Origin of the sequence: Bacillus velezensis (assembly GCF_001461825.1) — a bacterium.
GTDB lineage: Bacteria > Bacillota > Bacilli > Bacillales > Bacillaceae > Bacillus > Bacillus velezensis.
Genome location: NZ_LLZC01000007.1, coordinates 1 through 57,671, shown reverse-complemented (window position 1 = coordinate 57,671; position 57,671 = coordinate 1). Strand labels below are relative to the sequence as shown.

The 57,671-nt window shown below is 44.2% G+C and carries 46 protein-coding genes and 2 pseudogenes (1 of these 48 running past the window's edge); 37 read left to right on the top strand and 11 right to left on the bottom strand.

The genetic code is table 11. The features are described 5' to 3' along the window. Both AR442_RS03415 and AR442_RS03410 read left to right on the top strand, forming a co-directional pair. Positions 1 to 5,499: part of a non-ribosomal peptide synthetase coding region (locus AR442_RS03415; RefSeq protein ID WP_060557610.1), annotated on the top strand (this coding region is incomplete at its 5' end). The annotated region extends 9,918 nt beyond the left edge of the window; the window shows 5,499 of its 15,417 annotated nt. Positions 5,500 to 5,512: 13 nt separating this feature from the next. Beyond that, complete coding sequence (locus AR442_RS03410; RefSeq protein WP_014417824.1) at positions 5,513 to 12,970, top strand: beta-ketoacyl synthase N-terminal-like domain-containing protein; 7,458 nt, start codon at positions 5,513 to 5,515, stop codon at positions 12,968 to 12,970. A 135-nt stretch (positions 12,971 to 13,105) separates the two neighbouring features. Here AR442_RS03410 and AR442_RS03405 read toward each other — a convergent pair whose 3' ends face one another. Continuing rightward, positions 13,106 to 14,317 (bottom strand): cytochrome P450 family protein, encoded by a 1,212-nt coding sequence (locus AR442_RS03405; protein WP_014417825.1) that lies wholly within the window; start codon positions 14,315 to 14,317, stop codon positions 13,106 to 13,108. 288 nt (positions 14,318 to 14,605) lie between these two features. Here AR442_RS03405 and AR442_RS03400 point away from each other — a divergent pair. Both AR442_RS03400 and AR442_RS03395 read left to right on the top strand, forming a co-directional pair. Continuing rightward, a pseudogene (locus tag AR442_RS03400) lies at positions 14,606 to 15,041 on the top strand (NucA/NucB deoxyribonuclease domain-containing protein). 58 nt (positions 15,042 to 15,099) lie between these two features. After that, entirely contained in the window at positions 15,100 to 15,855 is a 756-nt protein-coding gene (locus AR442_RS03395) for a YoaK family protein (protein ID WP_003154084.1), read from the top strand. Positions 15,856 to 15,888: 33 nt separating this feature from the next. Here AR442_RS03395 and ymzB read toward each other — a convergent pair whose 3' ends face one another. Further along, positions 15,889 to 16,251, bottom strand: coding sequence for a protein YmzB (gene ymzB / locus AR442_RS03390; RefSeq protein WP_007410383.1), 363 nt, complete (start codon positions 16,249 to 16,251; stop codon positions 15,889 to 15,891). 191 nt (positions 16,252 to 16,442) lie between these two features. Then, a complete protein-coding gene (locus tag AR442_RS03385) occupies positions 16,443 to 17,771 on the bottom strand; it encodes a serine protease AprX (RefSeq protein ID WP_053284975.1) in 1,329 nt (442 codons plus the stop codon). 178 nt (positions 17,772 to 17,949) lie between these two features. On the opposite strand from AR442_RS03385, the gene AR442_RS03380 reads away from it, so the two are divergent. The 3 genes from AR442_RS03380 (at position 17,950) to AR442_RS03370 (ending at position 19,658) form a co-directional block, all read left to right on the top strand. Beyond that, complete coding sequence (locus tag AR442_RS03380) at positions 17,950 to 18,183, top strand: hypothetical protein (RefSeq protein WP_021493648.1); 234 nt, start codon at positions 17,950 to 17,952, stop codon at positions 18,181 to 18,183. Positions 18,184 to 18,438: 255 nt separating this feature from the next. Further along, positions 18,439 to 19,146: a poly-gamma-glutamate hydrolase family protein gene (locus tag AR442_RS03375; RefSeq protein ID WP_014417828.1), complete on the top strand. Its 708-nt coding sequence runs from the start codon at positions 18,439 to 18,441 to the stop codon at positions 19,144 to 19,146. A gap of 59 nt (positions 19,147 to 19,205) precedes the next feature. Beyond that, complete coding sequence (locus AR442_RS03370) at positions 19,206 to 19,658, top strand: OsmC family protein (RefSeq protein WP_014305039.1); 453 nt, start codon at positions 19,206 to 19,208, stop codon at positions 19,656 to 19,658. Positions 19,659 to 19,671: 13 nt separating this feature from the next. Here AR442_RS03370 and erbB read toward each other — a convergent pair whose 3' ends face one another. The 3 genes from erbB to AR442_RS03355 all read right to left on the bottom strand — a co-directional run bounded on the left by erbB (position 19,672) and on the right by AR442_RS03355 (position 20,749). Continuing rightward, positions 19,672 to 20,025 carry an SMR family multidrug efflux transporter EbrB gene (gene erbB, locus AR442_RS03365; RefSeq protein ID WP_007410379.1) on the bottom strand — a complete coding sequence of 118 codons (354 nt, stop codon included), beginning with the start codon at positions 20,023 to 20,025 and terminating at the stop codon, positions 19,672 to 19,674. A 17-nt stretch (positions 20,026 to 20,042) separates the two neighbouring features. Further along, positions 20,043 to 20,357, bottom strand: coding sequence for an SMR family multidrug efflux transporter EbrA (gene erbA, locus AR442_RS03360; RefSeq protein ID WP_007410378.1), 315 nt, complete (start codon positions 20,355 to 20,357; stop codon positions 20,043 to 20,045). Positions 20,358 to 20,494: 137 nt separating this feature from the next. Next, positions 20,495 to 20,749 (bottom strand): hypothetical protein, encoded by a 255-nt coding sequence (locus tag AR442_RS03355; RefSeq protein ID WP_370530899.1) that lies wholly within the window; start codon positions 20,747 to 20,749, stop codon positions 20,495 to 20,497. A gap of 137 nt (positions 20,750 to 20,886) precedes the next feature. Here AR442_RS03355 and AR442_RS03350 point away from each other — a divergent pair, with 137 nt between their 5' ends. The 9 genes from AR442_RS03350 to AR442_RS03310 all read left to right on the top strand — a co-directional run bounded on the left by AR442_RS03350 (position 20,887) and on the right by AR442_RS03310 (position 27,652). After that, a complete protein-coding gene (locus AR442_RS03350) occupies positions 20,887 to 21,291 on the top strand; it encodes a YmaF family protein (RefSeq protein WP_014417831.1) in 405 nt (134 codons plus the stop codon). A gap of 98 nt (positions 21,292 to 21,389) precedes the next feature. After that, positions 21,390 to 22,334 (top strand): tRNA (adenosine(37)-N6)-dimethylallyltransferase MiaA, encoded by a 945-nt coding sequence (miaA, locus tag AR442_RS03345; RefSeq protein WP_053284974.1) that lies wholly within the window; start codon positions 21,390 to 21,392, stop codon positions 22,332 to 22,334. A gap of 39 nt (positions 22,335 to 22,373) precedes the next feature. Then, complete coding sequence (gene hfq / locus AR442_RS03340; RefSeq protein ID WP_003154064.1) at positions 22,374 to 22,595, top strand: RNA chaperone Hfq; 222 nt, start codon at positions 22,374 to 22,376, stop codon at positions 22,593 to 22,595. A gap of 96 nt (positions 22,596 to 22,691) precedes the next feature. Continuing rightward, a complete protein-coding gene (locus tag AR442_RS03335; protein ID WP_017417823.1) occupies positions 22,692 to 22,967 on the top strand; it encodes a YmzC family protein in 276 nt (91 codons plus the stop codon). Between the two features lie 82 nt (positions 22,968 to 23,049). Next, a complete protein-coding gene (locus AR442_RS03330) occupies positions 23,050 to 23,265 on the top strand; it encodes a hypothetical protein (RefSeq protein ID WP_003154062.1) in 216 nt (71 codons plus the stop codon). Positions 23,266 to 23,524: 259 nt separating this feature from the next. Continuing rightward, entirely contained in the window at positions 23,525 to 23,917 is a 393-nt protein-coding gene (gene nrdI / locus AR442_RS03325) for a class Ib ribonucleoside-diphosphate reductase assembly flavoprotein NrdI (RefSeq protein ID WP_014417834.1), read from the top strand. Continuing rightward, positions 23,877 to 25,979 (top strand): class 1b ribonucleoside-diphosphate reductase subunit alpha, encoded by a 2,103-nt coding sequence (gene nrdE, locus AR442_RS03320; RefSeq protein WP_007611605.1) that lies wholly within the window; start codon positions 23,877 to 23,879, stop codon positions 25,977 to 25,979. The genes nrdI and nrdE overlap by 41 nt, the downstream gene beginning before the upstream one ends. A 17-nt stretch (positions 25,980 to 25,996) precedes the next feature. Next, positions 25,997 to 26,986 carry a class 1b ribonucleoside-diphosphate reductase subunit beta gene (gene nrdF / locus AR442_RS03315; RefSeq protein WP_012117608.1) on the top strand — a complete coding sequence of 330 codons (990 nt, stop codon included), beginning with the start codon at positions 25,997 to 25,999 and terminating at the stop codon, positions 26,984 to 26,986. 48 nt (positions 26,987 to 27,034) lie between these two features. Continuing rightward, positions 27,035 to 27,652 carry a hypothetical protein gene (locus AR442_RS03310; RefSeq protein ID WP_017417824.1) on the top strand — a complete coding sequence of 206 codons (618 nt, stop codon included), beginning with the start codon at positions 27,035 to 27,037 and terminating at the stop codon, positions 27,650 to 27,652. 52 nt (positions 27,653 to 27,704) lie between these two features. Here the strand turns inward: AR442_RS03310 and AR442_RS03305 are convergent, their stop codons facing one another. After that, a complete protein-coding gene (locus tag AR442_RS03305) occupies positions 27,705 to 28,463 on the bottom strand; it encodes an N-acetylmuramoyl-L-alanine amidase (RefSeq protein ID WP_053284973.1) in 759 nt (252 codons plus the stop codon). 306 nt (positions 28,464 to 28,769) lie between these two features. Between AR442_RS03305 and spoVK the strand changes: the two genes are divergently transcribed. The 8 genes and pseudogenes from spoVK to AR442_RS20820 all read left to right on the top strand — a co-directional run bounded on the left by spoVK (position 28,770) and on the right by AR442_RS20820 (position 36,552). Beyond that, the gene (spoVK, locus tag AR442_RS03295; protein WP_053284972.1) at positions 28,770 to 29,756 is read left to right on the top strand and encodes a stage V sporulation protein K; all 987 of its coding nucleotides are present in this window, start codon (positions 28,770 to 28,772) and stop codon (positions 29,754 to 29,756) included. A gap of 111 nt (positions 29,757 to 29,867) precedes the next feature. Further along, positions 29,868 to 31,130, top strand: a complete 1,263-nt coding sequence (hflX, locus tag AR442_RS03290) for a GTPase HflX (RefSeq protein WP_053284971.1) — start codon at positions 29,868 to 29,870, stop codon at positions 31,128 to 31,130. Between the two features lie 16 nt (positions 31,131 to 31,146). Next, the gene (locus AR442_RS03285; RefSeq protein ID WP_014417839.1) at positions 31,147 to 32,412 is read left to right on the top strand and encodes a methionine gamma-lyase family protein; all 1,266 of its coding nucleotides are present in this window, start codon (positions 31,147 to 31,149) and stop codon (positions 32,410 to 32,412) included. A gap of 109 nt (positions 32,413 to 32,521) precedes the next feature. Continuing rightward, the gene (glnR, locus tag AR442_RS03280) at positions 32,522 to 32,926 is read left to right on the top strand and encodes a transcriptional repressor GlnR (protein WP_007611631.1); all 405 of its coding nucleotides are present in this window, start codon (positions 32,522 to 32,524) and stop codon (positions 32,924 to 32,926) included. Between the two features lie 57 nt (positions 32,927 to 32,983). Continuing rightward, a complete protein-coding gene (gene glnA, locus AR442_RS03275; protein WP_007410365.1) occupies positions 32,984 to 34,318 on the top strand; it encodes a type I glutamate--ammonia ligase in 1,335 nt (444 codons plus the stop codon). Positions 34,319 to 34,912: 594 nt separating this feature from the next. Further along, positions 34,913 to 35,326: pseudogene (locus tag AR442_RS03265) on the top strand (ERCC4 domain-containing protein). A gap of 777 nt (positions 35,327 to 36,103) precedes the next feature. Continuing rightward, complete coding sequence (locus AR442_RS20825; protein ID WP_014417984.1) at positions 36,104 to 36,277, top strand: ArpU family phage packaging/lysis transcriptional regulator; 174 nt, start codon at positions 36,104 to 36,106, stop codon at positions 36,275 to 36,277. 20 nt (positions 36,278 to 36,297) lie between these two features. Continuing rightward, positions 36,298 to 36,552, top strand: a complete 255-nt coding sequence (locus AR442_RS20820) for an ArpU family phage packaging/lysis transcriptional regulator (RefSeq protein WP_022553307.1) — start codon at positions 36,298 to 36,300, stop codon at positions 36,550 to 36,552. Between the two features lie 938 nt (positions 36,553 to 37,490). On the opposite strand, the gene AR442_RS03250 is transcribed toward AR442_RS20820, so the two are convergent. Then, positions 37,491 to 38,579: an L-dopachrome tautomerase-related protein gene (locus tag AR442_RS03250; protein ID WP_053284970.1), complete on the bottom strand. Its 1,089-nt coding sequence runs from the start codon at positions 38,577 to 38,579 to the stop codon at positions 37,491 to 37,493. A gap of 548 nt (positions 38,580 to 39,127) precedes the next feature. Here AR442_RS03250 and AR442_RS03245 point away from each other — a divergent pair. After that, positions 39,128 to 40,519, top strand: a complete 1,392-nt coding sequence (locus tag AR442_RS03245; protein ID WP_021493442.1) for an MFS transporter — start codon at positions 39,128 to 39,130, stop codon at positions 40,517 to 40,519. Between the two features lie 42 nt (positions 40,520 to 40,561). Then, positions 40,562 to 42,163 carry a xylan 1,4-beta-xylosidase gene (gene xynB, locus AR442_RS03240; RefSeq protein ID WP_053284969.1) on the top strand — a complete coding sequence of 534 codons (1,602 nt, stop codon included), beginning with the start codon at positions 40,562 to 40,564 and terminating at the stop codon, positions 42,161 to 42,163. Positions 42,164 to 42,305: 142 nt separating this feature from the next. Here xynB and xylR read toward each other — a convergent pair whose 3' ends face one another. Next, the gene (gene xylR, locus AR442_RS03235) at positions 42,306 to 43,460 is read right to left on the bottom strand and encodes a transcriptional repressor XylR (RefSeq protein ID WP_017417839.1); all 1,155 of its coding nucleotides are present in this window, start codon (positions 43,458 to 43,460) and stop codon (positions 42,306 to 42,308) included. 263 nt (positions 43,461 to 43,723) lie between these two features. On the opposite strand from xylR, the gene xylA reads away from it, so the two are divergent. The 4 genes from xylA (at position 43,724) to AR442_RS03215 (ending at position 49,966) form a co-directional block, all read left to right on the top strand. Further along, positions 43,724 to 45,061: a xylose isomerase gene (gene xylA, locus AR442_RS03230; protein ID WP_014417990.1), complete on the top strand. Its 1,338-nt coding sequence runs from the start codon at positions 43,724 to 43,726 to the stop codon at positions 45,059 to 45,061. A gap of 135 nt (positions 45,062 to 45,196) precedes the next feature. Then, on the top strand, positions 45,197 to 46,696 hold the full coding sequence (xylB, locus tag AR442_RS03225) for a xylulokinase (protein WP_014417991.1): 1,500 nt from the start codon (positions 45,197 to 45,199) through the stop codon (positions 46,694 to 46,696). A gap of 174 nt (positions 46,697 to 46,870) precedes the next feature. Then, a complete protein-coding gene (ppsA, locus tag AR442_RS03220) occupies positions 46,871 to 49,468 on the top strand; it encodes a phosphoenolpyruvate synthase (protein WP_014417992.1) in 2,598 nt (865 codons plus the stop codon). 231 nt (positions 49,469 to 49,699) lie between these two features. After that, positions 49,700 to 49,966: a hypothetical protein gene (locus AR442_RS03215; RefSeq protein WP_021493437.1), complete on the top strand. Its 267-nt coding sequence runs from the start codon at positions 49,700 to 49,702 to the stop codon at positions 49,964 to 49,966. 337 nt (positions 49,967 to 50,303) lie between these two features. On the opposite strand, the gene AR442_RS19750 is transcribed toward AR442_RS03215, so the two are convergent. Further along, positions 50,304 to 50,390 carry a YjcZ family sporulation protein gene (locus AR442_RS19750; protein ID WP_076983440.1) on the bottom strand — a complete coding sequence of 29 codons (87 nt, stop codon included), beginning with the start codon at positions 50,388 to 50,390 and terminating at the stop codon, positions 50,304 to 50,306. 547 nt (positions 50,391 to 50,937) lie between these two features. Between AR442_RS19750 and AR442_RS03205 the strand changes: the two genes are divergently transcribed. The 3 genes from AR442_RS03205 to AR442_RS03190 all read left to right on the top strand — a co-directional run bounded on the left by AR442_RS03205 (position 50,938) and on the right by AR442_RS03190 (position 53,202). Next, entirely contained in the window at positions 50,938 to 51,123 is a 186-nt protein-coding gene (locus AR442_RS03205; RefSeq protein WP_003154035.1) for a hypothetical protein, read from the top strand. Between the two features lie 600 nt (positions 51,124 to 51,723). Further along, positions 51,724 to 52,638, top strand: coding sequence for a helix-turn-helix transcriptional regulator (locus AR442_RS03195; RefSeq protein ID WP_014417993.1), 915 nt, complete (start codon positions 51,724 to 51,726; stop codon positions 52,636 to 52,638). A gap of 63 nt (positions 52,639 to 52,701) precedes the next feature. After that, the gene (locus AR442_RS03190; RefSeq protein ID WP_014417994.1) at positions 52,702 to 53,202 is read left to right on the top strand and encodes a DinB family protein; all 501 of its coding nucleotides are present in this window, start codon (positions 52,702 to 52,704) and stop codon (positions 53,200 to 53,202) included. Positions 53,203 to 53,351: 149 nt separating this feature from the next. Here the strand turns inward: AR442_RS03190 and adhP are convergent, their stop codons facing one another. Beyond that, on the bottom strand, positions 53,352 to 54,368 hold the full coding sequence (adhP, locus tag AR442_RS03185) for an alcohol dehydrogenase AdhP (RefSeq protein ID WP_014417995.1): 1,017 nt from the start codon (positions 54,366 to 54,368) through the stop codon (positions 53,352 to 53,354). 905 nt (positions 54,369 to 55,273) lie between these two features. On the opposite strand from adhP, the gene AR442_RS20815 reads away from it, so the two are divergent. The 4 genes from AR442_RS20815 to AR442_RS03160 all read left to right on the top strand — a co-directional run. Continuing rightward, the gene (locus AR442_RS20815; protein WP_017417852.1) at positions 55,274 to 55,477 is read left to right on the top strand and encodes a hypothetical protein; all 204 of its coding nucleotides are present in this window, start codon (positions 55,274 to 55,276) and stop codon (positions 55,475 to 55,477) included. 376 nt (positions 55,478 to 55,853) lie between these two features. Then, positions 55,854 to 56,270 (top strand): UPF0715 family protein, encoded by a 417-nt coding sequence (locus AR442_RS03170; protein WP_014417997.1) that lies wholly within the window; start codon positions 55,854 to 55,856, stop codon positions 56,268 to 56,270. 96 nt (positions 56,271 to 56,366) lie between these two features. Continuing rightward, a complete protein-coding gene (locus AR442_RS03165; protein ID WP_014417998.1) occupies positions 56,367 to 57,122 on the top strand; it encodes an N-acetyltransferase in 756 nt (251 codons plus the stop codon). A gap of 328 nt (positions 57,123 to 57,450) precedes the next feature. After that, positions 57,451 to 57,671: T7SS effector LXG polymorphic toxin (locus tag AR442_RS03160; RefSeq protein ID WP_239689777.1), on the top strand; the 221-nt coding region annotated here is incomplete at its 3' end.

Genomic DNA, 57,671 nt, shown 5'->3' with positions numbered 1-57,671 from the left:
ACCCAGCTGATTGAAATAGAACCGGCGGAAAACGGCAGAATCACAGACATCATCAGAGAGAATAAAATACGGGCTGCTGATGACAGCCATATCAAATATGAAAACGGCATCCGATACAGCGCAGATGTCAAAGAAACGGCCGTGTCCGGCGGCAAAATACGCATTCCGTGGAACGACGGAGGCATTTATCTCATTACCGGAGGAGCCGGGGGCTTAGGCTTTATTTTCGCGAAAGAAATCGCCCGCAAAGTCAAAGAGCCGACACTGGTTTTGACAGGCCGTTCCGCTTTAAGCGAGAAACAGCGGATGCAGCTGCAATCGCTTGAATCACTCGGAGCAAAAGCGGAATACAAGCAGGCTGACGTAACAGACGCTCAAACTGCGGCAGACCTGGTCAAAACAATTGAGACGGAATATGGCGGCCTTCACGGCATCATTCATAGCGCGGGTGTGATGAAAGATCAGTATATCGCAAAGAAAACAACCGAAGAGTTTTACAGTGTATTGGCTCCTAAAACGGACGGATTTGTCAACCTTGATGAAGCAACCGAGCATTTAGCGCTGGACTTTTTCATCGTTTTCTCATCCATTTCCGGCGTCACCGGGAATGCGGGACAGGCGGATTACGCGGCGGCAAACGCATTTATGGACAGCTATGCGGCATACCGCAACGCGCTGGTTACGGCAATGTACCGCCACGGACATACATTGTCGGTCAATTGGCCGCTTTGGAAAGACGGCGGAATGCAAGTCAATGAAGAAATGGCGAAGCTCACCGAAAAAAGAACCGGTGTAACGCCGATGCGCACTGAGACCGGAATAGAAGCTCTTTACAAAGCATGGAGCACGGGGAAAACAAGCGTGCTCGTCATGGAAGGAAACCGCGCCGTAATGCGGGAAAAGCTGCTTCAAAAGACTCCTGCAGCCGCTTTTGCACCGGTTAAGAAAACGGATGAAACGCCTGCGCCGAAAGACCTGACGGCAAAACTTCAGGAATTGCTGGCAAAAGAGGTTTCCGGGCTTCTGAAAATAAACATTGAAGAAATCGATATCGAATTGGAGTTTAATCAATACGGATTTGATTCCATTACGCTGACGGAATTCGCCAACAAGCTGAATGACACTTATCAGCTTGATCTGACACCGACCGTATTTTTTGAATATGCGACGATTCAAGCCTTGGCGCATCATTTAGCAGAAGACTATCAAACACAATTTGCCGGCAGCACACAGCCGAAAGAAGAAAAACAAAGCGGCGTAACTGATGATGGCGGCATCAGACTGGCAGGTAACAAACGATTTGCAAAAACTGCCGTACAGCCTGTTCAGACTGCGGCTGAACATAAACCGGAACCGATCGCCATTGTCGGCATGAGCGGAGTGTTTCCAAAGGCCGCAAATATTGATGAGTATTGGCGCAACTTAGAAGAGGGAAAAGATTGTATAACAGAGGTTCCGGCGGATCGCTGGGACTGGCGTGAGTATTACGGTGACCCGCTTAATGAAGCCAACAAAACAAATGTAAAGTGGGGCGGATTTATCGACGGAGTTGCGGATTTTGATCCGCTGTTCTTCGGAATTTCACCGCTGGAAGCCGAACAGATGGATCCCCAGCAGCGCTTGTTAATGATGTATGCGTGGAAAGCGATAGAAGATGCGGGATATTCCGCTAAAAGCCTTTCCGGCACGAAAACAGGCCTGTATATCGGCACGGGGAATACCGGATACGGCTCACTGTTTTCCGACCTGGATATCGGCGGTGCGTCAGCCGCAAATATGAGTCCGTCAGCGGGGCCGAACCGCGTCAGCTATATGCTTAATCTGCACGGGCCGAGTGAACCGATCGACACGGCTTGTTCCAGCTCGCTGGTCGCGATTCATCACGCCGTATGCGCCATTGAAAACGGGAACTGCGATATGGCGATCGCCGGCGGCGTGAATACTGTCGTCACACCGCAAGGCCACATCGCTTATGACAAAGCCGGCGCTCTGAGCAAAGAAGGGAAATGTAAAACGTTCTCCGACAGGGCGGACGGATTTGCCGTCAGTGAAGGTGCCGGAATTCTGTTTTTGAAAAAGCTGTCAGAAGCGGAAAAAGCGGGCGATCATATCTACGGTGTCATTAAAGGCAGCGCGGTCAACCACGGCGGACGCGCGAACTCCTTGACGACACCGAACCCGAAAGCCCAGGCGGAAGTCGTCAGAACGGCTTATGACAAAGCAGGCATTGATCCGAGGACCGTCACTTATATAGAAGCGCACGGAACCGGAACGGAGCTTGGCGATCCGGTCGAAATCAACGGCCTGAAATCCGCCTTTCAAAAGCTGTACGAAAAAACAGGCGATTCCGCCGTTTACGCGAGTCACTGCGGTCTGGGATCGGCCAAAACCAATATCGGCCACCTGTCACTGGCAGCCGGTGTCGCGGGTGTGATCAAAGTGCTGATGCAGATGAAGCATAAAACACTTGCAAAAAGCCTCCACAGCGAGGTCATCAACCCATATATCAAGCTGAAAGACAGTCCGTTTTACATCGTACAGGAAAAAAGAGAATGGACGGCATTAAAGGACGAAAACGGCAATCATCTGCCGCGCCGTGCGGGAATCAGTTCTTTCGGCATCGGCGGCGTAAACGCCCATGTCGTCATTGAAGAATATATCCCGAAGGAAGAAAGAAAAACAGCTGTTTTCACACACCCTCAAATCTTTGTGCTGTCGGCCAAAGAAGAAGAGCGTCTGCAGGAACAGGCGCAGCAGCTGGCGCAAGCTTCTTTTACGGATGCGGATCTTGCCAATGTTGCTTACACGCTTCAGCAGGGACGTGACGCGATGGAAGAAAGAGCGGCTATTATCGCTTCCTCGGCCGAAGAACTGCGGGACAAGCTAAAGAGCTGTGCGAAAGGACGTTATGATATAGCGGGCATTTATAAAGGAAAAGCGGGTAAAACCTCCTTGAAATCCATTCTGGCAGGCGCAAACGGCGAAGCGGATATCGAAGAGCTGATAAGCCGCCGAGAGAATGATAAGCTTGCGGAATTATGGGTGCAGGGCGCGGATATCAAATGGGACGGCTTATATTCAGATATCAAGCCCCAACGGATGAGTCTTCCTGCTTACCCGTTTGCGAAAGAGCGGTACTGGATCACGGACAATCGGCCGAAAGCAGAGAAACCGCAAGCTGTGCCGACGTCGCGGGTGCTGCACCCGCTGCTTCACGAAAATGTATCAGATTTAACAGAGCAGCGGTACCGATCCGAATTTACGGGACAAGAGACGATTTTCACCGATCATCTTATTAAAGGCAAGCCGGTTATGCCGGGCGTCGCCTACTTGGAAATGGCTAGGGCGGCGGTTGCTCAGGCAGTCAAAGGGCAAAAGGAACGTCCGTCTGTCACCCGCCTGAAAAACATCGTTTGGGTTCGGCCGATCGAAGCGGGAAACCGCCCGATTGAAGCGCAAATCAGCCTGAACCCGAGGGAAAACGGTGAAATCGTGTATGACATTTACACGGATTCACAAACAGAAGCAAGCGGCAGGCAGATACACTGTCAGGGGGCTGCCGGCATTCTCAGCGCCGGGGAGGCTCCGCACCGTGATATAGGCGCACTGAAAGCTCAATGCGGCCTCAGTATACTGACTTCTGAACAGTGTTACGGCTTATTCAGCAAAATCGGCATTGACTACGGTCCAGCACAACAAGGAATTCAGCACATTCATATCGGAAGCAATCAAGCATTAGCTGAGCTCCGGCTGCCTTCCTTCCTCGAAGAAACGGCAGATCAATACGTTCTTCACCCGTGTATGCTTGATTCAGCTTTGCAAGCGACAATCGGTCTGAAGCTGCACGCAGATGATAACCAGCTGTCACTGCCGTTCGCCCTTGAAGAACTGGACATTTTCAGTCCGTGCACGACAAGCATGTGGGCGTATGTCAGCTCCCGGGGAACGGATGAAAAAATACAGCGGCTGGACATTGACTTATGCGATGAGACCGGCCGGGTCTGTGTCAGAATTAAAGGGATTTCTTCCAGAATGATGGAAGGCCCCGCGCCGGAAACATCATTAAATGGAGCAAACCTTCTGGCTCCGGTGTGGGATCTCGCGGAATTCCGTGATCAAAGCCCGGCATATAAGACGGAAGAGGTTGTCTTTATCGCGGGGGATGAGGAAAGCGCGGTTTTTCAATTGCATCATCCTTCTGCGAAACGGCTTCATATCAACCCGGAGGATGAAATAGAGGCTGTTGCGGCTGAACTGAAAGCAAGAGGGTCTTTCGGGCATATCGTATGGATCGCTCCTTTTCACAGCGCTGATGACATGGTAAAAGCTCAGGATACGGGCGTCATCCAGATGTACAGAGTGATTAAGGCCATGCTTGCTTTAGGATATGGAGGCAAGCGAATCAGCTTGACTGCAGTCACAATAAAAACACAGTCCGTACAGCCGGCGGACATGATTGATCCGGCTCATGCAGGCATTCACGGTTTGGTCGGCTCGCTCGCAAAAGAGTATCCGAACTGGCAAACAAGGCTGATTGATGCCGGATGTCCGGAAGATGTTTCAAAGGCGGAGCTGTTCTCAGCGCCGTTTGATGAGCAAGGCAATACATGGGCGTACCGGAACAATCACTGGTACAAACAGCGCCTTATTCCTGTACAGCAGCCGGTGTCAAGCCGGCCCGCTTACCAACAAGGCGGCGTTTATGTCGTCATCGGCGGTGCGGGGGGCATCGGCGAGGCATGGAGCGAATATGCCGTGAAAACATATCAGGCGCGAGTCGTTTGGATCGGCAGACGAAAACATAACAGCGCCATCCAGGAAAAAATCGACAGACTCAGCCAATTCGGCCCGGCGCCGATTTATATTGAAGCTGACGCGGCAAATCCGAATGAGCTCACACGGGCGTATGAAACGATCAAACGCACGCACCCGCAAATTAACGGAATCATCCATTCCGCAATTGTTTTAGAGGATCAGAGCCTGAAAAATATGCCGGAAAGCCGTTTTAAAAGCGTGCTCGCTGCAAAAGTCAATGTCAGCGTGAATATGGCCCGCGTGTTCCAAAATGAGCCGCTAGACTTTGCTTTGTTCTTCTCATCTGTTCAATCATTTGCACGAGCGGCCGGACAAAGCAATTATGCTGCCGGATGCAGTTTCAAAGATGCCTTTGCCGCTCATTTGGCTCAAGTTCGGCCGTATTCGGCGGCAGTGATGAATTGGAGCTACTGGGGCAGTGTCGGAATCGTATCATCTGCCGAATATCAAGAACGGATGAAACAGGCGGGAGTCGGATCAATTGAAGCGCCGGAAGCAATGGCGGCGCTTGAACGATTGCTCGGCGGCCCGTTGAATCAGTTCGTCATGATGAAACAGGCGGAAGAGCCGGAGGAAAAACCGGAAGAAATGATAGAAGTATACCCTGAACATCACGGCTCGGCGATGCAAAAACTGCGAAGCTATCAGCCTAAAGTAACAAGACATGTACAACAATTGAGTTAAGGAGGGGACGGCTTTGCAAAACACTGAAGATCTTCTTTACAAACTATTGGCAGGCCAGCTGAAATCTGTCGGATTTTTTACGGAAAACGAAACGCAGCCTGTCATGCAGGGGTTTTACGGCAGGTGGCTGGAAGAAAGCATCTCCATCTTGGTGCAAAAAGGCTTTTTGAAACAGTCAGGCAGTACGTATGTGTTAACGGGTCCGATAGAGCGTGCGGACGTTCTGTGGCAAGAATGGGATGAAAAGAAAGCTCCTTTACTCAAGGACAGCAGCAAACAGGCGATGATCACCTTAGTGGAGACCGCTCTCAGAGCTTTGCCGGATATTTTATCCGGCAGAGTTTCTGCCACTGATGTTCTGTTTCCTGATTCCTCAATGGAATTGGTGGAAGGAATCTATAAAAACAATGAAACGGCAGACTACTTTAATGAGGTGCTCGCTGACACATTGGCGGCTTTCATTGAAGAACGCCTGAAAGAAGACCCGAACGCGGAAATCCGGATATTAGAGATTGGAGCGGGGACGGGCGGGACGAGCGCGGCCGTTTTCAAAAGATTAAAAGAGTACAAACATCATGTGAAAGAATATTGCTACACCGATCTGTCAAAGGCCTTTTTCATGCATGCTGAAAAAGAATACGGTCCCGACAATCCGTATTTGACTTATAAGCGGTTTAATGTGGAAGAGCCCCCGGCTTTGCAGGGTATAGAGGCGGGCGCATATGACGCGGTAATTGCGGCAAATGTGCTTCACGCGACAAAAAATATTCGGCGGACGCTTCGCAATGCCAAAGCGGTGCTTAAAAAGAATGGGATTTTGCTATTAAATGAGATTAGCAGCCATTCGTTTTATTCTCATCTGACATTCGGTCTTTTGGAAGGCTGGTGGCTGTATGAAGACGCCAAACTGCGCATTCCCGGATGCCCGGGGCTGTATCCTGAAGCGTGGCAGTCTGAGCTGGAAAGCGAGGGATATCGGTACGTTACATTTATGGCGGAATCGTCACATCACCTCGGCCAGCAGATCGTGGCGGCAGAAAGCGACGGCGTCATCAGGCAAAAGCAGCCGGACGCGCAGGCGGTTGAAGAAACTGCGGCTTCCAAAGAGCCGGCTGATTTCACAGAACCGTCTTTCTCAGTCACAGACCGGACTGTGCAATTCATAAAAGAAACGTTAGCCAAGTCCATAAAGCTTGCTCCCGAGCGCATTCAGCCGGAAACCAGCTTTGAAAAATACGGCATCGACTCCATTTTGCAGGTGAATTTTATCCGCGAACTGGAAACATTGACGGGCGAGCTGCCGAAAACGGTCTTATTTGAACACACGAATACGAAAGAACTTGCCGAGTATTTGCTGGAAACTTACCCGGATAAGCTGCAACAGGCATTCGGAGCCGAACAAGCGCCTCCTGAAACGGAGCATCCGGAACCTGCAATGAATGAACCGGTGCCGCTTGTCACGGAAACGCGGCGATTTATCACTGAACAAAAAGAGCCAAAAGCGCCAAAGCCGGAAACAGAAACCGTCACCGTTAATCGTTCTGATCGTGACGACATTGCCATTATCGGCATCAGCGGCCGCTATCCCGAGTCTGAAACCCTCGATGAGCTGTGGGAGCATTTAAAAGCCGGAGACAGCTGTATTACGGAAGCTCCGGAAAACAGATGGAAATCCGGTCTTCTGAAAACAATGGCAAAAGAAACACGAAAAGAAGAACGCAAAACACGGTACGGCGGATTTCTGCAGCATATTGACGCTTTTGACCATCACTTGTTTGACATCCGGGAAGACCATGTGATGGAGATGACGCCTGAGCTCCGTCTAAGCTTAGAAACCGTATGGGAAACATTTGAAAACGGCGGTTACTCGTTAGAAAGAGTAAACGAATGGCAGGAATCAGACAGCGGCATCGGTGTATTTATGGGAAGTATGTACAATCAATATTTCTGGAATATCCCGTCGTTGGAAAAAGCTGCGCTCAGCTCTAACGGAGGGGATTGGCATATCGCCAACCGCATTTCCCACTTTTTCAATTTAACGGGCCCGAGCATGGGCGTTACGACCGCATGCTCCAGCTCACTGAGCGCCATTCATCTCGCCTGTGAAAGCCTGAAGCTTAACAGTTGTTCCATGGCGATTGCCGGAGGGGTCAATCTCACGCTTGAACCGTCTAAATATGATGCGCTCGAACGGGCGAATTTGCTTGAACAGGGAAGTGAAAGCAAAAGCTTCGGAACCGGCACGGGCCTGATGCCGGGAGAAGGAGTCGGGGCGGTGCTCTTGAAGCCGCTCTCCAAAGCGGTTGCCGACAAAGACCATATTTACGGGGTCATTAAAAGCAGCGCGTTGTGTCATAGCGGCGGAAGGCAGATGTACACGGCTCCGGATCCGAAACAGCAGGCGAAGCTCATGGCGGCTTCCATCGACAAGGCCGGAATCAATCCGGAAACAATCAGTTATGTTGAATCAGCGGCAAACGGCTCTGTATTGGGAGATCCGATTGAGGTCATTGCCCTGACAAATGCGTTCGCGCAATATACTGATAAAAAACGTTTTTGCGCGCTTGGATCCGTCAAGTCAAATCTCGGCCATTTAGAGGCGGCTTCCGGCATGTCCCAGCTCGCGAAAGTGCTGCTGCAAATGGAGCGGGAAACATTAGTTCCGACGATTAACGCAAAACCGCAAAATCCGAATATCGCGCTTGAACAAACGGCCTTTTACCTGCAGGAGAAAACCGAGTATTGGGAACGTCTGAAGGATGCCGAGACGGGAGACATCATACCGCGGAGAAGCATGATCAATTCCTTCGGGGCAGGCGGGGCATATGCAAATCTCATCGTAGAAGAATATATCAGCCCGAATTCCGATCAGAGCCGTCACGGAGATGAGGAATATATTTTCCCTGTGTCAGCGAAAACAAAATGGAGTTTTGAAGCCTATCTTGAGAGACTGGCGGCCTTTTTAGAAAAGACGCCAACTCTTCATCCGGCCGCCATCGCATCCGCGCTGCAAAAAAGAACGCATCATTCGGAGTATCGTGCGGCATTTACGGCTGCTTCCGTTCTGGAACTGCTGGAAAAGCTGGCCGCTTACCGCATGGATCAGCGGAATCTCAATTTCTCCGATTCTGATATTGGCCGGCGTGCGCGGCAATGGGAAAAAGGAGAGAATATCGCGTTTGATCAGTTGCGGCAGGAGCACGCCGTTCATCTGCCGGCCTACGCTTTTGACCACGGGACTTCTTTTCAATTCGGTGAATCAGAAAACGCTGCCGGCGTTCAGGCGGTATACAGTGATGTCGACCCATACGTGAAAGGGCATCAATTCAGCGGAGAACCGGTACTCGTCGGCGCTACATATAACAGTCTGGCAGTCGATCATTTTTGTGATCTTTTTCCTGAAGCGGAAGGAGGACAAATTAAAAAACTGAATTACGCGAGCCCCATTACCGTAAAAAAAGGCGATCGCATCGAGCTGAAAACAGAATCGAAACAAAATGGGGATGCATTTGAGCTGAGCATAATGCACCGCAGCCGCACGTCTCCTGATTGGAGCATAGCGGCGTATGCCGAGTGCAGCCCGTATCCGTTTCAAAAGCAGCACGCGGATCTGGCGGCCATTCAGCGCTCTTACCGGGAAGTGGGCCGGATAGATGAGTTATACGGAGACGGAACGGGAACTGTCGTGTGGGGAGAAGAATTTAAAACGATCACCCGCCTGTACAAAGGCTCTGATGCCGTTTTAGCGAAAGTGAACCTGAACAATAGCGACTCACAACAAGCGCATCATTATGCCGTAAATCCGTTAATCGCCAACAGTGCTTACTTGGCCTCGCTTTCTTTATTGGACCAAACGGAGGCGGAAAGCTATCTGCCGTTCGGCATTAATTCCGTCACCTTCAGCAGCCCGGAAGATCTTACCGATTGCTGGCTGCACATCAAGCTGGCCAAACAAACGGGGGAAATGATTCTGATTAACGCAGATGTCATCAGCAGCCGATCGGAAGTGGTGATGCGTTTTGAAGGCTATGCCCTGAAACGGTTCCGCCCGAAAACCGAACAGATGAATCAGCCGGCCCGAACGGCTGTTAAGAATGCGGGAGCACCGATTTCTTCCGGCAGTCTGACAGATGATATCCGCAGCTACGTCCTTGGCAAGCTCGCCAAGATGATGGATGAACCCGCGCCATCTCTCCCGTCTGACGCGAATATCATGGAATTGGGACTTGATTCAGCGAGCCTGATCGGGCTGACAAAAGAGATCGGCCAAGAGGCGGACATCGATGTGAATCCAACATTGTTTTTCGAGTATCCGACCGCGGAGGAGCTGACCCGCCACTTCGCGTCAGCATATAAGAGCAAGTTTTCTCAACTGCTTGCCGATCATAAGCATTCAGAAGAGGTCAGGGTCACGGAAGCAGAAGAGCGCACTTTACCGAAGAAACAGCATCCGCCTTGTGATAACGCCGATATCAAGCAAGGAATCGCGATTATCGGTATGTCAGCTCAGTTTCCGCAATCCCCGGATATCCAGTCTTTTTGGGAGCACATCGTAAACGGGGATCACTGTATTACCGAAATTCCGGCGGACCGCTGGGACTGGCGCCGTTACGCCGGTGATGAGAATGACACGAGTCTCAGATGGGGCGGTTTTATTGACGGTGTCGGCGAATTTGACCCGCTCTTTTTCGGAATTTCCCCTAAAGAGGCATCACAAATGGGGCCGGAGCAATTTCTGCTTTTGATGCATACATGGAAGGCAATGGAGGATGCGGGCCTGACAAATAAGGCGTTATCAAGCAGACCGACAGGCGTTTTCGTTGCCGCGGGCAACAGCGATCCGAACAATGGAACAGCCATCCCGTCCATCATTCCGAACAGAATATCATATGCCTTGAATTTACAAGGACCGAGTGAATATTACGAGGCTGCCTGCACGTCAACGCTGGTGGCATTGCACAGGGCGGTTCAATCAATCCGTCATAACGAATGTGAGCAGGCTGTCGTGGGGGCCGCCAATATTCTGCAATCGCCGAAGGGCTTTATCGGTTTTGACTCAATGGGATATTTAAGCAAAAACGGCCGGGCGAAATCGTTCCAAAAAGATGCCGATGGCTTTGTCAGAAGCGAAGGGGCGGGCGTGATCATCATCAAACCGCTTGAGGCGGCAATTGAAGACGGCGATCATATTCACATGGTCATTAAAGGAACAGGAGTGTCTCACGGCGGTAAAGGCATGTCGCTTCACGCACCGAATCCGGCGGGAATGAAGGCCGCGATGAAAAAAGCGTACGAAGACACCGATATTGATCCGCAAACCGTCACTTATATTGAAGCGCACGGCATTGCCTCCGAAATGGCAGATGCGCTGGAGTTTAATGCAATCAAAGCGGGTTACGGCGAGTCTGCAAATCAAGAGGAAAGCGCGCCTTGTTATATCAGCACCGTGAAACCTTGCATCGGGCACGGCGAACTCGCTTCCGGACTGGCCGCCCTTATAAAAGTAGTGATGGCCATGAAGCATCATACCATCCCGGGCATTCCCGGATTTTCAGCTGCAAATGAGCAAATGGCCATTCAGAAAAGCCGCTTCCGTTTCACCGAAGACAATCAGGAATGGACACAGCTCACCGACCATACGGGCAGACCGATTCCGCGCCGGGCCGCAATTAACAGCTATGGCTTCGGCGGCATGAATGCGCATGTCGTCTTGGAACAGTACAGCCCGAGCCATAAAGACAAAGAATCTGCGTGTGAACCGCAGCTTATCGTGCTTTCTGCTAAGAGCGAAGGACGTCTTAAGGCGGCCGCAGGTCAGCTGGCTGATTTTGTGCAAACTGGAGATACTCCGTCATTGCGGGATATTGCTTATACGCTTCAGACCGGCCGTGAGGCGATGAACTGCCGCCTGGCACTCGTTGCCCGCAATCAAGATGAATTGCTGGAAAAACTGAAAGAGTACAGAGCATTTTCCGAAGAAAGCAATGGAATGAAAAGCTTCTTTACAGGCAGTCAGCAGACTGGATCAGGAGATATCGGCGTTTTACTGGAAGGGACTCTCGGTACAGTCGTCACGGAGACGCTGTTGGCTGAAAACAATCTGGAAAAACTTGCATTTTGCTGGGTGAAAGGTGCGGATATACCGTGGGACAGACTCCACCAAGGCAAATCTGTTCAAAGAGTGCCGCTTCCGACATATCCTTTTGAAAACCATAAGTATTGGAACGGCGGTCAGTCAGAAGACATCAGCCTTGCACCGGTATCACAGAATCCTCAGATCCGCTGCGAGAGCGCGGCTGACATTGTGGCAGACATTTTGGGGATGGAGCCAGCGGAAATGGATCAAAATAAGCCGCTGACTGAATACGGCTTCGATTCAATCTCCTCTATTCAGCTGCTGAAAAAACTTGAGGGCGGAGACAGCCGCATCAGTCTGGAAGCCCTTCAGAAATGCAGCACTGTTCAGGAGATTAGCATGCTGTTAAAAACGAACCAATCGCAGGAGGCGGGCCGAAATTTTCCAGAACTCGTCAAGCTGAATGATAGAGAAAAAGGCCGTCCTGTTTTTTGGTTTCACGGCGGAACGGGAGGCGTTGAAGCATACCAGCCATTCGCCAAAAAGAGTCAGCGACCTTTTTACGGCATACAGGCAAGAGGTTTGACAGGGAAAGAGCCGCTGCAAGGAATCGAAGAGACGGCCGCTTCTTATATGAGAATCATCCAAGCGGTACAGCCGAAAGGGCCTTATGACCTCGGCGGATATTCCTTGGGCGGAATGCTTGCATATGAAACCGCGCGCCTCTTGCAGGAGGAAGGTCATACGGTAAAAAGCGCCGTCATGATCGACACCCCGTACAGTGAAAAATGGAAAGAAAGAAAACCATCTGTTAAGTCGGTCATGCTGCAAACGATCAATACGATGCTTACAGCATATCTTAAGCCTGAAAACCTTGAAGAGGCATTAATCAGCAGAGAAGACATTACCGTCCAGGCTGAGGAAGAAGAAGTATTGAAAGAATTGATCGGCCTTGCCAAAAAGCGCGGTCTGCCAAAATCCGAAGAAGCGATCCGGATGCAGCTGGAGCAAATGATGAAGACGCAGCTCGCTTACGGAATGGAAGAGTATGATATGAAGCCGCTGCCTCATCCGGAAGCGCTGCAATGCTACTACTTCCGTAATAAAAGCGGTTTGTTCCTCGGAGATCTTGAACGTTATCTGACAGCAGAGGAAGAACAAATCCCGTTAGACCATGATGCGTATTGGAAAGAATGGGAACGCCAGATGAAACAGTTTCACCTGCTGGACGTTCACTCTTCCAATCATGTCACAATGCTGTCGGAACCAAAGCCGCAAAACGCCATTAAGGCATTCTGCGAAAAACTGTACGCAAACAAAGGAACGATAAGCGCAAATTTCCTTAAATCTTTCAGAAAAAAGCTGGACGAAACAAATGAGCTGGTAAAACGGTAATAGAGAACGGCCGGAGCAATCCGGCCGCTTTTTTTATCTATATAAAACTAAATTCACTATGTACTAAATATTCACTAATGTATTGATTTCCGTTTATAAGACATTAAAAAAACCCCTGATAAACAGGGGGCGATATTAAAATCTGACAGGCAATGTTTCAAGCCCTCTCAAAAACACATTTTTTCTCCATGTTACATCCTCAGGTGCGCCTTTCAGCTCTATATTCGGAAACCGTTTTAAAAGCGCGGTAAAGGCAATGGATGCTTCCATCCGGGCGAGCGGAGCCCCGAGACAAAAATGAATGCCGAATCCAAAAGAGATATGACGGTTCGGTGTTCTCGCTATATTTAATGTATCAGAATCATCGAAATATTCCGGGTCCCGATTGGCTGAACCGATGCCGATAAATATCATATCGCCTTTTTTAATAGAAACATCTTTATAGGTGAAATCTTCAATCGCCCATCGATTCGCCATCATGATGACGGGAGAGGTATAACGCAAAAGTTCTTCGACCGCCGTCTGGATATTTTCCGGCTGCCGCTTTATCTTCTCCATCTGGTCTTTGTGCAGAAGAAGCGCCAGGGTGCCCGAGCCGAGAAGGTTAACCGTTGTTTCAAGCCCGGCAACGACTAACAAAAACAGCATGGAATACAGCTCTGATTCACTCAGCTTTTGGCCGTCCTCTTCAGCGTAAATAAGCTTGCTTGTCAGATCTTCAGCCGGATGTTTTCTTTTTTCTTCGATCAGTGTTTTCATATATTGTTTAAATTCTTTGAGAGCCTGGTTGGTCGCATCTTGTCCGCTTTCTGACGTGTCGACCATTGCGTTTGTCCACACTTGAAATTTGGCGCGGTCCTCTTTCGGAATCCCGAGCAGTTCGGAAATAACGATAAACGGAAGCGGTGCGGCGAAATCTCTCATGATATCAGGGTCTGCTTTTGTTTCCATTTCATCCAGCAGCTCTTCTGTGATCTGCTCTATCCCGGTGCGAAGCTGCTCAATCATCCGGGGAGTGAACCCCTGATGCACCAAAGATCGAAGACGTGAATGATCCGGAGGGTCTTTTGCCAGCATATGCTCTGAGACAAAATCGATATCTTCACTGACATTCAGCTTCGCGATCAGCTCCTTCGGCATGACCCGTTTTACATCTCTCGTAATTCTGCCGTCTTTTAAAAACGCCATACAATCATCATAACGCGTGATGAGCCAAGCCGGAAAGGTGCCTCCAAAACGCTGCAGTTCGAATTTATGTATGGGGTCCTGCTCTCTGAATCTGCTTAAAACCGCAAAAGGGTTTTCGTGAAACTCGGGTGAGTGTGGGTGAAACATTGTTTTTTCCATCTGGATTTCCCCGCCTTCATGTTTTTGAAAAGACATAACAAACAGCCGGTGCCTGCCGACCGGACGGCATTCCTCCTTTTATCTGCCGAAGACACTGATCACAACGGCTCATAAGTATGTCTAAAATATATAAGGAAACAGAAGCCGGTTCAATAGACAAATCGTAAAGCTGCCATTTTCGTTGATTATCAACAAAACAGCAAACTTTTTTTGCCATTTCATCATGTGTGTTAAATCCGGCTAATATACATATTTACGCTTCATATCAACTTCTTAAGGAGGATGTGAATGAATGCGTTTATGAAATGGGCGGCAAGTCTGCTTTTGGTGATCTCTCTTCAGTTCGGCCTTACGGGCGCCGGCATCCATTCGGACAGTGCTGCTCGTGCCGCATCCCGATACGATCAGGTGCTGTATTTCCCGCTGTCAAAATATCCGGAGACGGGAAATCATATAAAAGACGCCATTTCGGCAGGTCATTCTGAGATTTGTACAATTGATCGGGGCGGAGCGGAGAATAGAAGGAAAGAATCATTGAAAGGAATTCCGACAAAGCCCGGGTTTGACCGTGATGAATGGCCCCATGGCAGTCTGCACAGAAGGCGGGGCGGGGGCTGATATCAGATATGTAACCCCGTCGGATAACCGCGGGGCCGGTTCATGGGTTGGAAATCAAATGAGCGGATACTCCGACGGCACGAGAGTATTATTTATCGTTCAGTAGCTTCTCCGGTTCGCCGGAGTTTTTTATGCTCTGAAAAAGCGGCACGCCGGCTGGACATATGAAATGGCAAAGAGTAAACTTATATGTTGGAATCAGCATGAGAAAGGATTGGATCACATTGACAGTGACTACATACCGAAATATTGCACTTTTACTTCTTTGTTTAACAGCGGGAATTGTGGATGTGATCGGTTATTTAAGCCTGGGACATATCTTTACCGCCAATATGACGGGGAACATCGTTCTGTTCGGCCTGGCTATCGGCAACTCATGGCACCTTGCCGTACTCAAATCGTTAACCTCGTTAATCGGATTTATTGCCGGCGTTATTGCCGCGGCCCTGCTTGTGGGCAATAAAAAGAAATCATTCTGGCCCCCTGCGGTAACTGCCGCTTTAGCTATTGAAGGAGCTGTTTTGCTGCTGTTTGCTTTGTTCTCTTGCTTTTTTGCAGACGCAATTTCTGTTTATGTGCTGATTATGCTGCTCAGCTTCGCAATGGGAATGCAGACGACAGCCGCGAGAAAACTTGGTGTAGCGGGGATTTCCACGACCGTATTAACGGGAACGCTCGCTAATTTTTTTGAAGATCTCACCGCAAGGTTTTACAAAGCGGACAAGCGGAAGCAGTTTACGAGAGATGCTGTTTTGCGCGCGCTTGCCTTGGTTCTGTATTGCTTTGGGGCGGTCATCGGCGCTTTTGCCGAACCGGATTATAAGTTTGCCGTGATCTGGCTTCCGATTATCATTATTTTAGGCATTATGCTTTGCGCATTCACGATGTTCCACGGATATTCTGAAGAAAAAAACCAATAAAAAAACGCCGCTGGTTCAGGGCGTTTTTTCTTTTTATTGCTCTTTCCGGGTCCCGATTGTATACACGGCCCGATCTGTATGTACCTTTAATCCGTCTTGCTCCTTTTGGATGGTAATATCGCCGAGCAGAGGGATTTCATACGCATCTTGAGGAAGCGGGACATTTCCTTCCTCCGTATAGGTTGTGCCGTGCCCTTTTAAGACGAGCTCTTCGTCCGCTACATAGTCATCGGGATGGTTTGTCCGGCGGACGAGAACATCATCAAGGTGAAGCATGATCTGGTCCATATCAGAAATCTCGTTTCGGCTGTCTGTCAGCTCTCCTTTTCTGATATCAAGCGTTTGTCCGATCTGTTTTTGCAGCCATTCAGACAATTCGGTGTTTGTAAGTGCCATTGTGATTCCTCCTTTTATCTACACCATACTTATTCCCTATTTTTTTAGAAATACACTGCCTTGATTGATCTTTTTTTCTGACAGCCGGTTCTGAAGCATTCCGAGTTCCTTCATTATAAATGTTTCATCTGTTCACCTGAAAAACGGAGTCATCTGCAGGTTTAGACGACCCCGTTCTCATGATAAAAAGATTACTCTTTCGGCACGGCGTTTTCAGCGTTTACTGCGCCCGCTCCGTAAATGTTCGGATCTTCATTTGTCCATTGATCCGGACTTTGTTTGATCAGTGTTTTCACTTCGTCAGGCGAAAGCTGCGGGTTCTGCTGAAGGATTAAGGCGGCAATGCCAGCACAGATCGGAGTGGCCATGGACGTGCCCGACAGACTGAAATACAAGGAGCCTACACGGTTTGATTTCTGTAATTTGTCAAGATATGAACGCGGAGAACGGAGAGATACGATATCGACCCCGGGTGCAAGAATGTCAGGCTTCTCTTTTCCGTACACCGTCGGGCCGCGGCTTGAGAATGAAGCGACCGTATCGTCCTCATTGCCGGCCGTATTATTGTCATCATAGGCGCCTACCGTGATGACCTTCTCGCTGACACCGGGGCTTGAAATCGTTTGAGCTTCCGGACCGGAGTTGCCCGCGGCGACGCAGACGACGATTCCTTCATTCCATGCCTCTTCAACGGCCTTGACGAGCGGATCGTCCGTTTCTTTATCATATTTGAGCGCATCTCCGCCCAGTGACATGCTGATGATTCTGATCGGATTCTTTGTGTGTTCTTTATTATATTGTATGCACCATTCCACACCTTCAATGATATCAGCCAAGGTTCCTGATCCTGATTTGTTTAAAACTTTGACTCCGATCAGATCGGCTTCCGGCGCCGGCCCCTGATATTTACCGGAAGATGAAGCGCCGCTGCTTGCAATATCACCGGCGCAATGGGTGCCGTGCCCGTTGTCGTCATACGGTTCTGTCTTTTGGTTGACGAAGTCCGCAAATCCGATAACTCTGCCTTCTAAATCGGGATGCTGATAGATTCCGGTATCAATAACGGCGACGGTTACGCCTTTTCCTGTTAATACGGTGCCGTTACGGGTCACTTCTTTTGCATGAGACGATTCAGCTGCCGTATCAAGGAGCGCTTTTACTTCACGGTTTAAATAGATTTTACGGATATCCCGGCATTGCGAAAGAAGCATGTGAAGGGCGGACGGAGTGACTTCGGCGCTGCAGCAATTGATTGTTTGAAACTGCTTTTTTATGGTGCAGCGTTTTTCTTTTGATAAGACCTGTCCTGTGCTGTGAAAACCGGATTCATGACAGCCCTCTTCAAATTCAATGATGACTGACATTTTCTTTCTGTTTTTTACCTTTTTTTCGAAAAACTTGTGCAAAAAGCAAGGTGTCCATTTGAAAGGTTTATATAACTGTAATACGTTTTCTCTGAGCGGCCAGTCCAGCTTATGAGCATTTGACCGCACCATTTGTACCATTGAGTAACCAAACATATATACTTTTCCTCCCATTCTGGCGATTCTCTCTATACCATATGAACAGGCCGTATGTTCGGTCAGTTTGTTTGTCCTTCAGGAGAGCTGGTTACTTGCGGCTTTTTCAGGAGAAGAAATCGAGTTGAAACGGAACGTTTGTTTGGTTATAATGAAGCCGGCGGAAGGAGGTATATACATGAACATAATATTGAGACATTCCTTGGAAAAACAGCTTCCGATTGATATTATATATATGAAAAAAGACGGCTCCATTTCAAAACGGACCATTATTATAAAAAAAGGGGATGAGCGGGCTGTAACGGCATTTTGCTGTACAAAAAGGCAGATGAGAACTTTTTTGACGGGCTCCATTCTGTCCTGCGCATTTGCTTCGGGAGGCGGATATTCATTTTTAAAAGCGTATTCTTGATGCCGTCCGTTTCCGGCCGTGAATCTCCCGCCCCTGAAAATTCGGGCGTTCCTCCCTTTTTTTTTGCCCTCTCTCAACCTTTTTTCACTGATGCCCGGCATTTGAGCGCTTGAACCGTGACAATCCATTGATTTTTCGAAACCGGGAAGTTTTTCACTGATGATAATGTTAATAGAATGTTAAGATAAGACCTATTGACAAAAATCCATATAATGAACATGTCATTTTTCAGAAAGGAGCAAAGAAGGAGAGCTGATGAAAAGAATTTTACTTAATGTCATCATTATCGTAGCAATGGTCTTACTAATAAGATGTGCTCATTATGCGTCAGACCCTGATCCCTCGAATTCTTCTGATACATACACAGATTTTAAAGATCTGGCTGAACACGAAGACCCCGATGATTATCATATATCGTACAATAAGCGAAAGGGGAGCCCCGTATTGATCATGTCGCCGCACGGAGGGAGAATTGAGGGCGGGGTGAGCGAGATCGTCCGCTCTTTCAGGGATGATTATTCAACCTACCTGTTTGAGGGATTAAAAGCGCATGATAACCAGACTCTTCATATTACGAGCACCAAGTTCGATGAGCCTTCAGCAGTCGAAAGCATTAAGCAGCACCATTATGTTATCGCAGTTCACGGTTATAAAGGCGACGAGAAAAATACTCTTGTCGGAGGAAGCGACCGGAAGCGGGCGAAAAAATTGGTGAGAGCTCTCGAACGAAACGGATTTTCTGCAGAATTGGCAACCTCAAAAACCGGTCTGGCCGGGGTTGACACCGAAAATATCAATAACCAGGCGCAAACCGGGCTGAGCATACAGCTTGAGATCAGCAGAAAACAGCGGGAAGCGTTTTTTGATAATTTTGATTACCGCGAAAGGGAATTCACAAAAACGGAGGAATTTTACCGGTTTGTCCGTACGATAAAAAGAGTGATCAATCAAGAGTATTCGTGAGCTTAAAAAAAGACAAACCAGTGAAAGATGAGTAAACTGAAAAAAAGGAGGTTTGTCCCTTGGCAAAACATCACTTCTATTTAAAAGCAAATTGGCCCGGAAATCGGAATGACGTCGGCGATATTAAAAGCGGCCGGCTGGAAACGGCTGTGTCCATTCCTAAGGAAATGGACGGACCCGGAGAAGGCACAAATCCTGATGAAATGCTGCTTGGAGCGGCCGCGACCTGTTATATTATAACGCTTGCGGCGATGATGGAAAGAAGCGGCCTGGATAAAGAAGATCTACATATGGAATCTGAAGGAATTGTAGACGTCACGAATGGTGTGTTCACGTACCAGAAAATCATTCACCGCCCGTTTATATTATTAAAGCCGGATGCAGCCGAAACGGATTTTACGCTCGCCAGGAAGTTAGCGCAAAAAGCGGAGTCCTCATGTATGATTTCACGAGCGGTCCAAGGAAACGTGGAGATGGAGCTTGAGGTTGAAGTAAAAGCTGCCCGCGCTTGACGAGTTCAAACGGTCAGCTCCGGGCCGTTTGATTTTTTTTAGCTTTTTGAGACTTGGAACGGTTCAGCAGGATGACGCCCGTGATGACCAAAACAAGCCCGATCATCATTTTGACTGTCATGGCCTCCTTAAAAACAAAAAAGCCGACAATTGCCGTTAAAGCGGTGCCGACACCTGACCATGTCGCGTATGCGGCGGATAAATCAAGGCTTTTCAATGAGAAGCTCAAAAACATAAAAGAGGCTCCGATTCCGGCAATGACGCCGAGAGCGGGCCACAGGTGCGTAAAACCGTCCGACAGCTTCAGCATCGTGCTCCCGAACACTTCTGATACAATGGCTAATGCCAGGCAGAGTAATCCTTTCATCAGCATGCCTCTCCTTTCTACCAATTCATCAAAATGACACCGGCCAATAAGAAAAAGAGTCCGATGACGGCCTGCTTGTCCAGTTTTTCATGAAACCATTTCGCTCCGATAATGGATGCGAGCACCGTTCCGGCTCCGCTCCATGTTGCATAGGATAAGCTGAGCGGAATGAGATTCAGTGTCAGTGAAAGCATATAAAAGGCCAATGAATAGCCTGCCACTACAAGCGCGCTCGGCAAAAACCGCGTAAATCCGCGGGAGACTTTCAGCATGGCCGCGCCGATTGACTCTGATAAAATAGCAATTGTGAGGAAGATATAACCCAGAATCATATCAAATCCCCCTCTCATCATAATCCTTATGCCTTTTGTTTAAGGCAGTAAAGTAAAATAATATCCGAACTTTGCCCGCCAAGTCAAGACATTAGACCTATACAAAAAGGCCCCCGGGGAGGAGCCTTTTTGATTCGTCAATAGAAATACGGATAGCCGTAGCCGTAACCCCCGTACAAGTACGGATTGAATAAAGCGCTTCCGACAAGCCCCCCGACAAGCCCTCCGAAAAACGGTCCGCCGTAAAAACCAAACGGCCGTCCGAATCCATAACCAAACCAAGGCCGGCCAAATCCAAAACCAGGCCGTCCGAATCCAAATCCGAATCCGGGCCGTCCGAATCCGAAGCCCGGCCGGCCGAACCCAAATCCAGGCCGCCCAAACGGTCTCATATCACTATCTACTGCGTATGTGTATTCTTCATTCATAATTAAGGTACCTCCAAGAATAAATTTGAGATGATAACAGAGTATTCAGCCCACCAATTTTTGATTGGGCGTTTATCAAAAAAATAAAGGAGTGAGCTTTTGTGGGTCTGTATCAGTCCGATTGGTCAAAAAAACCTCCGCACACACACGCATACCGGGCGGTTACGGATGTTGTGCAGGGGCATTACCATTTGATTGAAGGCTTTTCGCAGCCGGAGAACGGCAGCAATACAGATGAGCATACACATTTCTATACGGGCATCACCTCGTTTGAAAACGGCCATTTTCATAGGTATTACGGCATTTCCGGCCCTGCCATCCCGAGGGTTGACGGAACACATTACCATGAGCTTTCAGAGACCACCTTTGCCGCCTACAATGAGCCGATTCAGATCCAGCACGGCGGCGTCGTTTACGATCCGCGGGAGGAAGGACGGAAAACGCACCGCCATACACTCAAAGGAAAAACGAGAGAGGTTGTCGGAAACGAGCCGATCGGATGGTAGTGGACGTTTAGCGCTCAGGAAAAAGGGCAAAATGGATAGGTGCCTGAAGAAATGAATGCTATAATTAGGGGGAGATTTATAAAAGAGAGTGATACATATTGAAAAATAAAAAACAGCCTGTCGTCATACTCGTCGGACCGACGGCAGTCGGAAAAACAAAACTAAGCATCGGACTCGCGAAAACGCTGAATGCGGAAATCATCAGCGGAGATTCCATGCAGGTATATAAAGGGATGGACATCGGAACGGCCAAAGTCACCGAAGAAGAGACAGAAGGCGTGCCGCATCACCTGATTGATATTTTGGAGCCGTCCGACACTTTTTCAACGGCGGATTATCAAAAAATGGTGAGAGGAAAAATCACCGAGATTGCCGATAGAGGAAAGCTGCCGATGATTGTCGGGGGGACGGGTCTGTACATTCAGTCCGTGCTGTATGACTATACGTTCACGGAAAACTCCGGCGACCCTGTATTCCGGGAGCGCATGGAGAAACTGGCGGCTGAAGAAGGGGCGGAAGCGCTTCATGCCAAGCTTGCGGCAGCCGACCCGGAAGCGGCGGCAGCCATTCATCAAAACAATACGCGAAGAGTCATCCGCGCGCTCGAAATCCTGCATGTATCGGGAAAAACAATGTCAGAGCATCTTAAAACCCAAAAACGGGAGCTGCTTTACAATGCGGTTCTTATCGGTCTTACAATGGACAGAGAAGTGCTGTACGGCCGGATTAACGAGCGCGTTGACCTGATGCTGGAAACCGGCCTTCTTGACGAAGTAAAGCGGCTGTATGATATGAATATCCGGGACAGCCAATCGATTCAGGCGATCGGCTATAAAGAGCTGTATGAATATCTTGATGGAAAAGTGCCGTTCCCTCAGGCTGTGGAGCAATTAAAACAAAATTCTAGGCGATATGCGAAACGCCAGCTGACCTGGTTTCGCAATAAAATGCCCGTTTCATGGACAGATATGACGCCGCCTGTTGATATTGAGCAGAAAAAAAAGGAAATTTTCGAGTGCATAGCAGGAAAACTGGAAATTTAATCGAAACAGTATTGTATTGAGAACCAAGGAGGACGAAACATGAAACCGATTAATATTCAAGATCAGTTTTTGAATCAAATCCGAAAAGACAATACGTTCGTCACGGTGTTTTTACTCAACGGCTTCCAGCTTCGCGGCCAGGTAAAAGGCTTTGACAACTTTACCGTTTTGCTCGAAACGGAGGGGAAGCAGCAGCTTATTTATAAACATGCCATCTCCACGTTCGCCCCGCAAAAAAACGTCCAGCTTGAGCTTGAATAGACTTTTTGAAAAAGACCATGAACAATGGTCTTTTTCTATGCGCATCTGTATATTGCAGGCTGTATATCGGAAACATAAAAGGGGGTTCGGAAAATCGTGTTCGAAAGTGAAAATGAACTGAGAAGAATCAGGATTACGCTCGTTTGGATCGCTGTTTTTTTGCTGTTTGGAGCTTGCAGCAATCATGAGACGGTGGTGACGGATGATGACGGCGGCTTGGCGGATACCGAACCGCAGACAGAAGGCATGGTGCAGCTGGAACATAATCGTTTCGGCATCGTTGAGGACGGTTACTTAAAAATATACCGCTATGATGAAAAAACGAATAAAATCGAACTGAAAAAAGAAACGGCGCTGGATGAGCTTGAATAAATTTCACAAGCGTTCGAATTTACAAAGCGGGCCGCACAAGCTACACTAAGTACTGACATTGATCATGCAGAGGGTGAGACGATTGAAACACAAGGTGATAATCAACCATTGGGAAGAAACTTGTGAAGATGATTCCTGCTATGAATATGGAACCAGCATCATCGTTGACGGCAAAGAACTGATCAGAGAGGCTTCCATCACAAGCGCTCTGAAAGCCGTGCTGAAAGAAATCGGTGCTGATGTGGAGATTGAAGAAACCGTTGAAAGCGAAAAAAAATGTGATTCTTACAAAAAATAAGAATAAAAGTCTAGACTACTAAGCAGTTTTTTTTCATGTTATGATAGACATCGGCTTACACATGACACCTTGAGTAGGATGAGAGATGATTCTCGTTCTGCTCTCTTTTTTGGGCGTTAATCGGGCCAGAGCCAAAGTCCGCTCTTTCAAAAATATGAATTTTTTATAAATCGATCTCAATATGTTGTGTTTTTCTGAGAGGTTAGTATACTATATATAGTGTTAAGAGATTCATTATTTTTGATAGGTCGTGATAAGGATGGTTCAAATCATATTTGATTCAAAGACAGGGAATGTTCAGCGTTTTGTGAATAAAACAGACTTCCAGCTGATCCGCAAGGTGGACGAAACGGACCACGTGGACACTCCGTTTGTTTTGGTCACCTACACGACAAACTTCGGCCAGGTACCGGCATCAACACAATCATTTCTCGAAAAATACGCCCATCTCTTATTAGGAGTCGCTGCGAGCGGCAACAAAGTATGGGGCGATAACTTTGCAAAAAGCGCCGATACCATTTCAAGACAATATCAGGTGCCGATCTTGCACAAATTTGAACTCAGCGGCACATCTAAAGACGTTGAATTGTTTACTCAGGAGGTAGAAAGACTTGTCACAAAATCAAGTGCCAAAATGGATCCAGTTAAATAACGAAATCATGATCCAACAAGATGGAAAATTCCAGTTTGATAAAGATAAAGAGGCTGTACATAGCTATTTTGTTGACTATATCAATCAAAACACAGTTTACTTTCACGATTTAAAAGAGAAGCTGGATTATTTGATTGAAAACCAATACTACGAAGAGGAATTCTTAAGCCTTTACTCTTTTGAAGACATTAAAGAAGTGTTTAAGACAGCTTACGCAAAGAAGTTTCGTTTTCCTTCCTTCATGAGTGCGTTTAAATTTTATAATGACTATGCTTTGAAAACGAATGACAAGAAAAGAATTCTCGAGCGTTATGAGGACCGAATCTCAATCGTCGCGCTGTTCTTCGCAAACGGCGACACTGAGAAAGCAAAAGAATATGTAAACCTGATGATCAATCAGGAATATCAGCCGAGTACACCGACATTTTTGAATGCCGGCAGAAAACGCCGCGGAGAACTGGTGAGCTGCTTCTTGCTCGAAGTCAATGATTCCTTAAACGATATTTCACGGGCGATCGATATTTCCATGCAGCTGTCTAAATTGGGCGGCGGGGTTTCTCTTAATCTGTCCAAGCTTCGCGCGAAAGGCGAAGCGATTAAAGATGTTGAAAACGCCACAAAAGGTGTTGTAGGCGTCATGAAGCTTCTTGATAATGCGTTCCGTTACGCTGACCAAATGGGCCAAAGACAAGGCTCAGGCGCGGCGTATTTAAATATTTTCCACCGCGATATCAATGATTTTCTTGATACGAAAAAGATTTCTGCGGATGAAGATGTGCGCGTCAAAACGCTTTCTATCGGTGTCGTCATTCCGGATAAGTTCGTTGAGCTTGCGCGTGAGGATAAAGCGGCTTATGTATTCTATCCGCATACGATTTATAAAGAATACGGCCAGCATATGGACGAAATGGACATGACGGCGATGTATGAAGAGCTTGTCGACAACCCGCGTGTCAAAAAAGAAAAAGTGAATGCGCGCAAACTGCTTGAAAAGCTTGCCGTTCTCCGTTCTGAGTCAGGTTATCCGTACATTATGTTCCAGGATAACGTAAACAAAGAGCACGCGAATAACCACGTATCAAAAGTGAAATTCTCGAACCTTTGCTCTGAAGTGCTTCAGGCGTCACAGGTTTCGGCTTACACAGATTATGACGAGGAAGACGAAATCGGCTTGGACATTTCCTGCAACCTTGGTTCATTAAATATTTTGAATGTCATGAAACATAAATCGATTGAGCGCACGGTGAAACTCGCGACGGATTCCCTGACTCATGTATCTGAGACGACGGATATCCGCAACGCGCCGGCAGTCAGACGCGCGAACAAAGCGATGAAGTCAATCGGTTTAGGCGCCATGAACCTTCACGGCTACCTGGCCCAAAACGGCATCGCGTATGAAAGCCCGGAAGCAAGAGATTTCGCGAATACGTTCTTTATGATGGTGAACTTTTATTCCATCCAGCGTTCAGCTGAGCTTGCGAAAGAAAAAGGCGAAACGTTTGAGCATTATGAAGGCTCCACTTATGCAACGGGAGAATATTTCAATAAATACATCGAAAAAGAGTTCTCACCGGCATACGAAAAAATCGCTGCGCTCTTTGAAGGCATGCACATTCCGACAATCGAAGACTGGAAAGAGCTGAAGGCGTTTGTCGCTGAAAACGGCATGTACCACAGCTACAGACTGTGCATCGCGCCGACAGGCTCCATTTCCTACGTCCAATCCAGCACGGCGTCCGTTATGCCGATCATGGAACGGATCGAAGAAAGAACATACGGAAATTCAAAAACGTATTACCCGATGCCGGGGTTAGCGTCTAATAACTGGTTCTTCTACAAAGAAGCTTATGATATGGACATGTTCAAAGTGGTGGATATGATCGCGACAATCCAGCAGCATATCGATCAGGGAATCAGCTTTACCCTGTTTTTGAAAGATACGATGACAACTCGTGATCTGAACCGTATTGATCTGTATGCCCACCATAGAGGCATCAAAACCATTTACTATGCAAGAACGAAAGATACCGGGCAGGACAGCTGTCTTTCTTGTGTCGTTTGATTAAAGGAGAGTTTACAGTGACAAAAATTTATGACGCAGCAAACTGGTCAAAGCATGAAGATGATTTCACCCAAATGTTTTACAACCAAAACGTAAAGCAGTTTTGGCTTCCGGAAGAGATCGCATTAAACGGCGATCTTCTCACTTGGAAGTATTTGGGTAAAAATGAGCAGGATACGTACATGAAGGTGCTCGCCGGCCTGACACTGCTTGATACAGAGCAGGGGAACACGGGCATGCCGATTGTGGCCGAGCACGTCGAAGGCCATCAGCGAAAAGCGGTTCTTAATTTCATGGCGATGATGGAAAACGCGGTGCACGCAAAATCATATTCAAATATTTTTATGACGCTTGCTCCGACTGAAACGATTAATGAAGTATTTGAATGGGTTAAACAAAATAAATATTTGCAGAAAAAAGCGCAAATGATTGTCGGGCTTTACAAAGCCATTCAAAAAGATGATGAAATTTCACTGTTCAAAGCGATGGTTGCTTCCGTCTATCTGGAAAGCTTCCTTTTCTACAGCGGTTTCTATTATCCGTTATATTTCTACGGACAAGGAAAACTGATGCAAAGCGGTGAGATCATTAACCTGATCCTTCGTGACGAAGCGATTCACGGCGTGTATGTCGGTCTCCTTGCTCAGGAAATTTATAATAAACAGACAGAAGAGAAAAAAGCAGAGCTTCGTGAATTTGCGATTGACCTTCTGAATCAGTTATATGAAAATGAGCTTGAATATACAGAGGACTTGTACGATCAAGTCGGACTCTCACACGATGTAAAGAAATTCATCCGCTATAACGCCAATAAAGCTTTGATGAACTTAGGGTTCGATCCTTACTTTGAAGAAGAGGATATTAATCCGATCGTATTAAACGGATTAAACACCAAAACAAAATCACATGATTTCTTCTCCATGAAAGGGAACGGCTACAAAAAAGCGACGGTAGAACCGATTAAGGACGAAGATTTTTATTTTGGCCAAGATGAAGAGCAGATATAATATCTGCTCTTTTGGCTTGAATGGAGAGGTAAGACAGGAGGAACGGGCATGAATAAAATGGATGAAATCATCTTGGCTGCACCGCGGAGTGACGTCTTTCAAAACGAAATGCTGACATTTCAGGGAGTCAACAGTGAGGATGAACGTATCGTAAACATTATGGCTCAAATTGAGGCGCATTTTTTTGAAATCAGAAGAGGCGACGCGGAAGAGGACCCGCGATTTAAACAGCCGATTCCGTATGTCGTCATCCGCCGCGATGATGAGGTGTTTGTGTATGAACGGCTTGCGGGCGGAGGGGAATCGCGCCTCCATAATAAGCTTTCTCTCGGTTTCGGCGGACACATGAACCCTATGGAAGGGGCGGCTTCATTTTCGGAAGTACTGAAACAGAATACCGACCGGGAGCTAGCGGAAGAACTGTACATTCGCGAGGAGGACAAACAAAACATTGTCACACTCGGCCTGATCAATGATGATGAAAACGATGTAGGGAAGGTGCATATCGGCATCCTTTCTGCGCTCCAGTTAGCGTCTGCGGCACAAGTCGAAGTGAAAGAAAAAGATCAAATCGCCGGGCGCTGGATGAAACTGAGCGAACTGAAAGAGGAAAATGTGTATCAGCGTCTTGAAGCTTGGTCTCAGTTTGTCGCCGATATACTTTAATAACAAAAAACCCCCGTTCGTCCCAAAAAAGGGAGAGCAGGGGTTTTTTCATTTAGTCTTGCACAATGAAGGCATCAAATCCGGCTTTTTCGGCCCGTGCTGCCAACGCTTCAGCATTATCTCTGGAAGAGAATGCGCCGATCTGCACTTTAAATAAGCCGCCTTTTGGAAGCACAATCGCGTCAAAACCTTTAGACACCGCATCGGCGGCAAGCGCATCAGCATTTGCTTTCACTTTGAATGCACCGATTTGCACTTTATATAAGTCAGCCTTTTTTTTTAGACCGAAAGCTTGCTCCAAGCCCTTGGCATGTCCTCTTGCAAGGCTTTCAATAAAACTGGCTGTTTTCAGTTTGTTTGCATCAGCTGACGTATCAACAAAACCATTCTCCGTCAAAATCGCCGGCATACTTGTCTCCCGCAGCACATGGAAGTTGGCTGTTTTTTTTCCTCGGTCATTAAAACCTGATGCTTGAATCACTTGCGTGTGGACGGCTGATTGGTAAGTCGAGGTCGGCGCTCCGACACCGGGGTAAATATAGCTTTCGAATCCGGTTCCGCCTCCTGAGTTAATATGAATGGATAAAAAATAATCTGCGCCCCAGCTGTTGGCGGCATCCGTTCTTTCCGTCAGGCTGACCGTCTTATCGCTTGTCCTGCTCATCGTGACAGAAACTCCTTCATACTCATTCGTCAGAATCGTGCGCAAAGCCAGCGCGATCTCCAGCGTGACCGCTTTTTCCTGAAGTCCGTTTCCGGTTGCACCTGAATCAGTTCCGCCATGACCGGGGTCTATAAAAATTTTAACCATTCTCCATCACCTCATTACAGCATATGATGATATTCAAAAGGTGCTTGTACGGCTGTCATTCATGAAAAAAATGAGAAATATACCCAACATTTCCCGGAAAATAAAAATAAATGGTTTGTCCTCCCGTTTCTGCTGAATACAATAAGAAATGAAAAATATTTCTCGGGAAAGCGCAGGATTCAACATCATTCCCGAAGAGAACGGAAAAAGTGACAGATAAAGAGGAAAACAGGTCTCATGATGATAGGCGGATGTCACGGAACCGCTTCATCATGAGTAAGATAAAGAGAGAACAGAGAGGTGAGCATGTTGGAGCGCGCTGTAACCTATAAAAATAACGGACAAATTAACATCATTCTTAATGGCCAAAAGCAAGTGCTGACAAATGCGGAAGCTGAGGCGGAATATCAGGCCGCCCTGCAAAAAAATGAAGCCAAGCACAGCATTCTGAAAGAAATTGAAAAAGAAATGAACACATTAGTGGGTATGGAAGAAATGAAACGCAACATTAAAGAAATTTACGCGTGGATATTCGTCAACCAAAAACGGGCCGAACAAGGGCTGAAAGTCGGAAAACAAGCTCTTCATATGATGTTCAAAGGGAACCCCGGCACCGGGAAAACCACCGTCGCGAGACTGATCGGCAAGCTTTTCTTCGAAATGAACGTGCTTTCCAAAGGACATCTGATCGAAGCGGAACGTGCCGATCTGGTCGGTGAATACATCGGACACACGGCGCAAAAAACGAGAGATCTGATTAAAAAATCGCTCGGCGGCATTTTATTCATTGATGAAGCATACTCACTTGCAAGGGGCGGAGAAAAGGATTTCGGTAAAGAGGCGATTGATACGCTTGTCAAGCATATGGAAGACAAACAGCATGAATTTATTCTGATCCTGGCAGGGTACTCGAGAGAAATGACACATTTCCTGTCATTAAATCCCGGCCTGCAATCGCGTTTCCCTATCAGCATCGATTTTCCGGATTACTCTGTCACTCAGCTGATGGACATCGCAAAGCGCATGATAGCAGAGCGGGAGTATCAATTAAGCCAGGAAGCCGAGTGGAAGTTAAAAGATTACTTAATGACAGTGAAAAGCACGACAAGCCCCATTAAATTCAGCAACGGGCGCTTTGTCAGAAACGTGATTGAAAAATCGATCCGCGCTCAGGCCATGAGACTTTTAATGGGAGACCAATACTTAAAAAACGATTTAATGACGATCAAGAGCCAGGATTTACTTATAAAAGATGAGACGGCAGCTCACGAAAAGACCTCTCAGCCGGTCTGAGGGGTCTCTTTTTTATTTCTCTCTTTAAAACCCGCCGGATGTGTGGTATACGCCCTGCGGGTTTGGTATGATAGTACTACTGCCCAATACGACACAGAAAGGAACATCCATTTGAACGAACAGGAAGGAAAAAAAGAAACGGTCATTTTGGTCGGCTGCCAGCTTCCGCACATGACAGATGAGCACTTTGAACATTCCATGGAAGAGCTTGCTTCATTGACAAAAACGGCTGACGGAACGGTGCTGACCCGGATTACGCAAAAACGGAACAGAGCGGATGCTGCTACATATATAGGCAAGGGGAAAGTAGACGAGCTGAAGGCGCTGTGTGAAGAGCTTGAAGCGGATCTGGTCATTTTTAATGATGAACTGTCACCGAGCCAGCTTAAATCACTCGCCACTGCAATTGAAGCGAAGATCATCGACCGCACGCAGCTTATTTTGGATATTTTCGCAAAAAGGGCGAAGACGAGAGAAGGAAAGCTTCAGATCGAATTGGCCCAGCTTCAATACGCGCTGCCGCGTCTGAGCGGACAAGGAATCAATCTCTCAAGACAAGGCGGCGGAATCGGGACGAGAGGGCCCGGTGAGACAAAGCTTGAAACAGACCGGCGCCACATTAGAAACCGCATACACGAAATTAACGTGCAGCTTTCAACGGTTATCCGCCACAGAAGCCGTTATCGGGAGAGACGAAAAAAGAACGGCGTGCTTCAGGCTGCACTCGTCGGGTATACCAATGCCGGAAAATCAACATGGTTCAATCAATTAACGAGCTCAGACAGCTATGAAGAAGATCTGCTGTTTGCAACACTTGATCCGATGACGAGAAAGATGGCGCTCCCAAGCGGCTACAGCATCCTTTTGTCTGATACGGTCGGCTTCATTCAGGATCTGCCGACGACGCTGATTGCCGCTTTCCGCTCAACACTTGAGGAAGTGAAGGAAGCAGACTTGATCATTCATGTCATTGATTCATCCAATGAAGATTATGCCGGGCATGAACAGACTGTCCTCGGTCTGTTAAAAGAGCTTGAGGCAGATGATATTCCGGTGCTGACCGCTTATAACAAACGTGATGAGACACTTCCTGACTTCATCCCGACAGCGGGAGAAGGCCACATCATGATCAGCGCCAGAATCGCCGGGGATGAAGCAAAACTAAAAGCGGAAATCGAAGCTTATTTGCGCCGGGAGCTGATGACGCCGTATGAAGTTCATATGCCTGCCGCCGAAGGCAAATTGATGTCACGCATCAAATCAGAGACCATGATCGACAGCCTTTATTTTAATGAAGAAAATGAACGCTACGAAGTCTCAGGTTATGTACAGGAAGAACAAAGCATACTCGGAGAACTGAAGAAATTCATGTAAGGAAGGTATACACAACATGTTTGACACACTGACCCACGGCGCTCTTTTACAAAAAACCGCCGAAGAAACAGAAGCGGAAATCTCCGCCGTTCATAAAAGAATAGAAGAAATCAGTGAACGGAATGAATGGAGAGTCCTGCAAAGCTACAGAAAACATAAAGTAAGCGATACGCATTTTACGCCTTCAACCGGATACGGTTATGACGATATCGGACGAGATACACTGGAGAAGATCTATGCTGATGTGTTCGGAGGAGAGGCGGGACTCGTGCGGCCGCAAATCATTTCCGGAACGCATGCGATTTCAATCGCGCTCTTCGGTGTGCTGAGACCCGGGGACGAATTGCTTTATATTACAGGCAAGCCTTACGATACACTTGAGGAAATCGTCGGAGTAAGAGGCGGGGAGTATTCAGGCTCGCTTAAGGAATTTCAAATCGGATACAATGCAGTCGATTTAACATCAGAAGGCAGAGTGGACTTTGAAGCGGTCCGGGCTGCAATCCGGCCGAATACAAAAGTGATCGGCATCCAGCGTTCAAAAGGATATGCGAATCGTCCGTCTTTCAGAATAAATGAAATTGAAGAGATGATTCGTTTCGTAAAGGAAATCAAAGAAGATGTCATTGTTTTTGTGGACAATTGCTACGGAGAATTTGCAGAAGAGCGGGAACCCTGCCACGTCGGAGCGGATCTTATGGCCGGCTCCCTGATTAAAAACCCGGGCGGCGGCCTTGCTAAAACGGGCGGCTATCTTGTAGGGAAAGCCAAGTGGATTGAGGCCTGCTCTTACCGGATGACCTCCCCGGGAATCGGAAGTGAAGCCGGGGCTTCGCTTTATTCACTGCAGGAAATGTATCAAGGTTTCTTTCTCGCTCCGCATGTAGTGGCGCAAAGCTTGAAGGGAGCGGTATTTACCGCCCGTTTTCTTGAAAAGCTCGGCTTTACGTCAAACCCTGCATGGAATGCGCCGAGAACGGATCTGATTCAATCAGTTGAGTTTCAGGACCCTGAAAAGATGATCGCTTTTTGCCAGGCGATACAATATGCTTCACCGATTAATGCGCATGTGACGCCTTATCCGAGCTATATGCCGGGATATGAAGACGATGTCATTATGGCAGCGGGCACTTTCGTACAGGGAGCAAGCATTGAATTATCAGCAGATGGACCTATCAGACCGCCTTATGTTGCGTATGTCCAAGGAGGATTAACCTACGCGCACGTGAAAAATGCGATTTGCAGCGCTGTAAATGCTTTAATGGAAAAAGAGCTGATCTAGGCCGTTTGCAATTTTCAAAGAATTTGATGTTAAGATTCCTCACATTGTGTTGACACAAAATATAACATCACCTATAATGAGACTAAGATAAGAAAAGGAGGAAATTGAGATGAGTGATAACATTCGCCGCTCAATGCCTTTATTTCCAATTGGGATTGTCATGCAGTTAACAGAACTTTCTGCCCGGCAAATTCGATATTATGAGGAAAATGGATTGATATTTCCAGCGAGAAGCGAAGGAAATAGACGATTATTTTCATTCCATGATGTAGATAAACTGTTAGAAATCAAAAATCTGATTGAACAAGGCGTCAATATGGCGGGGATCAAACAAATTCTGGATAAGGCATCTGCCGAACCGGAAGAAAAATCCGAAAAAACCGCCAAACCGATGAAGCACGATCTGTCTGATGACGAACTCAGAAAGCTTCTGAAAAACGAACTGATGCAGGCAGGCCGTTTCCAGCGGGGAAATACTTTCCGCCAAGGTGACATGTCCCGATTCTTTCATTAATCCGTTAGCAACTGTTTTGCTATATACATTTACCTTTTAGAGGAGGAGTTTTACGAAATGGCAAAGTACACAAGAGAAGACATCGTAAAATTAGTAAATGAGGAAAACGTAAAGTATATCCGCCTTCAGTTCACAGACATTCTCGGAACGATTAAAAACGTGGAAATTCCTGTGAGCCAGCTTGAAAAAGCACTTGATAATAAATGCATGTTCGATGGTTCTTCCATCGAAGGTTTTGTCCGTATCGAAGAGTCTGATATGTACTTATATCCTGATCTGAACACATTTGTAATCTTCCCATGGACGGCTGAAAAAGGTAAAGTAGCACGCTTCATCTGTGACATTTACAATCCGGACGGCACGCCGTTCGAAGGTGACCCGCGTAACAACCTCAAACGGATTCTGAAAGAAATGAAAGAACTCGGTTTCAGCGATTTCAATCTTGGACCTGAGCCTGAATTCTTCCTGTTTAAATTAGATGAAAAAGGCGAACCGACGCTTGAATTGAACGATAAAGGCGGATACTTCGACCTGGCTCCGACTGACTTGGGAGAAAACTGCCGCCGCGATATCGTGCTTGAGCTTGAAGAAATGGGCTTTGAAATCGAAGCATCTCACCATGAAGTTGCTCCGGGTCAGCACGAAATCGATTTTAAATATGCCGGTGCCATCCGTTCTTGTGACGACATCCAAACTTTCAAACTGGTTGTCAAAACGATCGCCCGCAAACACGGTCTGCATGCGACATTCATGCCAAAACCGCTGTTCGGCGTAAACGGTTCCGGTATGCACTGCAACCTATCACTCTTTAAAGATAGCGTTAACGCATTCTTTGATAAAGACGCTGATCTTCAGCTGAGTGAAACAGCAAAACATTTCATTGCCGGTATCGTAAAACACGCGACAAGCTTTACGGCTGTCACAAACCCGACGGTGAACTCTTACAAACGCCTTGTTCCGGGCTATGAAGCACCTTGCTACGTGGCATGGAGCGCGCAAAACAGAAGCCCGCTGATCCGTATCCCGGCTTCCCGCGGCATCAGCACGCGTGTTGAAGTCCGCAGCGTAGACCCGGCGGCAAACCCGTACCTGGCGTTAAGCGTATTGCTTGCAGCAGGCCTTGACGGAATCAAAAATAAACTTGAAGCACCGGCTCCGATTGACCGTAACATCTACGTCATGAGCAAAGAAGAGCGCATGGAAAACGGCATCGTAGATCTTCCGGCGACACTGGCGGAAGCTCTCGACGAATTCAAATCAAACGAAGTCATGGTTGCAGCGCTCGGCGAGCACCTGTTCGAACACTTCATCGAAGCAAAAGAAATCGAATGGGATATGTTCCGCACACAGGTTCATCCGTGGGAGCGCGAACAGTATATGTCTCAGTATTAATCTCTCAATCCCTTGGCACTATTGGTGTCAGGGGATTTTTTGGTTTCTTAACAAGTTTAATATCTTAATATAAATCAAGTATCACCCACAAAACACCCACAAAAAATCAATAAAAAATTACTCCATAAGTGTGGAGATATAGTCCTCGTACTTATTCATTGAATCTCTGTCAATCTTTTTGCTGATGTGTGAGTAAATATTTGACGTAACTTGAATACTTTTATGATCCAGTCGTTCTTGTATTATTCGATATTTGAAAGGTGAATACTCGGATCATGAACATAGTGTAAAACAGACCATAGATAAAATTATTAATTATTACATGGGCATTGATCAAGATATTAATAGAAAAATAGACGACTGGTTCAATCATGATTTTGAATCAGTTATGAAAGTGATGAAATTACTCGTTCTCTTTTGGGAGAACGGCTGGAGGGAGCTAAAAGAATCCGTTTCAAACTTTGAGAGCGAGGAAAAGGACCAGCTTTCCATAGAAATTTATGATGGGGACATGTCGTATTTTAAGGGGAAGAAAGCATGACAATTATTCACTGTAACTAATCGGAAACGGAGTTAAAAGAAATTCTGGGCAGCATGGTCATAATTGTGGATACGAGGGAGCAAAAAAATCAGCATGTTCTTGATTATCTCCGTAAAAAGAAAGCGGCAATCAATTTCAAAGGAAATTTGAATGCAGCAATTGCGGAAAAACGGAGTGGACGAGCTGGTGCAGTCGATAAAAGACCGCTCCCGTTCTGAAAATGAATTGATTCGGGCATCCAGGCATCCTTTCACTCTTCTGGTGGAAGACCTGGAAGGATACCAAAAGATTCTCATCGGGAAATATCGTTCAAAGTATGAACCGAAAGCGTTGCTGGGTAGCTTGAAAACATTTGAAGTTCGTTACAATTTTTCAACGGTATTTATCAGACCTACGCTACCGGAAATTACATTTACCACCCCTTTCGTTATATGGCCCGGGAACTGTTGAAAGGCGGGCTTGTGTGAATTAAATCTTAAGAAGATCAAAAGAAGGAAATAGTAATGGGATTAGTCAGGAACATTGTATTTGGAGATTTTGCGTGCATTGGAACCGACCGTGAGTTTGTTTTAGTTATTAAAAATAAAATATACGGCCCCTTTAAGAATTGAAGAAATGCTTAGGAAAATAATGTTGTAATTGGAAAAGATTAAGAAGCATGAAACTAATAAAAAGATAAAGGGGCTATAATATTACAGCAGAGCATGTGCAAACTCTGTTTAAATGTCAAATAAATTTATTCTAGAAAGAAGAAACTACTCCATTGCACTATAGGATGCTACTCCATCAAACTTTCGTTGGCTGATTTGTACACCGTTTATTCTGCATTGTCCTGAAGGGTTTTGTATTGGATAGACTACATATAAATGTTCTCTACCACGCGAGTCAAAGAATACTCTGTGAATAAATACACGTGTACCAACTTTCCAAAATTCAGTGTCTGCAGGGGCTCTAACAATTTGGCCTACGCGACCTTCATACTTTCTTTGATCGAATTCATCATGAATTCGATATGAATCAAATTCTTGGTTAACTGAATATGGAACAAAATAAGGGTAATACACTGGATACATTCTCAAACAGCTCCTTTGGAAAATTATTTACAGTGGCATCTTATTTCCAAATTATGTATTCCGTGTTAGGTAAATTTTATCGTTCTTGTTTTAGGTATTTAATCACGCGCTTGGGTTTTTATAAACTTGATATTGAATAAAACATTGCCTAATTATGAAAGGAGGACGGGTGTGACAGAACAACTTTCATTCCTTCATCCAGTAGATTTGAAGGCAGTCCGTAAAATCGTGATCAAAGAACTCAAAGATTATCGAGCATTAAAAGTACAGCTTGAGAATAAAAAGGAATCGGTTGACGCTGGCATCAGCCCGTTTCCTTCAATCAGAGATTCTTTCATATATTAAATGAACTGAAGGTTAAGCAGATGGAAAGGGCGTTAGAAAACAGCCTGGATGATGAAGAACGCATGATCATTGAGAAAAAATCCTTAGCAGCCAGCCAAACGAAAGACATCCATATTTATATGGAACCTGGGATTTCAGTATATGCTGGAGCAATTGCAGGGGCAATGTTTGCTGGTAAGTATGCCATAAAAAAAGTATCCGATAATGGAAAGTACGGAATTTCTTATAAATGGATAATTGGTACCCCTGTTGTTGTACCTTGGAGAAATGGTTAATTATTAAGGTGGTAATGTCAAATGAATCGTATATTAGTCTCAATAGCTATTATTATATTCTTAATTGAATATATTGTGGCTCCACTCACAGATATAGATACCGGAAAATACGGCACGTTTATAGGCTTAATATTATTGAGTATTACGGTTCTAAGGCTATCTGATAATGACAAATCATAAAATTTTGAAGGGAGCAGACTTAGGTCTGCTCTTTTTTGTTTATTTTATTTGGGTGTAAAACACGACAAATAAGCGTCAAATTTCCGACAAAACAGGGAACAAATTGGGGGAGAAAAGGGGGACTATTTATGTTTGAAATCTCGATAAACTTAACCTATCAACAAAACACGGGTGACGCGCCTAACCCTTATTAATGGCGTATCCGGATACGGGACAAAGGTGTTGAGGAATGAAGCCGAACGAGAGGAACATTCTGAACCTGGATAGCAGCTAGTCTGCGGCAGCCGTATCGGGGAATAGTAATTTCGTTTTACCTTCGATCTTACTGTACTTGGCTTCCTCTCGAAGTATGTGTGAGGCGCAATTCTTATTAAGCGATTAGCATAAGGAGTTGATAAAAAAGAGCAACTCGAAAAGCGTGACAAACTGTAAAATACAGACGGGTTTCAGTGTTTTACCCTTAATAAAAAGACCGGGGTGTTGTTATCGCCCCGGCTCTGTAATAAAAGATGCCCATCAAAGGGCTTGCTCATCTGATATTCATGATAGACCTATTCCTTCAGGTTCTGAGGCTCAAGGGAGGTCTGTTTTTTTCTTATATACGTCAACAGTGTGTTATAAATGGCTCGAATAAACCATTTATATGTAAATAAGGATATTATAAGATTTCTTCATTTTCTTTTGAAATTTGATTTCTTTTAGGATGAAGGCTAAATGAAGCCAATTATGCTCTAAAATGGAACCGGCCATTTTTATTTTCAAAAAGCAGGAGCTTCATCAATTTTGATACGAAGTAAACTATAAGGTTTCTGTCGTAAGTCTTTTCCATAATGAAATCTAGCCTGCCGATGTAATTGGTTCACGATGACGTATAAGTATCCATCCGGACCAATCGAAAAAGTATCCGGCCATAAAATTCTCGGATCATGTGCGATGGTTTGCATTGTGCCATTCGGCAGTATTTTTCGAATACTATTGTTCTCGTAATCTCCGGCATAAATGGCTCCTTTTGCATCTGTAATCATTCCATCAGACGCACCTTTTTCTCCCCAATACGCCACATGATAAAGTAAATCCATGTCCGGTATATTTCTATCTCTCAGGGCTTCTGTTGAGATCGAGAACAAATGGCGGCTGGTCAGTGGACAAAAAAATAATACCTTTCCGTCAGGAGAAATCGCAATACCGTCGGATGCCAGCCTAAATGGGGAAGTTGAACCATCCCTGTTACGATTCATCAAAATTTTGCCTTCTACTTTCGGTATAAAATAGGAATCCGGTGAAGTTGGATTTGTTCCATTTAACCGTCTGCATGCATTTCCGGTTTCCAAATCAACGACGATAATCGCTCCTGGTCCTTTGGAAGAAGAATCCGTTATATAGGCATAACCTGCAGTTCCAACACGAAAATCAAATCGGACATCATTCAGGTAAGTTGTTGGCAGGACAACATCTTCTGTAAAGGTATACACTCTTCTGATTGTATTGGTTTTTAAATCAACAGCGACTAATTTTGCCCCGCCTTTAATTGGTTCAGAAAAATTGGGCGCCGCCGTATCTAGTACCCAAAGGGTTCCTCTTCCATCAGTAACTACACTTTGGACACTGATGAAAGTCATTTTGATATTCTCAGGGTTAACCAAATTGGTTTGTAAATCAGGATAAGGCTGCAATTTAGCCCCAATTATTTCCGCCACCGTAAATTTAACATCGTCTCCCCATTTCGGAAAACAAATGAAAATACGACCGGTTTCTGAAACAGTAACACCGGTAGGCATAGCTCCATAAAATGCATAAACCAGTTCTAAATCCCCAAAATATTTTTCAAAGGGCAGCATAGGTTTCATAATATCCTCCTCAACCAATTAAACGGGATAACACTTATATATGATTCGCATTTTTTCTAGTGCCTGTTTATTAATACGTTTTTCTATACGAAAAGATGATGGAAGTGCTTATCATTTTATAAGTCAGTCAGGTGACACAGGGGGTTTTTACTTAACGTCTGTCGAAGCAGTCGGCAATTACAACATGGTATGTCCTTTGGTCGGTTTTAAATTCTCTGAAAAAAGAGTTGAAAAAGCAGAAAAGATTTTATAATATGAAATCAAGTTAGTTTGTTCGGTCAACAAACTAATGAAACCCGCTTTAATTATCCATCATGTAAAGGTCTTAAATGGGAGGGGATAAGAGGCTCGATTTAATTGGAGGGTGTATAGAAAGCGAAAGCCAAGCTTTTATCCTGTTCACTATGATGAAAATGCTCTGTGAAAGTAAACTGCTATCATTTTTTTGAAAGCGCTTTTATATGCCGCTCACTGGCCGATAAAATTGAAGAAATGTTATACCATTTCATCATGTTCCTTATGTAAAGGATCGAAAAGGGGAGGAAATCATGCTCAGTGAAAATGTAAAGAAGATCAGCATGGTTGAAAAAGTTGGATATGCGTCTGGAGATTTTGCATGTAATTTAATTTATGCAACAGTGTCTACGTATCTTTTGTTCTTCTATACAGATGTTTTTGGTTTATCGGCAGCAGCAGCCGGTACGATGTTTTTAGTGGTTAGAATCATCGACGCTCTCGCTGATCCTTTTATCGGAACAATAGTTGACAGAACAAATAGCAGGTTTGGCCGCTTTAGACCGTATCTTTTATTCGGAGCTTTTCCCTTTGTCATATTGGCAATACTCTGTTTTACAACCCCGGATTTTTCGGATATGGGGAAATTAATATATGCCTATATCACCTATGTCGGCTTATCGCTTACATACACAATGATAAACGTGCCATATGGCGCGTTAACATCTGCAATGACCAGAAATAATCAAGAAGTTGTTAGTATAACGTCTGTCCGTATGTTATTTGCGAATCTTGGGGGACTTGTCGTTGCATTTTTTGTTCCCTTACTGGCTGCTTATTTAAGCGATACTTCCGGCAGCGAATCTCTTGGCTGGCAGCTAACCATGGGTATTATGGGAGTTATAGGCGGGTGCCTTTTAATCTTTTGTTTTAAAAGCACAAAAGAGCGTGTCACGCTTCAAAAATCCGAAGAAAAAATTAAATTTTCGGATATATTTGAGCAATTTCGTGTGAATCGGCCTCTAGTTGTATTAAGTATTTTCTTTATTATTATTTTTGGAGTGAATTCAATCAGTAATTCGGTTGGCATCTATTACGTAACGTATAATTTAGAAAGAGCGGATTTGGTGAAGTGGTACGGTTTGTTGGGAAGTTTGCCTGCTTTGGTCATTTTACCGTTTATTCCAAAGCTTCATCAATTATTAGGGAAGAAGAAATTACTAAACTATGCATTATTACTGAATATGATCGGCCTCTTAGCTTTACTTTTCGTTCCGTCAAGTAATGTATTCCTCATACTTTCCTTTCGATTACTGGCCGCTGCCGGAAGTCTCACTGCCGGGGGATATATGTGGGCGCTTATTCCTGAAACAATAGAATATGGAGAGTATAAGACCGGGAAAAGAATGGGCGGTCTCATATACGCTATTATCGGATTTTTCTTTAAATTCGGCATGGCCTTGGGAGGGGTTGTACCGGGTTTGGTTCTAGATCAGTTTGGATATGTGGCAAATCAGGTGCAAACGCCGGAGGCATTGACGGGAATTTTAATTACAACAACCATTATTCCCGTGTTCTTACTGGTTCTGGCCATGATTGATATTAATTTCTATAACTTAGATGAGAAAAAATATAAAAGCATGGTTCGAGAATTAGAGAATAGAGACAAAGTTTATTTGGATCATATTGACGATTTCAAAGCTTAAAACATGATGAGTCAACAGAAAATAGCTGAGGAGGAGTTCAAAATGAAGATTATCAATCCAGTACTTAAAGGATTCAACCCCGATCCGAGTATTTGCAGGGTTGGAGAGGATTATTATATCGCTGTATCTACATTTGAGTGGTTTCCGGGAGTCCAGATACACCACTCAAAAGATTTAGTCAATTGGCACTTAGTTGCACATCCATTACAGAGAATTTCGCAATTAGACATGAAAGGAAACCCTAATTCAGGCGGGGTCTGGGCGCCATGTTTAAGTTACAGTGACGGAAAGTTTTGGCTGATCTATACGGATGTTAAGGTCGTAGATGGCGCCTGGAAAGATTGTCACAATTATTTAGTGACTTGTGACACGATTACAGGTGAGTGGGGGGAGCCGATCACATTAAACAGCTCGGGTTTTGATGCTTCTTTGTTCCATGATACGGATGGAAAAAAATATTTATTAAATATGTTATGGGATCAGCGTATTGATCGGCACTCCTTTGGAGGCATTGTCATGCAGGAATATTCTGATAAGGAGCAAAAACTAATCGGTAAACCGAAAGTGATATTTAAAGGAACCGAAAGAAAGCTGACAGAAGCGCCGCACCTTTACCGTATCGGGAACTATTATTATTTATTAACCGCAGAAGGAGGAACGCGGTTCGAACATGCTGCTACAATTGCCCGTTCTGCAAATATTGAAGGCCCATATGAAGTTCATCCTGATAATCCAATCTTAACGTCATGGCATGCGCCGGAAAATCCGCTGCAAAAATGCGGACATGCATCCATTGTACAAACACATACAGGTGAGTGGTATTTAGCTCATTTAACGGGACGTCCCATTCATCCGGACGATGATTCAATTTTTCAGCAGAGGGGATATTGTCCTCTGGGCAGAGAAACAGCTATTCAAAAGCTCTATTGGAAAGATGGCTGGCCTTATGTAGAAGGCGGAAAAGAAGGGAGCTTGGAAGTGGATGCGCCTTCTATACCAGAAACAATGTTTGAAGACACGTATCCGGAAGTTGATGAATTTGAGGATGCAACATTAAATATTAATTTTCAAACGTTAAGAATTCCGTTTACGGAGAAATTAGGATCATTAACTCAAGTGCCAAATCATTTACGATTATACGGTCATGAATCCTTAACTTCGACATTTACTCAGGCATTTGTAGCCAGACGCTGGCAAAGTCTCCATTTTGAAGCGGAAACGGCTGTTGCGTTTTATCCGGAAAATTTTCAGCAAGCCGCTGGATTGGTGAACTATTACAATACAGAGAACTGGACGGCTCTTCAAGTCACGTATGATGAAGAACTTGGCCGTATTCTTGAATTAACGATATGTGATAACTTCTCTTTTTCACAACCGTTAAAAAATAAAATTGTGATTCCTCGTGAAGTCAAGTATGTCTATTTAAAAGTGAATATTGAAAACGAAAAATATTATTATTTCTATTCATTTAACAACGAAGATTGGCACAAAATTGACATTGCATTGGAATCGAAAAAATTATCAGATGATTACATCCGCGGCGGGGGATTCTTTACAGGAGCTTTTGTAGGGATGCAATGCCAAGATACGAGCGGTAATCATATTCCGGCCGACTTCAGATATTTCCGTTATAAAGAAAAATAATTAGCACATGAAAAAGGAGATTTCTATTTTAGAACTCCTTTTTCATATTAGAAGGTGCCTATGTCAGTATTGATTCAGAAATACTCATAGAATAAAAAAACCCATCTTTAAAGATGAGCGTAAACATAGAAGTATGTACATTTCAGTTATGAACCATGTCGAGAAAATGATCAATCACAATAGAGGACATTCCTAAAGCGGGTGCATTTTTTCCTAAGATAGATGGTAATAATTCATAGCTATTGTCTAAATGGGAATAAACCCTGGATGACACTTCACTTTTAATTGAATGTAAAACCATAGGATGCGATTCAATGATGCTGTTTCTTAAAATGATGGCTTGCGGATTAAATGTATTTAGAATATTGGTCAGGCCTATTCCTAAATAGAAACCAAAATTTTGTAATGCCTGTAAAGTTCCAACATCATTCAGATGGGCGAGGTCTATGATATCTTGGCTGGACACTTTTTTCTCTTTCGTCTGAAGAGATGTTAATAAAGCCTTCTCTGAAGCATACAATTCCCAGCAGCCTCGGTTTCCGCAGCTGCATTTAGGACCCTTAAAGTCTATTGTCATATGTCCCATTTCTCCAGAGAATCCGCCAACCCCTCTATATAAATGATTGTTGATTATAACGCCGATCCCTATTCCTGTACCGATACTTGCATAAATCATGTTATCGTGATTTTTTGCAGCTCCAAATACTTTCTCTCCATATGCGCCGGCATTTGCCTCATTTTCAATAAAAACGGGCACATTGAACTTCTCTCGGATGAAAGATTTTAAGTCAATATCTCTCCAGTTGGAGTTCGGAGTGAAAACAATTTTTTGATTTTTGTCAATCAGCCCGGGCACGCAAATACCTATACCAATAAGCCCGTACGGAGATTGGGGCATATGCGTAATAAAGTGATGAATCATCTCAATTAAAATATCTTTAGTGATTTCTGGAGAATTGCATTCCAAACGATGGTGTTGATCAAGGACGATCGTCCCTTCAAGATCTGTTAAAATGCCATTAACATAATCCACGCCAACATCTATTCCTACGGAGTATCCTGCTTTTTTATTAAAAACAAGCATGACAGGTCTTCTGCCGCCGCTGGATTGTCCCTGACCTATTTCAAATACGAGGTTTTCTTTCATTAATGTGTTTACCTGTGACGAAACAGTTGATTTATTTAATCCGGTCATTTCAGATAATTTTGCTCTTGAAATAGGAGAATTCTTAAGTATTTCGTTTAGTAATAACTTTTGGTTAACTTTTTTGACAAAGGCTTGATCAGCGATATCCACTTCATCCACTCCATTTGTATAATCTTTAAATTAAGTTGAACGTTCTGTGTTATCGTGCGAAACGCAGTACATAGCGAATCCAACCTTTATTATATCTAATGTGTTCGTAAAAAACTAAAAAAAATATTGAAAATACTGATGAGGTTATATAAGATGAAAATAAGTTAGTTTGTTTGGGCAACAAACTAATGTGCAACATGACATAAAAGCATCTGTATTTGAATGATCATGTTTAGAATTTATTTTTAAGGGGGAAATCACACATGGCTCACTCTCATTCCGGTTCAGTCAACTATTTTGAAAGCGTAAACAAAGTGATTTACGAAGGGAAAGAATCCACGAATCCTTTAGCATTTAAATACTATAATTCTCAAGAAGTAATTGGCGGAAAAACGATGAAAGAGCATTTGCGATTTTCTATTGCCTATTGGCATACATTTACCGCTGACGGCACAGACATTTTTGGCGCAGCTACGATGCAGAGACCGTGGGATCACTATAAAGGCATGGATCTGGCGAGAGCGAGGGTAGATGCAGCGTTTGAGCTGTTTGAAAAACTGGATGCGCCATTTTTTGCTTTTCATGACCGGGATATCGCACCGGAAGGAAGTACGTTAAAAGAGACAAATCAAAATCTGGATATAATCGTGGACATGATAAAAGACTACATGAGAACCAGCGGCGTTAAGCTATTATGGAATACTGCAAACATGTTTACGAATCCCCGTTTCGTCCATGGTGCGGCGACTTCTTGTAATGCAGATGTATTTGCGTATGCCGCAGCCCAAGTAAAAAAAGGATTAGAAACCGCAAAAGAGCTTGGCGCCGAGAACTATGTATTTTGGGGCGGACGTGAAGGGTACGAAACTTTGTTAAATACCGATTTAAAATTTGAGCTTGATAATATGGCCAGATTTATGCATATGGCAGTGGATTATGCGAAGGAAATCGGGTATACAGGGCAGTTTTTGATTGAACCAAAACCAAAAGAGCCGACCACCCATCAATATGATACGGACGCAGCAACAACCATTGCCTTTTTAAAGCAATATGGCTTAGACAATCATTTTAAATTAAATCTCGAAGCCAATCATGCCACATTAGCCGGGCATACATTCGAACATGAATTACGCATGGCGAGAGTGCATGGTCTGCTTGGCTCTGTTGACGCGAATCAGGGTGATCCGCTTTTAGGCTGGGACACAGATGAATTTCCGACAGATTTATATTCTGCGACATTAGCAATGTACGAAATTCTGCAAAATGGCGGTCTTGGAAGCGGAGGATTAAACTTTGACGCAAAGGTCAGGAGATCTTCTTTTGAGCCTGATGATTTACTATATGCCCATGTTGCAGGGATGGATACATTTGCAAGAGGGTTGAAAGCCGCCCACAAATTAATCGAAGATCGTGTGTTTGAAGATGTGATTCAACACCGTTACCGCAGCTTTACTGAAGGGGTTGGTCTTGAAATTGCAGAAGGAAGAGCTGATTTTAAGACACTTGAGCAATATGCGCTAAACAATCAGTCAATTAAAAACGAATCAGGGAGACAGGAGCGGTTAAAAGCGATATTAAACCAATACATTTTACAGGTATAACAAATGAAAAAAGAAGCTCCAGATCCCGCTGTAAAAAGATGCAGGCAGCCAAGTTCCCGGAATTGCCCGTCATGAAGTTACTGTTATGGCGGGCCATTCCAATGGGGATCTATTTAGAGAGGAAGGAGTGAAAAAATGAAATATGTCATTGGAATAGACCTTGGAACGAGTGCCGTTAAAACCATTTTAGTCAATCAAAACGGCATGGTTTGTGCAGAAACGTCCAAAAGTTACCCGCTCATCCAAGAGAAGGCGGGATATAGTGAGCAAAATCCTGAAGACTGGGTGCAGCAAACAATTGAAGCATTGGCTGAATTGATTTCGATATCCAACGTTCAAGCCGGGGATATTGACGGGATTAGCTATTCAGGACAAATGCATGGGTTAGTACTGCTTGACCAAGATCGGCGGGTGCTGCGTCATGCGATTCTTTGGAATGATACCAGAACGACGCCTCAATGTAACAGGATTACCGAGACATTTGGCGATCATCTGCTTGATATCACAAAAAACCGTGTACTTGAAGGGTTTACATTACCTAAAATGTTATGGGTGAAGGAACATGAGCCTGAACTTTTTCACAAAACCGCTGTTTTTTTGCTTCCGAAAGACTATGTGAGATTCCGCATGACTGGCGCCATTCACACCGAATACTCCGATGCGGCGGGAACGTTACTTTTACATATGACCCGCAAAGAGTGGAGCGATGAGATTTGCAATCAATTTGGTATTTCAGCGGAAATTTGTCCTCCGCTTGTTGAATCCCATGACTGTGTAGGATCGCTGCTTCCGAGCGTTGCGGCGGAGACTGGGCTGTTGGAAAAAACAAAAGTGTACGCTGGGGGAGCAGATAATGCTTGCGGTGCTGTCGGAGCCGGTATTCTTTCTTCCGGAAAAACGTTATGCAGCATTGGGACGTCAGGAGTCATACTTTCCTGTGAAGAAGACAAAGAAAGAGATTTTAAAGGGAAAGTGCACTTTTTTAATCATGGAAAAAAGGATTCATTTTATACGATGGGGGTCACGCTCGCTGCAGGGTACAGCTTGGACTGGTTTAAAAAAACGTTTGCGCCAAACGAATCGTTTGAACAATTATTGCGGGGAGTGGAATCTGTTCCGATAGGAGCAAATGGACTGCTGTACACTCCTTACTTAGTCGGTGAAAGAACGCCGCATGCTGATTCATCTATTCGGGGAAGCTTGATCGGAATGGACGGAGCCCATAAAAGAGAGCACTTTTTGAGGGCGATAATGGAAGGCATCACATTCTCTTTATATGAATCAATTGAGCTATTCCGCGAAGCGGGAAAATCAGTTGATACGGTTGTCTCTATTGGCGGGGGAGCTAAAAATGAAACGTGGCTTCAAATGCAAGCTGATATTTTCAATACGAGGGTGGTTAAGTTAGAGAATGAACAAGGTCCCGCCATGGGGGCTGCGATGTTAGCTGCCTTCGGAAGCGGGTGGTTTGACTCTCTTGAAGAATGTGCAGAGCAGTTCATTCATGAAGCAGCTGCATTTTATCCAAAAGAACAAAATGTTCAAAAATATAAAACACTATTCGAGTTGTATAAGAACATTTACGTTCACACAAAAGATCTCAATACAGCTTTAAAGAGCTTTAGACAAAAATGAAGAAAGAACCTCGCCAAATTGGCCAGGTTCTTTTTATATTGCACAAAAACAGACACGGTGATATAATCAGAACACGCGTGCTTTCTGTGTGAAAAGTCATAGTTATCCATCTTATATTATGATTATATCATGCTGAAAAGCTCTTGTCAAATTTTTTTGAAGGGGAGATATAGAATGAGTTCTTTGGTTCTCGGCATTCACGAAATTGAAAAAACACAGCCTTTGCTCGTTGGAGGAAAAGGGTTACATTTAGGGGAATTATCAAAAATTCAAGGAATACAAGTACCGGAAGGATTTTGTGTCACAACCGCAGGATATCAAAAAGCCATTGAACAAAACGAAACGTTACAAGCGCTGTTGGATCAACTGACCATGCTGAAAGTGGAGAATCGGAATCAAATTGGTGAAGTCAGCAAAAAAATCCGGCAAACCATTATGGAAGCAGAAATTCCTTCAGATGTAGTCAAAGCAGTTGCTTGCCATCTCTCCCGATTCGGCGAAGAACATGCCTATGCCGTACGTTCCAGTGCGACAGCTGAGGATTTACCGCATGCCTCTTTTGCCGGTCAACAAGACACCTATTTAAATATTACCGGCGTCGATGCGATCTTGCAGCATATCAGTAAATGTTGGGCGTCCCTATTTACGGATCGCGCGGTCATTTACCGTATGCAAAATGGATTTGATCACAGCCAAGTTTATTTATCCGTTATCATCCAAAGGATGGTGTTCCCTCAGGCTTCGGGAATTTTATTTACCGCTGATCCGATAACCGGAAACCGAAAGCTGCTGTCCATCGATGCCGGTTTTGGACTTGGTGAAACACTTGTCTCCGGCTTAGTCTCTGCCGATTGTTATAAAGTACAGGACGGGCAAATCGTCGATAAGAGAATAGAAACTAAAAAATTGGCTATCTATGGACGAAAAGAAGGCGGAACAGAAACACAGGAGATCGCTCTTGATCAGCAAAAGATTCAAACACTGACTGATGAACAAATTTTACAGCTGGCACGTATCGGGAGACAGATCGAAGCTCATTTCGGCCAGCCGCAAGATATCGAATGGTGTTTGGACCGCGATACTTTTTATATTGTCCAAAGTCGTCCGATCACAACGTTATACCCCGTTCCTGAAGCGAACGATCAAGAAAATCACGTCTATATCTCTGTTGGTCATCAGCAAATGATGACGGATCCCATAAAACCCCTTGGATTGTCTTTTTTTCTGTTGACGACTGCTGCACCCATGCGTAAAGCCGGCGGAAGGCTATTCGTTGATGTCACACATCAACTGGCATCTCCTAATGTCAGAGAAGTTTTCTTAAAAGGCATGGGGCAGCACGATCCGCTCTTAAAAGACGCACTTATGACCATAATAGAGCGAGATGATTTCATTAAGCCGGTACCTGATAAAACGGCACCGATTCCCGGCAAAGGCAATGCAGATATGCCGGAACAAGCTGAAAACGATCCGGCAATTGTTTCTGATTTGATTAAGAGCAGTCAGGCATCGATAGAAGAGTTAAAACAAAACATCCAGACGAAATCAGGATCTGATTTATTTCGTTTTATTTTGGAAGATATCCAGGAATTAAAGAAGATTCTATTTAACCCGAAAAGTTCGGTGTTGATTCGAACTGCAATGGATGCTTCATCATGGATTAACGAAAAAATGAACGAGTGGTTAGGTGAAAAAAACGCAGCAGATACGCTTTCTCAATCTGTACCCCATAATATTACCTCAGAAATGGGGCTTGCGCTATTGGACGTCGCCGATGTGATCCGCCCTTATCCAGAAGTAATTGCCTATTTAGAGAATGTAAAAGATGATCACTTTTTGGATGGGCTGGTGACGTTTGAAGGCGGGCGGGAAACCCATGACGCTATCTATGCTTATCTCAACAAGTACGGAATGCGATGTGCCGGAGAAATTGATATGACAAGAACTCGATGGAGCGAAAAACCAACTGCACTTGTCCCTATGATTCTTAATAATCTCAAAAACTTTGAGCCAAATGCCAGCCAGCGGAAATTTGAGCAAGGGCGGCAGGAGGCGTTGAAGAAAGAACAAGAGTTATTAGACCGATTGAAGCAATTACCGGATGGTGAACAAAAAGCCAAAGAAACCAAACGAATGATCCGCATCATCCGGAACTTCAGCGGGTTCAGAGAATATCCAAAATACGGCATGATCAGCCGCTACTTCGTTTATAAGCAGGCTTTACTGAAAGAAGCCGAACAACTCGCAGAAGCGGGCGTTATTCATGAAAAAGAAGACATATACTATCTCACTTTTGAAGAACTTCAGGAAGTCGTACGCACACATAAATTGGATTACCAAATCATCAGCACACGAAAAGGCGAGTATAAAGTATATGAAAAACTATCTCCGCCGCGTGTTATCACGTCTGACGGTGAAATCATTACAGGCGAGTACACACGAGAAAACCTCCCGGCCGGAGCGATTGCAGGGCTGCCCGTTTCCTCGGGAGTCATAGAGGGGCGGGCACGGGTTATTTTAAACATGGAAGATGCCGATTTGGAAGATGGAGATATATTAGTTACCTCCTATACTGATCCCAGCTGGACGCCATTGTTTGTATCCATAAAAGGCCTGGTCACTGAAGTTGGCGGACTGATGACCCATGGAGCGGTTATCGCGCGTGAATACGGCTTACCTGCAGTTGTTGGAGTTGAAAATGCAACCCAATTGATAAAAGATGGGCAGCGAATCCGCGTTCATGGAACAGAAGGCTCTATTGAAATATTATAATAGCGGGGGTGTGCAGCACGTCACCAGATATTTCCCGCATTTTACTAAGAAAAGCCGGAACCTCTTAAAGGAGGAATCCGGCTTTTTTTATGTGAAAGCCATTTTGCTTAACAATTATTTATATGAATGGTAGCGTTTTATTAAAGAGAGAAGGTGATTTATGAGATGGTCTGTTTGATATGTAGTATTGGTGCCGGATGACAATTATTTTTTTACAAAGGGGTTATTTTCATGAACAAGTCTTGTGTTAAAGATGAAGACAAGTCTGGTGTCTTTGAGACAGAAAAGTCTGCAGAAGATAAAACGGGCTCATCATCAAACATGATGAGTGCTAAGGGTTGGACTGGATGTGTATCAGATTGTTTATGCGATAAGAATATTAGCCAATGGGCAATCACTGGTTTAACTATTTTATGTGGAACTGCTTGCTATGCTTGTATAAATACTGCAGGTATTATTGGTGTCAATGCAAGCTTTGATTGGGAGAAATGTAAATGATTAATATTTTAAGTAAGATACTATTTATTTTGTCTGGTTGCGCATTGTTGATCTTTGGGATCATTTTAAAGAATGGATCAATGGCTTTTGGATTGTTCGCCTTAATCTTCATAGCGGCAATATTAGTCCGAGTATTCCATAAAAGATCTGAAAAGGATTAGCAGCCGTAGGCAGGGGAGGAAACTCTCCTGCTTATGAAAAAACTTCAGAGTAAAAATAAAATGTTTATTTTAAATGGATTTGTTTTTCAAAAGTAAAAACGCCATAAAACTTCTTATGGCGTCTGTCCGAACTAAGGGATGCAATGTTTGGGAGACGAATATAAATCGTCAATGTGCTAGAAAAGGAATGCAGCACCTACAATGATTAACAAAATGAACAGCACAACGATCAATACGAAAGAGCTTCCACCGTAATTCCCCATATTATTGCCACCTCCTGTTGTTAGGATAGTACATAATATGCCGGACGATAAATTTCGACATAGATTTAAGTCTAAATAAGAAAAAATGGATGTTATGTCTAAAATGAAGAGCTTCTAAGAATATGAAATAATGGGAAGTTAACTGAAAGAGAGAAATGGATGGGACGGTTTGCTGTTTAAAGAGGAGGGATATGGCTAAACATGCAATAAAACTGTGTATGAAAGTGGTGAGCCATGAAGTTACTTCATCATGCAGAGCCACATACGAAGAGGTACAGGGAAATTATAGTTAACGAAAATATTCATCATTTCCCGGGCAAGCGCAGTATACGACAAATCAAAACAAATCACAAAGGGACGGAAGGTACGATACAAGGAGGCTGCTTGCGGGTTTGTGGTGCAGATAAAGTTATAGGCAACGATGACCGGGGCGGCTGCGGATCAACTGAAACGAAGTATATTCCCAGGCAAGGAGTATTTATTTAACCTGAAACTTTTATAAAGCATTAACGTATTACTTTATAAAGGTAAGTAAGGAGGCTTCTGGATGGGATTAAAAAATTTCTTTAATACTGAGTTAAAATGCTCTATCTGCGGAAAAACATTAAAATCTGGGGATGAGATAACAGCTTATCTTACACTTCCGAGTGAGAAGAAGATGCCTGTGGGGAGAATGGACAAAGTGTTAAGCAAACACTCTGATAAGGTCTGCTGTAAAAAGTGCAGTGAGTAGGTTTTTAGTGTTATGAGGAACCTCTGGCGGGTTTCCTCATAACAAATATCAACCAATTAAATGAGAAAAAAGCGAAATTGTGATGATTAAAGTAGATAAAGAACTGAGGGATACCAAAGGGATCATTTTTCGTTTACTTTGCTTTTTTGAAGGTTTGTTTAGCTCGTGGATCACTGCACCCCATAAAAGCATGGATGCTAAAATGATAAGATTCATATGTAACAACACTCCTTTGTTTCTTTTCTATAAATTTTACCATATATATCACAAGGATGTCGATTGACCGAACATCTCTTCTAAAATTGTTGAGAGATTCAGTGAACTATTATGTAGATTAAATTGGGCGTCAAATTACTCAGTGAAGATGAAGCTGTATACATAAGCAAAGGTTCAACAGGCGTTTTATTGAATATCAAATGAAGCAATAGAAGGGTTTATCGGTGTCGCAAAGTATAAAGCATATGGTAATTCGCGTATTATGCGGTTAGGTGAAAAAATTAAGCTTTCTGCGTGGTATCTTGAAGTGACAGGAGGTGAGCGGCATAAATGTGTCAGAGCAAAAAGAGCACTTCCAATTCTAATAAGGAAAGGAATTGAGAATTGAAATTAGAACGTTTGTTATCAATCATATTCAAGCTCTTACATAATGAAATTTTATCTGCTTCCAGTTTAGCTGATGAATTTCAAGTATCAACGCGGACAATTTATAGAGACATCGAAGCGATTTGTGCAGCTGGAATACCAGTCGTTTCATACCAAGGGGCTAACGGCGGTTTTGGGATAATGAGAGGATACAAATTTGATAAAAGTTTAATCGGTTCTCATGATGTATTGAATTTAGTTACAGTATTAAGCAGTTTGTCGAGTGTTTTTGAAGATAAGGAAGTTGAACACACGATAGATAGATTAAAATCTCTGGATACAAGCGAAAGCAGCAGGACTTTGTATGTTAACTTGGAAAGCCTTAGAACAGAACCGAATTCATTAATCCGGCTGCGAAAAGCTATACAGGAAAAAAAGGCAGTACGCTTTGATTATGTCAGTAATAAAAATGAATTTACATCACGTGAAGCAGAACCTATCCACCTTCAGTATAAGTTTCGTAGTTGGTATGTATATGGCTTCTGCAGAGAACGTCAAGATGATAGAGAATTTAGAGTATCACGTATGATGAATATAACGCTTACTCAAGAAGAGTTTTTGCGCAGTCACAAAGTGAAAGATGAACCATCTTATTCAGAATCCGACCTGGGAGGGTTTGCGGATGTAGTCATTTGGGTTAATCCTAATTCCATAGCTAAAGTATTAGATCAATTTCAGAACGCTTCAAAAGTCATGAACAGAGATGGAAGTATGACGTTTACAATCTCTGTGTATCGGCCTCAGCATGCCGGATGGCTTAAATCAATTCTTTTAAGCTTTGGCAGTGGCGCTAAAATTATAAAACCGGTGGAACTTCAATCAATTTTAATGGATGAAGCTGAAAAAATAATGAAAATTTATAAAGATGTATGACAATCTGCTGTCATATATCTTTTTTTATAATCACAAGTATCAACTTTAAAGGAGAGATGTTAAATGAACCATGCGAAAAATATGTATCAGTACCATGTTTGGGCGAATAAAGCGTTATTAGAAAGAATAAAGGAATTACCAAGTAATGTCCTTTATGAAGAGGTTCACAGTTCATATCCTACAATTGCTCAAACGTTCAGTCACATTTGCGCGGTGGATGTTATGTGGCTGCAAGTACTTAAAGGAATAGACATGCAGGAAGCATTGGAAGCTTCTATGGGTTATTCAGAAAGGGCTCATTTATATTCTGCAGATGAATTTGCGGCGTCTTATGAAGAACTGGCTTCACAGTTTGAAGAATGGATGAATAGCCAAACAGATTTAGAACAAAAAATGAACTTAAATAATCCTTGGTTAGGTTACAGAGAAACTGCTTACTCAGAAATTTTATTCCATGTTGCCAATCACGGAACTTATCATCGGGGCAGCATAACAACTATGTTAAGACAGCAGGGCTACGCTTCGGCAATGACTGACCTTGCATTATATTGGTATCAGGGTTAGTTCAGGCAGTACTCGCTAAATGAATGTCCGCTGAATGGTCTGTAGAGCTTCTTTTCTGAACTAAATGACAAAGTCTCATTCAGTCTGGGTGGGGCGCTGAGCAAGAATCGAGATCAAAGGCTGCCGTATCATTCCCGGCAGCCTTAAGATTAGGAAGTAAAATCGATAACCATGCGGCCGGTCACTTTACCTTGCTCCATTTCTTCAAAAATATCATTCACATCTTCAATCGGGCGCTTTGTCACTTTAGGTACAACTTTACCGTCTGCGGCAAATTGAAAAGCTTCCTTCAAATCTTCTCTGGTACCTACTAATGAACCTACTACCTGAATCCCATCTAACACGAGACGGGGAATATCTAAATCCATTTTGTCCACCGGTAAACCGACAGCGACTACACGGGCTCCTGCTTTTACAACATCAATCGCTTGATTGAAAGGGGTTTTAGAGACAGCCGTGATGACCACAGCATCAAGCCCTGAATCGTTAGTCACTTCTTTTGCTTTAGCGACGGGGTCTTCGTTTAAACTGTTTACAACCGCATCAGCGCCTAAGCTCTTAGCAAAATTCAATTTTTCATCGCTAATGTCGAAAGCAATTACTTTAGCGTTAAAGACATTTTTTGCATATTGAACAGCCAAGTTGCCTAAACCGCCGACTCCAAATACACCGATCCATTGACCTGGTTTAATTTCACTGACTTTAACCGCTTTATAAGTTGTTACACCTGCACAAGTAATGCTGCTTGCTGCTGCAGGATCTAAATTTTCCGGCACCTTTATTGCATAATCAACCGCTACGATTGCTTCTTCAGCCATTGCGCCGTCAACTGTATAGCCGGCATTTTTTACATCCCGGCACAAGGTTTCACGGCCAGTTAGGCAATATTCACAGCAGCCGCAGCTTTCAAACATCCAGGCAATAGAGACGCGGTCGCCCTTTTTCAGACTTGTTACACCTTCACCGATCTCAGTTACAATGCCTATTCCCTCATGACCTAAAGTGACGCCAGTAACATCCCCGAAATCAGCATTTTTAACATGCAAGTCAGTATGACATACACCGCAGTATTCCATCTTAACTTTGGCTTCACCATGTCGCAAAGGACGTAATTCTTTTTGTACGATCGCTATACTTTTGTCTTTTGTTGCTACTACTGCTTTCAAATCATACACCCCTTTCAAATATTAGCAGAAAATTTTTACTTATCTTACAATTTAACATACCGCTCTTATTTTGAAAACCCTTACATTTTGCGGATAAGTGTCTCTACAAAAATTGAGGGAGCTGTGCAGGGAGGATTCTATTGATGATTTGTCATCTCCAAATGCACAGAATTTACATATATACATGAATAGATACGTTTTCAAAGGAGGCCTTTTTTTGAGCGATAAAAAGCTGACGGAAGATAAATTTGACAATCACCGGCTCACTAAGTTTTTGCCCTTATCAGCCCTAACCCTGTTACATCATTTAATCCGGTTCAAAGACACCCTAAAATCGATAAAACTTCGTTCATAAGTCCGTTTTCCAGCGTGAAAGGAGACGTGAGAATAAAGGACAATGTTTAAGTAACGTCAAATGCAGCTATTCGTGCGATTGGTTCAAATCAAGACGGAGTCATTTTACATGGTTTGTTAACACAATTTGTTTCAGTCAAAGATAAGGCATATTTCATTTATATCGGAAACAATGTAAGTGTCGGACATGATGCTCTCATTCATGGCCCTAAAGCTTCGCGAATGAGCCTAAAATCGGCTCTTTTATAACTTTCCTTTAGCGCTTTAATGGAGAAATGCAGCACTCATGGTTCTGCTGGATAAGACAACTTTTCTTATACAATTAAACATCTTGCAAGTTACTTATTTTTACATAACTGTTGGAAATCGTCTTTCTATCTGAGATAATAAAAATCATATTGATTGATACATGGGGGAGTAAGGATGGGCCGTTTTTATCAAGCGGCAGGCAAACCATTTTACAAACAATTCCTCAAGCGGTTTTTAAAATCAGTGCTTTGGATAAACGCTGTAAGAAAGACTCTCTGTTTAAATAAACGAGGTGAAAATCAATGAATGGTATAGAATTCTTAGAATCTGTGTCGCGACTTGGACAACTCATTTTGGTGTTTTCCTGCTACGCCGTTTATTGGAAATTGGGTAAAACGAAAAGGGAGCGAAGACTTACAAAATTCGAAGCTTTGCTTAGGTTCTTTGTAATGTTTGGTCTATCTGCATGGGGGCTGTCGTTTCTTGCTTTGAATTTGTGGTCATAATCTTTCTGCCGATATTTGAGCTTAAACTGCAGAGAATTACACTGGCAGGAGATGATTTTACCCTTTGTGAAAAGAATTTCACGGGTAATCATTTGAACTTGAGCGCGGCTGATAAGGTGAAGGAGCCGGCTGCGGAGATGTGTGGATTAAAGGCTTTTACGGATTCGAACACGATGAGCCGGATGCAGATTGGTGAGCGATACACAGTCAAGGTATTTCCTTGACCTTTTTTAATGGCAATAAAATTTCTGGATATTAAGATAGTGAATTGATGATCTGCCAAAAAACATAGATCTTTTAAAGTGATGGATATATACTGATTTTAAACAATAGGAAAAAATGGATACTTTATTTTTATAAAAAGCAGGTGAAATATATGGAAGCAGCGTCTTGGAGCAAAAGTCAAAGCTATACTTACACATTGGCTTTTTCAAGTTTGTCGTATGGTTTGATCTTCGGGCTATATATGTTTGTATACTCGGGTTTTGTGCCATTTGCATTGGTTACTGTGGTTATCATTGCTTTTTACGCATTCATTACTTACCTTTTGTTTGCTGTTCCTGTGCAACTATGGCTAAGAAAGAAGCCTAAAAAGTTTAGTTTGGTTCATCTTTTCATTTATACAGCAGTCGCTTTTTTAGCTGTGTTCTTGTTCTGGTACATAGATAATCCGCCAATTGATTTCTCAGTTTTTAGAACTTTCATTTATTACATAATGAGCATTGTTGCTGCGTTCATATATTGGTTCTGGGACTCTATATTTCTGAGAAATTACAATACTCCCCAGAAGTAAAGCTGATTTTCTAAAAAAGACCGACTAGCGCCATGCACAGTCTGCATTGTTCAAATTGAAATTCATGTGATGAATCCAGAAAGCGGGTGAGGAAAAATGGAATACATTGAGTTGACTAGGGACAATATTGATGACAATCATATTTGCTGTGCATTAGGTACGAAACAATATGAGGATGCGGTAAATGAAAAGAAGAGCTGGCTCAAAGATCGAATGATTGATGGCTTGGTGTTCTATCGCCTAAACAAACGGGCAAAAGTTTTTATTGAATATTTACCTGCAGAAGAAGCATGGGTTCCGGTAAGCGCACCTAATTTTATGTTTATTAATTGTCTTTGGGTCTCAGGTAAATATAAGAATAACGGACATGCGAAACACTTGTTAGAAAAATGTGTGTCAGATGCAAAATCCCGAGGTATGGATGGGATAGTTCATATAGTGGGGAAGAAAAAACTCCCTTATTTAAGTGATAAGCATTTCTTCGAGCATATGGGATTTGCTGTGCAAGATGAAGCAGAACCCTATTTTCAGTTGGTGTCACTGACGTGGAATGAACATGCACATCCTCCTGTATTTAAAAAACAGGTGAAAAGTAATTCCGTTAATGATAAGGGAATCACAATATTTTATACAGCTCAATGCCCATTTGCAGTCGGATTGTTAAAGGATTTAAAGGAACTGATTGAAAAGAAAGGACTTCATTTTCAGGCCCGGCGAATAACGTCAAAAGATATGGCGCAAAAATCCCCGGCAGTTTGGACGACTTTCAGCGTGTTTTATAATGGGACATTTCTCACTCATGAGATGATGAGCGTGAATAAGTTTGAAAAAATACTCAATGGCTTAATTTAAACTATCTTAAGACTAACTTCGAGGGAAATGAATTCTGTAATGACCTTTACTGCGCTGTTAGCTGTTTTTGGCATAAATAATATTGGGTTGTCACATATGAAGGAATCTAGGTGTACTCGTTATCTCACTTCCCTGCATTTAAGACTGGGATCCATACTCTTTATAACCATCAGCCGATGCATTTTCCGCGATTTGACTTGCGGGAGAAAACATCAGTTTGATGGTTATTTTTATGAACGGAGAAAGTTCAACGCAACAAAAAAGAAGTTCTTCAGGCATTATATCCTATGGTAAAATTTAGACAGAAAGAAGCGGAAAGGAGACGTAAATGAAAGTATTTGAAGCAGCCTCGTTCATTTCAGCCGCAGAAAAGCGGGCTAAACAATACGATCAGATTAGAGAACAATTTATTAATCTCAGAAAAGCGTTTCAGGAAATGGCTGACTTAGACGACAGTGAGTTTTCAGGCAAAGGCGCCGACAATATCAAAGCCTTTTTCCAAGACCACGCCAGCGTCACGGACAGCTGGCTTGATCTGATCGATATGAA

What these genes read in the sequence shown, in the direction of transcription:
- AR442_RS03405 (WP_014417825.1), bottom strand. Translation starts at nt 14,317, where the DNA reads ATGGAAAAAACAATGTTTCACCCACACTCACCCGAGTTTCACGAAAAC.
- AR442_RS03395 (WP_003154084.1), top strand. Translation starts at nt 15,100, where the DNA reads ATGAAATGGCAAAGAGTAAACTTATATGTTGGAATCAGCATGAGAAAG.
- ymzB (WP_007410383.1), bottom strand. Translation starts at nt 16,251, where the DNA reads ATGGCACTTACAAACACCGAATTGTCTGAATGGCTGCAAAAACAGATC.
- AR442_RS03385 (WP_053284975.1), bottom strand. Translation starts at nt 17,771, where the DNA reads ATGTTTGGTTACTCAATGGTACAAATGGTGCGGTCAAATGCTCATAAG.
- AR442_RS03380 (WP_021493648.1), top strand. Translation starts at nt 17,950, where the DNA reads ATGAACATAATATTGAGACATTCCTTGGAAAAACAGCTTCCGATTGAT.
- AR442_RS03375 (WP_014417828.1), top strand. Translation starts at nt 18,439, where the DNA reads ATGAAAAGAATTTTACTTAATGTCATCATTATCGTAGCAATGGTCTTA.
- erbB (WP_007410379.1), bottom strand. Translation starts at nt 20,025, where the DNA reads ATGAAAGGATTACTCTGCCTGGCATTAGCCATTGTATCAGAAGTGTTC.
- erbA (WP_007410378.1), bottom strand. Translation starts at nt 20,357, where the DNA reads ATGATTCTGGGTTATATCTTCCTCACAATTGCTATTTTATCAGAGTCA.
- AR442_RS03355 (WP_370530899.1), bottom strand. Translation starts at nt 20,749, where the DNA reads ATGAGACCGTTTGGGCGGCCTGGATTTGGGTTCGGCCGGCCGGGCTTC.
- hfq (WP_003154064.1), top strand. Translation starts at nt 22,374, where the DNA reads ATGAAACCGATTAATATTCAAGATCAGTTTTTGAATCAAATCCGAAAA.
- nrdI (WP_014417834.1), top strand. Translation starts at nt 23,525, where the DNA reads ATGGTTCAAATCATATTTGATTCAAAGACAGGGAATGTTCAGCGTTTT.
- AR442_RS03310 (WP_017417824.1), top strand. Translation starts at nt 27,035, where the DNA reads ATGAATAAAATGGATGAAATCATCTTGGCTGCACCGCGGAGTGACGTC.
- AR442_RS03305 (WP_053284973.1), bottom strand. Translation starts at nt 28,463, where the DNA reads ATGGTTAAAATTTTTATAGACCCCGGTCATGGCGGAACTGATTCAGGT.
- spoVK (WP_053284972.1), top strand. Translation starts at nt 28,770, where the DNA reads ATGTTGGAGCGCGCTGTAACCTATAAAAATAACGGACAAATTAACATC.
- AR442_RS03285 (WP_014417839.1), top strand. Translation starts at nt 31,147, where the DNA reads ATGTTTGACACACTGACCCACGGCGCTCTTTTACAAAAAACCGCCGAA.
- glnR (WP_007611631.1), top strand. Translation starts at nt 32,522, where the DNA reads ATGAGTGATAACATTCGCCGCTCAATGCCTTTATTTCCAATTGGGATT.
- glnA (WP_007410365.1), top strand. Translation starts at nt 32,984, where the DNA reads ATGGCAAAGTACACAAGAGAAGACATCGTAAAATTAGTAAATGAGGAA.
- AR442_RS20820 (WP_022553307.1), top strand. Translation starts at nt 36,298, where the DNA reads ATGGAAAGGGCGTTAGAAAACAGCCTGGATGATGAAGAACGCATGATC.
- AR442_RS03250 (WP_053284970.1), bottom strand. Translation starts at nt 38,579, where the DNA reads ATGAAACCTATGCTGCCCTTTGAAAAATATTTTGGGGATTTAGAACTG.
- AR442_RS03245 (WP_021493442.1), top strand. Translation starts at nt 39,128, where the DNA reads ATGCTCAGTGAAAATGTAAAGAAGATCAGCATGGTTGAAAAAGTTGGA.
- xynB (WP_053284969.1), top strand. Translation starts at nt 40,562, where the DNA reads ATGAAGATTATCAATCCAGTACTTAAAGGATTCAACCCCGATCCGAGT.
- xylA (WP_014417990.1), top strand. Translation starts at nt 43,724, where the DNA reads ATGGCTCACTCTCATTCCGGTTCAGTCAACTATTTTGAAAGCGTAAAC.
- xylB (WP_014417991.1), top strand. Translation starts at nt 45,197, where the DNA reads ATGAAATATGTCATTGGAATAGACCTTGGAACGAGTGCCGTTAAAACC.
- ppsA (WP_014417992.1), top strand. Translation starts at nt 46,871, where the DNA reads ATGAGTTCTTTGGTTCTCGGCATTCACGAAATTGAAAAAACACAGCCT.
- AR442_RS03215 (WP_021493437.1), top strand. Translation starts at nt 49,700, where the DNA reads ATGAACAAGTCTTGTGTTAAAGATGAAGACAAGTCTGGTGTCTTTGAG.
- AR442_RS19750 (WP_076983440.1), bottom strand. Translation starts at nt 50,390, where the DNA reads ATGGGGAATTACGGTGGAAGCTCTTTCGTATTGATCGTTGTGCTGTTC.
- AR442_RS03205 (WP_003154035.1), top strand. Translation starts at nt 50,938, where the DNA reads ATGGGATTAAAAAATTTCTTTAATACTGAGTTAAAATGCTCTATCTGC.
- AR442_RS03190 (WP_014417994.1), top strand. Translation starts at nt 52,702, where the DNA reads ATGAACCATGCGAAAAATATGTATCAGTACCATGTTTGGGCGAATAAA.
- AR442_RS20815 (WP_017417852.1), top strand. Translation starts at nt 55,274, where the DNA reads ATGAATGGTATAGAATTCTTAGAATCTGTGTCGCGACTTGGACAACTC.
- AR442_RS03170 (WP_014417997.1), top strand. Translation starts at nt 55,854, where the DNA reads ATGGAAGCAGCGTCTTGGAGCAAAAGTCAAAGCTATACTTACACATTG.
- AR442_RS03165 (WP_014417998.1), top strand. Translation starts at nt 56,367, where the DNA reads ATGGAATACATTGAGTTGACTAGGGACAATATTGATGACAATCATATT.